A 57,671-nucleotide genomic window follows, 5' to 3' on the forward strand; every position below is an offset into this window, starting at 1 on the left:
TAGCTAAAACCTATAAAAAAATCGGTGAAGAAACCAAGGTCATTGAAGCGACCGAACCTCTGACGATTTTGCTTATGGGCGTGGATACAGGAAATGTTGAGCGTACAGACCCATGGGCTGGGAATAGTGACTCAATGATCTTAGTGACAGTGAATCCTAAAACTAAGAAGACAGTCATGATGAGTTTGGAGCGTGATATTCTCACACAAATCCAGCAACCAGATGGTAGTGTTAGAGAAGCGAAGCTCAATGCTGCCTATGCTGATGGCGGAGCAGAGTTGTCTATTTCAACGATTCAAAAGATGATGAACATCCATATCGACCGTTATGTGATGGTCAATATGCATGGCCTTCAAAGAATGGTTGATGCTGTAGGTGGTATTACAGTCAACAACACTCTAGGTTTCCCAATCTCTATCCAAGATCAGGAACCATTTAATACGATTTCTATCGGTGTTGGTGAACAGAAGCTAAATGGTGAAGAAGCCCTTGTTTATTCACGCATGCGTTATCAGGATCCAGAAGGAGACTATGGTCGTCAAAAACGTCAGCGTGAAGTGATTCAAAAAGTTGTCGAGAAGATTCTTAGTCTGAACAGTGTGAGTCACTATCAAGAGATTCTGAAGGCTCTTAGTGACAATATGCAGACAAATATTGAGATTACAACCACAACGATTCCTCAGTTGATGGGTTATCAAGATTCCTTTAAAAATATCGAAACTCAGCAATTACGTGGTGAAGGTGAAATGATTGACGGGATTTCTTACCAGATCGTTTCCGCTGAGCATATACTAGAGATGCAAAATCTTTTACGCCGTTCGCTCGGACAACCAGAGGTTACGAATTTGGAGACCAATATAGTCTTGTACGAGAATCTTTTTGGCCACTTGCCACCATCTTCTGAGGAGTCAGAATAACAAGAAACTATCCATCAAATCGTAGGAATTATCCTGCGATTTTTTCAAAGAAATCCGAATAGGTAAGTAGGAGGAAAAAATGAAAGCAGAAATTATAGCTGTTGGAACAGAGATTTTGACAGGCCAAATTGTCAATACCAATGCGCAATTCTTGTCTGAAAAGTTGGCTGAAATTGGCGTGGACGTCTATTTTCAGACTGCTGTGGGAGATAATGAAAGTCGTCTCTTATCCTTGTTGGAGCTCGCTAGCAATCGTAGTAATCTGGTCATTCTAACGGGAGGTTTGGGTCCGACGGAAGATGACTTGACCAAGCAAACTGTGGCCAAGTTTTTGGGACGAGATTTGGTTTTTGATCCCCAAGCTCAGGCTAAACTAGATCGTTTTTTTGCTCAAAGACCAGACTATGCTCGTACTCCTAACAACGAGCGCCAAGCTCAGATTGTTCAAGGTTCAACTCCATTACCAAACGAAACAGGACTGGCAGTCGGTGGTATGATCGAGGTGGCTGGGGTAACCTACGTTGTTCTACCAGGACCTCCAAGTGAATTGAAACCTATGGTCTTAAATGAGTTGCTTCCAAGATTGACAACGGGATCTAAGCTCTATTCACGTGTGCTACGTTTCTTTGGGATTGGTGAGAGCCAGCTAGTGACCATTCTATCAGATTTGATTGACCAACAGACGGATCCAACCTTGGCACCTTATGCTAAAACTGGAGAGGTGACTCTTCGCTTGTCTACCAAGGCGAACAGTCAGGAAGAAGCGGATCGTGTTCTAGTTGAGTTAGCAGAGGAAATCCTTGAAAGAGAGACCTTTGAGGGGCTTTCTCTTCGAGAAATTTGCTATGGCTATGGAGAAGAAACTAGCTTGGCTAGCCTAGTAGTAGAAGAGTTGAAAAAACAAAAGAAAACTATCACTGCAGCAGAAAGCTTGACTGCAGGTCTTTTTCAAGCTACTTTGGCTGATTTCTCAGGTGTATCTGCTATCTTTAAAGGTGGCTTTGTGACCTATAGCCTTGAAGAAAAAGCAAAAATGCTTGATATTCCACAAGCAGAATTGGAAAAGCACGGAGTCGTCTCAGCCTTTACTGCTGAAAAAATGGCTGAACAGGCGCGAATCAAGACCCAGTCAGATTTTGGCATTAGTTTGACAGGAGTGGCTGGACCAGATAGCCTAGAAGGTCATCCAGCAGGTACAGTCTTTATCGCTTTGGCGCAAGCTTCGGGGACAGAAGTTATCCAGGCCAATATAGCAGGCAGAAGTCGAGCTGATGTCCGAGAAATTGCAGTCTTACATGCCTTTAACCTAGTTCGCAAAGCTTTATTAAGTGCTGGAGATTTGTTATAATAGAAGAAGGTCTAAGGACTATTAGAATACAGGAGAATAAAATGGCGAAAAAACCAACAAAAAAATTAGACGAAATTGGCAAAAAATTTGGTGCTGATCGTGAAAAAGCCCTAAACGATGCCCTTAAATTGATTGAAAAAGACTTTGGGAAGGGGTCAATCATGCGCTTGGGTGAACGTGCAGAGCAAAAGGTCCAAGTGATGAGTTCAGGTTCTTTGGCTCTTGATATTGCACTTGGTTCAGGTGGTTATCCAAAGGGACGTATCATTGAAATCTACGGGCCAGAATCATCAGGTAAGACAACAGTAGCCCTTCACGCTGTAGCACAAGCACAAAAAGAAGGCGGAATTGCTGCCTTTATCGATGCGGAGCACGCGCTTGACCCAGCCTATGCAGCAGCGCTTGGTGTTAATATCGATGAATTGCTCTTGTCACAACCAGATTCAGGTGAGCAAGGTCTTGAAATTGCTGGGAAATTGATTGACTCAGGTGCGGTTGACCTTGTTGTTATCGACTCAGTTGCTGCCCTTGTACCTCGTGCAGAAATCGATGGAGATATCGGAGATAGCCACGTTGGTCTTCAAGCTCGTATGATGAGCCAGGCTATGCGTAAACTCGGAGCTTCTATTAATAAGACTAAGACAATTGCTATCTTCATTAACCAATTGCGTGAAAAAGTAGGAGTTATGTTTGGTAATCCAGAGACAACTCCTGGTGGACGTGCCCTTAAATTCTACGCTTCTGTCCGTTTGGATGTTCGTGGAAGCACACAAATCAAGGGAACTGGTGACCAAAAAGATACGAGCGTAGGTAAGGAAACCAAGATTAAGGTTGTTAAAAATAAGGTAGCTCCACCATTTAAAGAAGCCTTTGTTGAAATCATGTATGGTGAAGGAATTTCAAGAACTGGGGAGCTTTTGAAGATTGCAAGTGATCTTGACATCATCAAGAAAGCAGGAGCATGGTATTCTTACAAAGACGAAAAGATTGGTCAAGGTTCTGAAAATGCTAAGAAATACTTGGCAGATCACCCAGAAATCTTTGATGAAATTGACCACCAAGTTCGTGTCAAGTTTGGCTTGATTGAAGATGATGCAGTAGCTGATGAAAAAGTTGCACCTGTGGAATCAGAAGTAACTAATCAAGAAGTGACTCTTGACCTTGGCGATGATCTTGAAATCGAAATTGAAGATTAAAAAGTAAAAGTGGCGGAGGAATCCCCACTTTTTCTGCTATATGAGAATAAAGAAACAAGGTTATGAGAGCAGGAATGACAGATTTTCACAGTAAAAATGAGGAAGACAATTGCAAAGCAGATAATTTGATGATAAAATAAATTGAAAACAAAAGTAATACAAGGAGACTGTTGGTATGGAAAAACGTTTAGTTCGCAATGTTCAAGATAAAAAAATTGCAGGTGTTTGTGCAGGTCTTGCTGACTATTTAGATATTGATGCAACACTTGTTCGTGGACTTTGGATCCTCTTCACTTTGCTAGGTGGTTCAGGAATTCTTGCTTATCTCATTCTCTGGCTCCTTATGCCTGAAGCAGGAACAGAAGCGTAAACTTAGTGATATCTTTATAAGAGAAATCAAGATAAGGCTGAAACAAAATTGTTTCAGCCTTATTTATAGTGGATTGAAATAAGGGATGAACAATTCGATTAGAAAAATCAAACTTATTTCTAGAAATATTTTTAGCAGTCGTGATGTACTATTATAGATTCAATCTACTATAATTTTGTTGTGTAGCAGATTGAATAGAAAATACTATAGTAGATTGAAATAAGGGATGAACAATTCGATTAGGAAAGTCAAACTTATTTCTAGAAATATTTTTAGCAGTCGTAATGCACTATTCTAGATTCAATCTACTATATTTTGATGGATTTAGCAAAACTTTCTGCTATTTGATTTCGGAATCACAAAAAAATCACCTGTAGCACAGGTGATTGAGTTTTCATTGTCGAGAAGTTTGCAGTTTCTTACTGGGAAGTTAAAGACTGCAGTATAGATTAGTGTTCACTAAAGCGACGGTACTCGATGTGGAAGTCAAAATAATTTTCTTCTTGTAATTTTTGGAAGATATTCCGATAGGCTTCTTCATCAAAGTGGTCGCCACGATATAGAATCTCAAAACTAAGACCTTCGTACTCCAAAAAAGCATTGGCTGTTTTGAAGCCGTTTTGTAGGTAGAAGTCCATGCGGGCTTTTCGTTGTTCGAGGTTATCACAATCTTCGTCCAACCGCTCCACTTCAAGAATCATGGTACGTTGGTAAAAATCAATGAGTTTTTCAATGATTTCTCTCCCGTATCCATGACTACGGAGATGGGGCATAATGGCAAAAAAGCTAATGTAGAAAGCTTTTTGGTTGGAAATGGCAAAAGCGAAGCCGACAAATTCTTCCTCGTTATAGAAAGCGAAAAAGTGAGCATCATCTCTATCCTGGTAACTTAAAAATTCTTCCAAAGGGACCCGTTCTTCTTCAGGAAAGGCTTCCTTGTTTAATTGGTCAACTTTCTTAAGGTCTGGGAATACATCTGTAATTAACTGGCTGGTTAAGCTCATACATGGCCTCCTTTTCTGTCACGATTATACCAGATTGTTTGTATCTAGGCAACGCTTTCTTATCCAAACTCCCTTGTTCCCCTACTGGAAAGCTGATATAATAGCCTTATGAATAAAAAATCAACGGTGGACCTGATTCATGGTCCCATCCTTCCCGCGCTAATTAGTTTTGCATTACCGATTCTACTGTCCAATATCTTTCAGCAACTTTACAATACAGCTGATATCTTGATTGTTGGGCGTTTTTTAGGGCAAGATTCCTTGGCGGCAGTCGGAGCAACGACAGCCATTTTTGATTTGATTATCGGCTTTGCTCTCGGTGTTGGAAATGGGATGGGTGTTGTTATTGCACGTCTCTACGGCGCTCGTAATTTTGAAAAGATTAAGGAAGCTGTCGCAGCAACTTGGATTTTAGGGATTATCTTGAGTGTGCTTGTCATGTTGATGGGCTTTTTTGGTCTTTATCCACTCTTACAGTACCTAGAAACACCTGTAGAAATTCTCCCTCAGTCCTATGAATATATCTCCATGATTGTTAGCTGTGTGGGAGTGAGCTTTGCTTATAATCTTTTTGCAGGTTTGCTACGATCTGTTGGTGATAGCCTTGCTGCGCTTGGTTTTCTTATTTTCTCAGCCATCGTTAATGTCATCCTGGATTTATATTTTATTACACAATTGCAGTTGGGAGTTCAGTCTGCAGGTCTTGCAACCATTATATCCCAGGGTTTGTCAGCTATCCTTTGTTATTTCTATATCCGAAAGAGTGTTCCAGAGCTCCTTCCTAGGTTGAAGGATTTTAAATGGAATAAGGCCCTCTATGTCGATCTCTTAGAGCAGGGGCTAGCCATGGGCTTGATGGGTTCAATCGTCTCTGTCGGAAGTGTTATTTTGCAATCCTCTGTCAATAGTTTTGGAGCAGTCATTATCAGTGCTCAGACAGCAGCACGCCGAATCATGGCTTTTGCCTTATTGCCAATGACGGCTATCTCAGCATCGATGACGACTTTTATCTCTCAAAACTTTGGTGCAAAACGTCCAGATCGCATTGTCCACGGTCTTCGACTAGGGAGTTATATCAGTATGGCTTGGGCAACCTTTGCTTGTGTATTCCTATTTTTTGCAAGTCCTAGCCTAGTTTCTTTCCTGGCAAGTTCGACAGACGGTTACTTGATTGAAAATGGGGCTTTGTACCTACGCATCAGTTCTGTATTCTATCCGTTTTTGAGTCTTTTATTGATCTATAGAAATAGCTTGCAGGGTCTCGGTCAAAAATTCTTGCCACTTGTATCAAGCTTTATCGAGTTTTTTGGTAAAATTATTTTCGTGGCTTGGATTATTCCTTGGACAGGTTATACAGGTGTGATTCTATGTGAGCCCCTTCTCTGGCTAGTTATGACTGCCCAACTTTACTTCTCACTTTCCAAACATCCATGGATCAAAGAAGGCAAAAAACTCTTGGCTACTGGCGGGAAATCCTAGCTTAATTTACAAAAGAAAAATCCATTTCCTCTAGTGAAAATCGGATAGACTTGTGTTATAATAAGAAAGATTAAAATGTGAAAAAAGGAGATTCCTAATGGGACGTAAATGGGCCAATATCGTAGCTAAGAAAACGGCTAAAGATGGAGCTAACTCTAAAGTATATGCAAAATTTGGTGTAGAAATCTATGTAGCAGCTAAAAAAGGTGAGCCAGATCCAGAACTAAACACTGCTTTGAAATTCGTTATCGACCGTGCTAAACAAGCACAAGTTCCAAAGCACGTTATTGATAAAGCAATCGATAAGGCAAAAGGAAATACAGACGAAACCTTTACAGAAGGACGTTACGAAGGATTCGGACCAAATGGTTCTATGTTGATCGTTGATACTTTGACTTCAAACGTTAACCGTACAGCTGCCAACGTGCGTGCTGCCTTTGGTAAAAACGGTGGGAACATGGGAGCTTCAGGTTCTGTATCTTACCTCTTTGACAACAAAGGTGTTATCGTCTTTGCAGGTGAAGATGCTGATGCTATCTTTGAACTCTTGCTTGAAGCAGATGTTGATGTAGATGATGTAGAAGCAGAAGAAGGAACAATCACTGTCTACACTGCACCAACTGACCTTCACAAGGCTATCGTTGCTTTGCGTGAATCTGGTATTGAAGAATTCCAAGTAACTGAATTGGAAATGATTCCACAATCAGAAGTTGAGTTGTCAGGTGAAGATTTGGAAACATTTGAAAAACTTTACGGAGTACTTGAAGACGACGAAGACGTACAAAAAATCTACACAAACGTAGACGGATTCTAAGAATAAAAATAACCCCTTTGAAAATTCAATATTTTCAAGGGGTTTGTTTATCCTGTGATGACAAAAGGGCAGGAAAGAGACGAAAATCTCTTTTGCTCAAAACGTTATTAGTAATCTATAATTGTCCATAATCCAATGGATTGTGGAAATATCGTGGTGTTGGGATTTAGAAATCGAGGCTTGGTCTACCGATTGCTATTCCCAGTACCTTTTTAGTTATGTTAAACTTTCACTCCAGAATCAGATTGTTCTTTTCGATCCAGTCCGACAGCAAATTTATGAATCAGAAGAAACTGACCATTTTTCTGCTTTACAAAGTTTAAAACAACTGCCTTACTAGGTGAACCTAGGGAGAGGTAGGTGATTCTTTTGGTTTCATAATCACTGTCACTTGAATCTACTTCAGAATCTGGAATCCCATGTTCACTGATAATGTCTTTGTAATTGCTACCGCCTTGCCCTTGGTTGGAAGGGTCGCCCTCTATTAAGGCATCAAACTGTTCTTGAGTCCAGGTAAATATCTCTTCTTCCTCTTCATATTCATCAATGGTACTATTTGGCCAATCTTCATTGGTTGGTTCTTCCATGAGATAATTAGAAGAGCTACGATAGCCTCTTATAAAATCAGCGAAGATAGGAGTGAACAGCAGTTGGCTTATCAGTACAATGATAATGGAAATGAGGCCAAAGCTTGAACCAATCATAGCTAATGTTTTTTGATTTTGGAGATTGAGGCCAATGCCGATGACTCCTAAGATCAAGGCAACAAATCCAAAGAGAAAGGATAGACCATTGACAATTGGTATCCGAGAACATAAAAGAGCACCAGCTCCAAAAATGACAGCAAGGGTTCCTAAGGTTTTATACTCTTCTTGTTTCATTTGAAAGTTCTCCCATTTCTAGTGTAATCAGACAAGTTAGTGCCTATTATAGATAAATTATCAACTATTGTCAATTTATATCGAAATAGTTCTCATAGAAACTTTTTTCTTGACATCCTATTTGAAAGTGATAAAATAGTTCTCATGAAAACTAATTGGTTCTCGTGAGAACTATTTATGTGTAAAAAGGAGCAATCATGGATAAGCCGATGTTAGCTTTTAAACGTTTTGGTCATCAGGTTCACCTTATGGTGCAAAAGGAAGCTAAACGTTGTGGTATTGAATTTATGGGCGGACCGCAGGGCCAAGTCATACGATTTTTAGACTATCGTGAGGAGTCTGAACAGGCGGTGTTAATCAAGGATATTGAACAAGAACTCAATGTCACCAAGTCAGTTGCTAGTAATTTAGTGAAGCGTATGGTGCAAAATGGTTTGGTGGAATTGGAAGTGAATCCAAATGACAAGAGAGCTAAGTACGTTCGATTGACGGACAAATCACGCTCTCAGATGAAGCCAATCAAGTCTTTCTTTGATCGAATTGACCGTAGTCTACTTGATGGAATTTCTGAGGAAAAACTAGCTGTTTTTGAAGAAGTCATGGGTCTACTACAGGCTAATGTAGATAAAATGGGAGGTAAGAATGAAGAAACTCGCTAAACGTATCACAGGAAGAGAGTGGGGCATGATTTTTGTGACTGTTCTCTTTACCTGTTGCTCGGTCTATCTAGAGTTAGAAGTACCGACTTACGTTTCAAGAATAACAGAATTGCTTGGAACACCAGGCACAGAGCTAGGAGATCTTTGGTCCCCAGCAACTAAGATGATGGGCTTATCTCTACTTGCCTTTATGTCGTCGGTAGCGGTTGGATTTTTCGCCTCTCGTGTTGCAGCAACTTACACAACTCATCTAAGAAGCGATATTTTTAATCGAGTTCTGGATTTTTCACAGACAGAGATTAAACGTTTTTCAATCCCCAGTCTTTTGACTCGGACGACCAACGATATCACGCAGATTCAGATGCTTTTTACTATGGGACTCCAGGTGGTAACACGTGGACCTATCATGGCTATTTGGGCCATCGGTAAAATCCTTGGCAAATCTGAATACTGGCTCTGGGCAGTAGTAGTGGCTGTTATCGTCAATGTTCTGATGACAACTGTTCTCATGACTCTGGCCTTTCCTAAACAATCTGTCATTCAAAAATTGACAGATAAACTCAATAGTATCACTCGTGAAAGCTTGACAGGAATTCGGGTTGTTCGTGCTTATAATGCTGAGGATTATCAAGATCAGAAATTCGAAGAAGCTAATGAAGAAGTCACGCGACTCAATCTCTTTGTTAGTCGCTTAATGGCCATTATGAACCCAATTATGCAGGCGATTTCTAGTGGCTTGATCCTTGCAATTTACTGGATTGGTGCCTATCTTATCAACGATGCTAGCCTGACAGAACGTCTGCCACTCTTTAGTGATATGGTGGTCTTCATGTCTTATGCCATGCAGGTCGTGATGGGCTTCTTGCTCATGGGTGCTCTCTTTATCGTCCTTCCTCGTACCTTGGTTTCTGCAGGACGTATCAATCAAGTGCTGGACTTGCATTCTTCTATTGAAAATCCTAGTCAACCACAGACTGCAGAAGCATCTGTTCAAGGTCAAGTGGAATTCCGTGATGTAACCTTCCGTTACTCTAAAAACTCAGAAGCGGTTGTGGAGCATGTCAGTTTCAAGGCAGAAGCAGGACAAACCATTGCCTTTATCGGCTCAACTGGTTCTGGTAAATCTACGCTTGTGAACCTCTTGCCTCGTTTTTATGATGTATCTGATGGGGAAATCCTAGTGGACGGTGTCAATGTGAAAGATTACGACTTGGAAGATTTGCGTAATAAAGTCGGCTATATCCCACAAAAAGCAGTCCTCTTCTCAGGAGATGTCAAGGGCAATCTCGACTTTGGTAAGAGTCAAGAAACGCCACTAAGTGAGACTGCCATGTGGCAAGCTTTGGAATTGGCCCAGTCTAAAAACTTTATCGAAGATAAGGAAGCAGGTCTAGCTTCAGAAGTGGCTCAAGGTGGGACTAACTTCTCAGGAGGTCAAAGACAACGTTTGGCCATTGCGCGTGCCTTGGCTCGTAAGCCAGAGATTCTCATTTTTGACGATTCATTCTCAGCCTTGGACTACAAGACAGACCGTATCTTGCGCCAAGTATTAGCTGAAAAGACACAATCCATGACCAAGTTGATCGTTGCCCAACGCATTTCAACCATCATGGACGCTGACCTGATCTTAGTCTTGGATCAGGGGAAAGTCGTGGGACAAGGCACCCACAAGGAACTTCTTGCAACTAACGAAGTTTATCAAGAAATTGCCTATTCACAACTATCGAAGGAGGAATTGGAACATGGAAAATAAGAAAATGTCCTTATGGAAACAATATAAACCTTTTCTAGCAGGTCTCCAACTTCCCCTACTAGTTGCAGTTGTGGCGGCTGTATGTTCAAGCATCATCACGGTTTATGGACCAACTAAGATTAAGGAAATCACCAACTTGATTTCAGATGGCTTGGCTACAGAAATCGATTTGGTAGCTGTGTCAAGTATCGCCAGCTTTTTAGCTATTTTGTATGTGCTTGGTGCCATTCTCAACTATACGCAAGCCTATATCTTTTCAACGAGTATCCAACATTTTTCAAAACGCTTGCGGACAGCTATCGCTGAAAAAATTAATCGTCTGCCACTTGCTTATTTTGACCGTCATTCTCAAGGAGATACTCTATCTCGTGTAACCAATGACGTCGATACGGCGGCTCAGTCCCTCAACCAAAGTCTGGGAACAGTGCTCTCAGCTAGCTTTCTACTGATTGCTGTTTTGATTACCATGTTTGGCATGAACTGGATTTTGGCATTGGTAACAGTTATTTCAACCCTTGTAGGTTTTGCAGCTGTTTCAGTCATTATGGCCAAGTCACAGGGTTACTTTAAAGCCCAACAAAATAATTTAGCAGCTGTCAATGGTTATGTGGAAGAAATGTACTCTGGCCACAATGTTGTGACCAGCTATAACGCTGTGGACACCACTAAAGAAACATTCGCAGGATTGAATCAAAATCTACATGATAGTATCTGGAAATCTCAGTTTATTTCTGGCATCATGATGCCTGCTATGTTCTTTGTCGGAAACTTTAGTTATGTTTTGGTTGTTATCGTCGGTGCTGCCTTGGCTCTTGAAGGCCATATCAGTATTGGGATTATCGTAGCTTTTATGGTTTATGTTCGAACCTTCTCGCAACCCTTATCACAGATTGCCCAAGGAATTACCAGCTTGCAACAGGCTAGTGCAGCTATGACACGTGTTTTTGAGTTTCTAGGAGAAGCTGAGATGGAAGATGAATCTCATAAGGAAAGACAATTGACTGGCATGAAGGGTGATGTGGTCTTTGACAGAGTTGCCTTTGGCTATACTCCTGAGAAAACGATCATTCATGATTTTTCTGCGACAGCTCATGCAGGGCAAAAGGTTGCCATTGTTGGGCCGACTGGAGCGGGTAAGACTACTATTGTCAATCTCTTGATGAAGTTCTATGAGATTGATAAGGGAAGTATTCGCATCGATGGTGTGGATACCAAGGCTATGAAGCGCTCAGAAGTGCACGATGCCTTTTCAATGGTCTTGCAGGATACCTGGCTCTTTGAAGGAACCATTCGAGACAATCTCATTTATAATCAAACAGGTATCAGTGATGAACGTGTGATTGAAGCTGCCAAAGCAGTAGGGATCCACCACTTTATCACAACCTTACCTGATGGATACGATACTGTTTTGGATGATACAGTGACCTTGTCCGTCGGACAGAAACAGCTCTTGACCATCGCTCGTGCCCTTCTCAAGGATGCTCCGCTCTTGATTCTTGATGAAGCGACCTCTTCAGTCGATACACGTACAGAGGAGTTGATTCAGAAAGCCATGGACCGTTTGATGGAGGGACGCACATCCTTTGTTATTGCCCATCGTTTGTCAACTATTCGTAATGCTGATTTGATTCTTGTCATGAAAGATGGAAATATCATCGAACAAGGAAATCATGAGGAGCTTATGGCTCAGGGTGGTTTCTATGCTGATCTCTACAATAGTCAATTTACAGAAGATGAAGTAGAAGAATAAAACCAAAGAAGGCTTGACGGCCTTCTTTTTCTACTCTATACTAGAGTAGGAGATGCTAGTAGGCTTCTTGTGCAAAATCTAAAAATAACGAGAAAATATATGAAAAACTATCAAGAGTGGTACGATAAAAGGAAATCAAGTCTCCTTCAACATCCACAGCTATTACAATTGATGCGAGTTTTTAATCGCATGATGACAGTTCTGATGCCCTTAGCCTACTTGACTTTGTTGGGGACAAGTCTTATAAGCAAGGGCTTGGGGAAAGAATTTGCCACCTATATCTTAGTGCCAGCTTCTGGCTTTGTCCTATTGACGCTGGTGCGTAAGTGGATCAATCAACCACGTCCCTATGAAACTTGGGAAATTATTCCGCTACTAGATAAGGACAGTTCTGGTAATTCAATGCCTAGTCGCCATGTCTTTTCAGCAACCATCATTTCCATGGCTTGCCTGCATGCAAATCTTCCTGTGGGGTTGGTTTTGTTGGTCTTCTCAGCTCTTCTCGGATTTGTGCGGGTTTTAGGTGGTGTTCATTATCCCAAGGATGTTTTAGTTGGCTACGCCTGTGGTCTCATCTTGGGAATTCTTTTCTTTATTTTCTAAAAAGCAAAGCAAGTGGGCTTGGCCTCGTAACCACTTACGGGTCAAAAGTGACCACTTGCTTTTTTGCCCTTGTAAAGTCTTCTGGCCTTTGGTATAGTAGATGCAGAAAGGAGATAGGATGAAGTTACGAATCGAGATTGATAGTGAATTAACTGAGACAGAGATTGTCATCAAGGCTGCAGCCCTGACAGATGAAATAGCTGACTTGCAACGACTCTTGCAAGAAACCAAGGCTCCTAGGTTGATCTTTTATAAGGGGACGGGTGAGTACTACTTAGACTTGGCAGAAATCCTCTTCTTTGAGACGGAAGGTAGCAAGATTTACGCCCATACCCAGAAAGAGGCCTACGAGGTGAGACTCAAGCTTTATGAGTTAGAGTCCATCCTGCCCCGCTATTTCAGTCGGGTATCCAAGTCGACCATAGCCAATCTTCGGCAGGTCTACTCAGTGGACAAGTCCTTCTCAGGGACAGGCACTATTTCCTTTTATCAGACCCACAAGGAGGTTCACGTGTCACGGCACTACCAATCCCTCCTAAAAGAAAATCTAAGAAACATGAGGTAAGAACATGAAAAAGAAAGCATTTGGTATTGTGTTGCTAGTATTGGCAGCTTTAGTGTTATTGCAGGGGAATTTTGGAATCCCTTCTCTGGGAGGGCACATTTGGCCTTTGATTGGTATTGGATTTTTTGCCTATCAATCAGTTGAAGCAATCCTTCGTCGTCATTTTACTTCAGCCTCCTTTACAGCCCTAGTGGCCCTCATGATTGCTAATCATTTTTATGACATTTTACCGATTCCCAATCAGTCATTGTTCTGGGCAAGTATTTTAATCGTAATGGGTGTCAGCGCACTCACTCATTCTAACAGAACTTGGAATGGAAAAAAATGGTGGTATGACGGTGAAAAGACCATTCTGACAGACAAGGAAGTCGCTTTTGGAGCGGGTACATTTTACAAGCAAGATCAAGAATTGGTAGAAGATGAGTTTGAGGTCGGATTTGGGAATGCCAAAATCTATTATGACAATGCAGAGATGTTAGGTGATTTCGCTACTCTGAATATCGAAGTCGGTTTTGGGAATGCAGTTATCTACGTGCCTCAACACTGGAGAGTAGATCTAAAGGTAGAGACTTTTTGTGGTGCGGCCAAGGCAGATGCTCCTGTAGCCCCAACCAGCAAAACTTTGATTATCCGTGGAGATGTAGCTTTTGGGAAATTAGGAGTTGTTTACGTTAAATAAAAAAATCTTCCAATCCCCTTGCCAAAAAAGAGAAAGTGTGATAACATAGTACAGTATGTGGTGCTAGCACATCCGCTATATTAGATCTAATAGGAGGAAAACACAAATGGCTAAAGTATGTTACTTTACAGGTCGTAAGACTGTATCAGGAAACAACCGTTCACACGCGATGAACCAAACAAAACGTGCCGTAAAACCAAACCTTCAAAAAGTTACTGTACTTATCGATGGTAAACCTAAAAAAGTTTGGGCTTCAGCTCGTGCTTTGAAATCAGGTAAAGTAGAACGCGTTTAATAAAGAGTAAAAGGCCATCAGGTCTTTTTCTTTTGCTCTGAGTTCAAAAAACCTCGTCAAAGGAGCAAATATCCGCCGATACAGTATTCTGCTTTTACACTTGGCTTGAAATATGATAAAATAGAGTATCAACTAGTTGAGGTAGAAAAAATGACTGTAAAAATTAATACAAAAGATGGTCAAATCGAACTAACAGATGAAGTGATTGCTACCGTTGTAGGCGGTGCAGCAACTGAGATTTTTGGTGTGGTCGGTATGGCAAGTAAGAAAGCCCTCAAAGATAATTTCCAAGCCCTCCTTGGGAAGGAAAATTATTCTAAAGGTGTCGTTGTAAAAGCGGCCGAAGATGGTAGCATTGCAGTTGATGTATATACCGTGTTGAGCTACGGAACTAAGATTAGTGAAGTCTCAAAAAACATCCAAGAGCGTGTACGCTTTAGTTTGGAAAACCAACTTGGCATCACTGCTCAAACTGTGAATGTCTACATTCAAAATATCAAAGTTGTAGGAGAATAATCGTGTCAAATATTACTACAAGCTTATTTCAAGAAATGGTACAGGCTGCATCTACTCGTTTGAACAAGCAAGCCGAATATGTCAACTCATTGAACGTCTTCCCAGTTCCAGATGGAGATACAGGAACAAACATGGGAATGACTATCGAAAATGGTGCTAAAGAAGTAGCAGACAAACCAGCTTCAACTGTTGGTGAGGCTGCAAGTATCTTGGCTAAAGGTCTTTTGATGGGTGCGCGTGGGAACTCAGGAGTTATCACTTCACAGCTTTTCCGCGGATTCTCACAAGCCATCAAGACAAAAGAAGAGTTAACAGGAAAAGACCTAGCTCTTGCCTTCCAATCTGGTGTTGAAGTAGCCTACAAGGCTGTTATGAAGCCAGTTGAAGGAACAATCTTGACTGTATCACGTGGTGCTGCCATTGGTGCTAAGAAAAAAGCCGAGCAGACAGACGATGCTATTGAGGTTATGCGTGCAGCTTTGGAAGGAGCTAAAACAGCCCTTGCTAAGACTCCAGACATGCTTCCAGTATTGAAGGAAGTTGGAGTTGTAGACTCAGGTGGTCAAGGTTTGGTCTTCATCTACGAAGGCTTCCTTTCAGCTCTTACTGGTGAATACAGTGCGTCTGAAGACTTTGTAGCGACTCCAGCGAATATGGGTGAGATGATCAATGCAGAACACCACAAATCTGTAGCCGGACATGTAGCAACTGAAGACATTACCTTTGGTTACTGTACGGAGATCATGGTTGCCCTTAAGCAAGGCCCAACTTATGCTAAAGAGTTTGACTACGAAGAATTCCGTAACTATTTGAACGACCTTGGGGATTCTCTGCTTGTTGTCAACGACGACGAAATCGTTAAAGTTCACGTCCATACAGAAGATCCAGGACTTGTTATGCAAGAAGGTCTGAAATATGGTAGCTTGGTTAAGGTTAAAGTCGATAACATGCGTAACCAACACGAAGCACAAGTGGAAAAAGAAGCAACTCAAGTCAGCAAACCAGCTGAAGAAAAAGAATACGCCCTTATCGCAGTAGTAGCTGGACAAGGCTTGGCAGACATCTTCCGTGCTCAAGGTGTGGACTATGTCATCGAAGGTGGACAAACCATGAACCCTTCTACAGAAGATTTTGTCAAGGCTGTAGAGCAAGTGAATGCTCGCAACATCATTTTCTTGCCAAACAACAAAAATATCTTTATGGCAGCTCAATCTGCAGCTGAAGTATTGGAACAACCAGCAGTAGTGGTAGAAGCACGTACTCTTCCTCAAGGATTGACTAGCCTTCTAGCATTTGACCCAAGCAAGTCTATCGAAGAAAACCAAGAACGTATGACTGCAGCCCTTGGCGATGTAGTCAGTGGTAGTGTAACAACAGCCGTTCGTGATACAACTATCGATGGTTTGGAAATCCATGAAAATGACAATCTTGGTATGGTAGATGGTAAGATCCTCGTATCAAACCCTGATATGCACCAAACTCTGACTGAAACATTGAAACATATGTTGGATGAAGACAGTGAAATCGTAACCTTCTATATTGGAGAAGATGGAAGCGAAGAATTGGCTAACCAAATCGCCCAAGAAATCGCAGAAGAATTCGAAGATGTCGAAGTAGAAATCCACCAAGGTCAACAACCAGTGTATCCATATCTTTTCAGTGTGGAATAAGAATGAAATAGAAAACGAAAGAGGTCGGGAAAAGATTCCCGATCTTTTTGGTTTGCAATGAGTTTTGGACCCAGTAGCTGATTGGTGCTAGAAAATTGACCCAATCTAGTAATTTCTATTCCATCATTTTTTTATGACATTTGTCATATCTCCTCATGACAGAAGCTTCTAGTGGCAATAACCTCAAAGAGATATACTAGATGTATCAAATGGAGGAAGAAAAAATGAAACATAAAGTAATTGTCGCAATGAGTTTAGTAGCAGCAGGAGTCATGACCTATCTCATGTTTTCTGGGTTGGATGAAGGCTTCTATCATTTTCCTTGGGAGTTATTTGCAGGATTTGGCATGATGTCTTGGTTGATCCGAGAAGGTTTGAAATTGGTCTCAGATGTGAAAAAGGAGTTTGAAAAATGAAAAAAGCGATTCTCTATTTCTTTATTGGACTATCACTAGTGGTATGGTTGGTCGAAATGTTTACAGGTTGGTTTGACCAAGCCTTCCTTCACCAAGCCATTCGCGGTGCCTGGGGTCTAGGATTTATGATTTTTATCGCCTTTCCGATGGGAAAGGAGTGGTTGAAAGGAGAATATCATGAACATGATTAAGGTAGAAGGCTTAAATAAAAACATCAAGGGCAAGGCTATATTGAAGGATATTTCCTTTGAGGTGGCTGAAGGTGAATGTGTCGCCTTGATTGGGCCCAATGGTGCTGGTAAGACAACACTCTTGGACTGTTTGCTTGGAGATAAACTGGTCACCAGCGGTCAAGTATCCATCCAAGGATTGCCAGTGACGAATTCTCAGTTAGACTATATTAGAGGCTACCTCCCTCAAGAAAATGTCATTGTTCAGAAATTAAAGGTTAAAGAGTTGATTGGTTTCTTTCAAAGCATTTACCCAAATCCCTTGAGCAACCAGGAGATTGATCAACTATTGCAGTTTGACAAGCAACAAAAAGAGCAGTTGGCAGAAAAATTGTCAGGTGGGCAAAAACGTCTCTTCTCTTTTGTCTTGACCTTGATTGGGCGACCAAAACTTGTCTTTTTAGATGAGCCAACTGCGGCCATGGATACTTCAACCCGTCAACGTTTTTGGGAAATTGTCCAAGACTTAAAAGCGCAGGGAGTTACCATTCTCTATTCGTCTCATTATATCGAGGAAGTAGAGCATACAGCAGACCGGATTTTGGTCTTAAATAAGGGAGAATTGATCCGTGATACGACACCTCTAGCCATGCGCAGTGAGGAGATTGAAAAGCACTTTGTCCTACCTCTAGCTTACAAGGAAGTCGTCGAACAGTCTAACTTGGTTGAAAACTGGTCACAAAAACAAGATGCCCTGCAAGTAGTCACACGCGAAGCGGATGCTTTCTGGGAACGGTTAGTCCAGGCAGGATGTAGGATTCAAGAAATTGAAGTCACTAACCGTAGCTTGCTGGATACAATCTTTGAAGAAACACAAAAGGGAGATGACTAAGATGAAACGATGGATTGCACTAAACAAGATAGAATTTCTATTGACCAAACGACAATTAGTCTATTATCTATTATCTGTAGGGATGCCGACGGCCTTCTATTTATTCTTTTCAGGCATGTACCAGGATACACCAAGTGGGCCGGCTAATTTTATGCGCGACTACCTTATCTCTATGACGGCCTTTTCCATGATGTCGACAGCTATGTTTTCATTCCCAGCTGTTTTACATACCGATAAGATCAACAACTGGCAGAAAACATTACGCCATACTCCAGTAAATATGGTAGAATATTATCTATCAAAGATAACAAGTATGATGGTTGATTATTTGGTTTCAATCCTGGTTGTTTTCTCAGTTGGGCACTTGGTCAGGGGTGTGGATATGCCTCTAGGAAGCTGGATTGGGGCTGCGCTCTTGCTTATTGCGGGAAGTGTAGCTTTTGTAGCGCTTGGCTTGATCCTGACACTCTTACCGTCTAGTCAGCTGATGTCTGTCGTGGGCAATCTTCTCTATCTAGGATTGGCTGTTTTAGGCGGACTCTGGATGCCCATCACTTTATTTCCAGACTGGATGCAAGCAATCGGGAAGTGTCTACCAACCTATCAGTTGATGGAGTTGCTCAAGACCTTCTTAAACGAGGGTGGCATCAATTTATCAGCCACAGTTTATCTACTTGTTTTTTCAGCAGTTTTATTTGGTTTGACTATTTACCTTCAAGGTCATAAGGAGAATTCTTAATGCTTGAAAAACTGAAAAGCATACATTATATGTTTTGGGCCAGTTTGATTTTTATGGTTTTTCCTATCCTCTCTGCAGTAGTTGGGGAGATTCCTAGCTGGCATTTACTAGTTGATATTCTATTTGTGGTGGCTTACTTAGGCGTTTTGACAACCAAGAGCCAGCGATTATCCTGGCTCTTTTGGATTATCATGCTAGCCTATGTAGCTGGGAATACCGTCTTTATTTATGGCAACTATGTCTGGTTCTTCTTTTTCCTTGCCAATCTCTTGATTTATCATTTTAGAGTGCGTAGCCTACGTTCTCTTCATGTCTGGACTTTCCTTCTTGCTCAAGTTCTTGTTGTTGGACAACTCATGATGTTTCAGTCAGTCGAAACTGAGGCTGTAGCCTTTGAACTTGGGATTCTTACTTTTGTCGATTTGATGACATTGGGCTTGGTTCGGATTCGCATTGTCGAGGATTTGAAAGAAGCTCAGGCCAAGCAAAATGCCCAGATAAATCTATTGCTTGCTGAAAATGAACGCAGTCGTATAGGTCAGGATTTGCATGATAGCCTGGGGCATACCTTTGCCATGCTGAGTGTCAAGACAGATCTGGCCCTGCAGTTATTTCAGATGCAGGCCTATCCACAGGTGGAGAAGGAATTAAAAGAAATTCACCAGATCAGCAAGGATTCCATGAATGAAGTGCGAACCATCGTGGAAAATCTGAAATTACGGACTTTAGCATCAGAGCTTGAGACTGTCAAGAAGATGCTGGAGATTGCTGGAATTGAAGTTGAGGTTGACAATCAATTGGACAAGGCTAGCCTGACCCAAGATGTGGAGTCGACGGCTGCTATGATTTTGTTAGAACTGGCGACCAATATCATCAAGCATGCCAGCGCTAATAAAGCCTATCTAAAACTGGAACGTACAGATCAGGAATTGCTCCTGACAGTTAGAGATGACGGGAAAGGTTTTGCAACTGTAAAAGGGAATGAACTCCATACAGTCCGAGATCGTGTAGCAGCCTTCTCAGGTCAAGTAGAGCTGGTCAGTTTGAAACATCCAACAGAGGTGCGCGTGCATCTGCCTTATAAGGAGAGAAAGTAGATGAAAGTATTAGTCGCAGAAGATCAAAGTATGCTTAGAGATGCCATGTGCCAGCTCTTAAGCTTTCAACCAGATGTGGAGACTGTCTTGCAGGCGAAAAATGGAGCTGAAGCTATCGAGGTTTTGGGGAAAGAAACAGTAGATATTGCCATCCTTGACGTCGAAATGCCAGTCAAAACAGGACTAGAAGCGCTCGAGTGGATCAAACAAGAAGTGCCTGAAATCAAGGTGGTTATCGTTACGACCTTTAAACGCCCAGGTTATTTTGAACGAGCGGTCAAAGCAGGAGTCGACGCCTATGTCTTGAAAGAGCGAAGCATCGCCGAACTCATGCAAACCCTGCATACGGTGTTAGAGGGACGCAAGGAATATTCTCCAGAGCTGATGGAAGTCATGATGACCCATCCCAATCCCTTGACCGAGCAAGAAGTCGCTGTTTTGCATGGAGTTGCACAGGGGCTGTCCAACCAAGAAATTGCGGATAAGCTCTACCTCTCAAACGGCACCGTCCGTAATTACATGACCAATATCCTCTCCAAACTAGGCGCCAGCAACCGAACCGAAGCAGCCAAAACTGCCGAAGAAGAAGGCTGGTTGTGAGGGAGAGAAAGAAAAAATCTCTTAGAAATGAATCTAAGAGATTTTTTGTGTTATGTGACTATTAGTCCGTCTCGCTCCGTTAGGTGCGCGTCGAAGGTTATACTAAAAAACTCCAAACGCGATACAATAAAGGTGTTCAAGTCAATTGTAAAGCGAAAGGAGAAAACCATGGCACAAAAGTCTCATAGTTTATCACACACAAAGTGGATGTGTTCCATCACATTGTGTTCACCCCTAAGTATAGACGAAAAGTAATCTATAATCAATATCGGAGTAGTTTGGGAGAAATATTTCATCGCTTGTGTAGTTATAAAGGTGTTGAAATTATCGAAGGACACTTGATGCCAGATCATGTACATATGTTAGTAAGTATTCCACCGAGGATAAGTGTTTCAAGTTTTATGGGGTATTTAAAAGGTAAGAGTGCACTCATGATGTTTGACAAACACGCCAATTTGAAATATAAGTTTGGAAATCGGCATTTCTGGGCGGAAGGTTATTATGTGAGTACAGTATGACTTAATGAAGCCACAATTAAGAAATATATTCAAGATTAAAGAAATTATCCAGTGGATGATTTCTTCACGAGTATGAAAATTTGAGAGCGAGTAAAGCATGATATAGCACTAGATAAATGAAGTGTGAAAGAATATGAGGATCCCTTTAGGGATAGTGGTAAGTAATACTCACGCCTCTTTAAGAGGCAAGTGACGAGTCAGCTTGAACAAGGTAAAAGCCAGCGTCTTTAGGCGCTGGCTGGTAATTGAGCTTATAACCCTGGTGCAAACCACCCGTTAGACGGGGGGATTGGATTGTTACCTTGAATGCTATACGTTAAAACGCCGTATGCCGAACGACACGTATGGTGGTGTGAGATGGGCGAGAAATCAACCCTTACTCGAAAGGTAGTATAGAAGTTTAAGCCTTATCTAATTGCAATAGTGCTTCAATCTCGGCTAGTGTGCTAGCTTGCGAAATAGCACCACGAAGTTTAGCTGCACCAGATGTTCCACGGAGGTAGTGAGGAGCGAGTCCACGGAATTCACGGACCGCAACCTTTTCTCCCTTGAGGTTAATCAAGCGTTTCAAGTGCTCGTAGGCGATGTTCATTTTATCTTCAAAGGTTAAATCAGGAAGGATTTCTCCAGTTTCAAAGTAGTGATTGATTTGATTGAAGAGGTAAGGATTCCCCATAGCTGCGCGTCCAATCATAACGGCATCAGCACCGACTTCTTCGATGCGTTGTTTAGCTTCTTGGACAGTGCGAATGTCACCGTTAGCGATAAATGGAATTTTTGTCAGAGCTTGTGCAACCTTGTGAAGGGTCTCGAGGTCAGCGTGACCAGTATACATTTGTTCACGGGTACGGCCATGCATAGCAAGTGCAGAGACACCTGCAGCCTCAGCGGCGAGGGCATTTTCTACTGCCAGAGATGGGTCAGCCCAGCCGGTACGCATCTTGACAGTAAGGGGGATATCAAGGACAGATTGGACCTTGTTAATGATAGAGTAGATCTTGTCTGGATCTTTGAGCCACATAGCGCCAGCTTCGTTCTTCACGATTTTGTTAACTGGGCAGCCCATGTTGATATCCACGATATCGGTCTTGGTGTTTTCTTGGATGAATTCTGCTGCGCGTGCTAGGCTATCCTCGTCGCTTCCGAAAAGTTGGATCGAAACGGGGTTTTCTCCTTCATCGATATGAAGCATGTGAAGAGTCTTTTCATTGTTGTATTGGATACCTTTGTCAGAGACCATTTCCATGACTACAAGGCCAGCTCCGAGCTCTTTTGCAATAGTACGGAAGGCAGAGTTGGTCACGCCGGCCATGGGTGCTAAAACGGTACGATTGGGAATCTCAACATTGCCAATCATAAAAGGTGTATTAAGATTTGTCACGAATGAGTTCCTCCAGGTCGTTTTCATCAAAGTTGTAAGTTGTTTGGCAGAATTGACAAGTGATTTCTGCTCCGTGGTCTTCGTCCTTCATTTCCTGCAAGTCTGAGCTTGGGAGACTAGAAAGAGCCTTCATAAAGCGTTCTTTGCTACAGTCACATTGGAAACGGATTTCTTCTTCGGAAAGACGCTTGTAGGCTTCGTCACCGTAGATTGCTTTGAGGAGGGCTTCGATATGGTCGTCGCTTTCCAGAAGGGTTGAGATAGCTGGCATTTCTTGGATGCGTTTTTCAAAACGAGCGATTTCTTCTTCCTTGGCTCCTGGCAAAACTTGAACAAGGAAGCCACCTGCAACCTTGACCTTGTCTTCTTCGTCCAAAAGGACATTGAGACCAACTGCTGACGGAGTTTGCTGGCTTTCTGTTAAGTAGAAGGCAAGATCTTCACCGATTTCTCCAGAGATAAGCGGAGTCATAGAGTTATAAGGATTTCCAGTGCCATAGTCTGTGATAACGAGAAATTGACCATTTCCAACAAAAGGTCCGACTAGAACTTCACCAGTTGCAGTCTTTTTGATGTCAACACCAGGATTTTGGACGTAGCCTTTGACATTTCCTTTGGTATCTGCGACGGTGATGATGGCTCCTAGAGAGCTAGTTCCAAGAACTTTAACCGTTAGCTTGGTATTTCCTTTTTCATTGGCTGCGAGAATCTGGCTGGCGATAAGGGTGCGGCCAAGTGCAACAGTTGAGCTAGCTTGAGTTTGATGTTTTTCTTGAGCAGTGCGGACAGTTTCAGTGCTATCAAGAACATAAGCACGAAAGGCCCCACTTTCTGATATAGTTTTAATAATTTTATCCATAACTATTATTTTAGCATAAAAATGCCCAAAGGGGGAGTGGGGTGTTTGCTGATTCTGAGGATTATTTGAGTTTGAAACTAGGGAAAAACCGAAAAGATAAACAGATTATTTTAGCATTTTTTTAATTTATGCTATGCTTGAAGAAGAAAATGAAAGGGGTAACAAATGTATTTAGGAGACTTGATGGAAAAAGCTGAAGCTGGTCAATTTTTAGTCCTTTCTTTTTTATTGCAGGAGTCACAAACGACCTTAAAAGCACTGATGGAGGAGACGGGCTTCTCTAAAGCGACTGTGACCAAGTACATCTTATTCACAAATGAAAGAGCGCAAACAGTTGGTCTAGATGTACAGATTCATCTACAGGAAGAGCAGGTCAACTTGTCAGTCGGTGCGACTACTAAGGGGCGTGATATTCGTCGCCTATTTTTAGACAATGCGGTGAAATACCAGATTTTACTATATCTGCTCTATCACCAGCAGTTTCAAGCCCATCAGCTGGCTCAAGAATTGATGATTAGTGAGGCTACACTTGGTCGCCACTTGGCTAGTTTAAATCAGTTTTTGTCAGAATTTGATTTATCCATCCAAAATGGCCGGTGGCGCGGTCCAGAGCATCAGATTCGCTATTTCTATTTCTGTCTTTTACGTAAGGTTTGGTCGAGTAAGGACTGGGGAAATGAAATGCAAAAGCCTGAGAGAAGGCGGGAGATTGCTAGTTTAGAAGAAATCTGTGGTGCTCAATTGTCTTCGGGGCAGAAGTTAGACTTGATTTTGTGGAATCATATTAGCCAACAACGTCTACGTGTCAATGCCTGTCAATTTCAAGTCATAGAAGATAAAATGCGAGGCTATTTTGACAATATTTTCTACCTTCGCTTGTTGAGAAAGACACCGTCCTTTTTTGTTGGGCAACACATTCCTTTGGGAACTGAGGATGGTGAGATGATGATTTTCTTCTCTTTTCTTCTTTCTCATCGCATTTTGCCCCTACATACCATGGAGTATATCCTTGGGTTTGGAGGGCGGCTGGCAGATTTGTTGACGCAACTGATTCAAAAAATGAAGAAAGAGGGGTTGCTAGGCGGTTATACGGAAGACCATGTCACCTATGAACTGAGTCAATTTTGTGGCCAAGTCTATCTATTCAAGGGCTATATTTTACAAGATCGCTATAAGTACCAGTTAGAGAATCGTCATCCTTATTTGCTGATGGAACATGATTTTAAAGAGACAGCAGAGGAGATTTTTCATGCTTTACCTGCCTTTCGGCAGGAGACGGACTTGGATAAAAAAATACTTTGGGAATTGCTTCAATTGATGGAATACATGGCAGAAAATGACGGTCATCATATGCGGATTGGTCTAGATGTAACAGCGGGTTTTCTTGTCTTTTCAAGAATGACTGCTATCTTGAAACGCTATTTGGAATACAATCGTTTTATTACTATTGAAGCCTATGACCCTAGTCGGCACTACGATTTGCTGGTTACCAATAATCCTATTCATAAAAAAGACCAGACTCCAGTATATTATTTAAAAAACGACTTAGATATGGAAGATTTGGCAGCGATTCGTCAGATACTATTTGCTTAAAAGGCTTGGGAATCCAGGTCTTTTTTGTGAAATTCTCACAATCTTATCAATTTTTTTTAAAATTTTAAAAAACTTGATAAACAAGAAAGCGCTTTATTTTGTATACTAGTTACTGTAAAGAGGAAATAACCTCAAGATCTTTATCAGGAGGACAGCACATGTCACAAGAAAAATACATTATGGCCATTGACCAAGGGACTACCAGTTCTCGTGCCATTATTTTTAACAAAAAAGGGGAAAAGGTCAGCTCAAGTCAAAAAGAATTCACACAAATCTTTCCACAAGCAGGTTGGGTTGAGCACAATGCCAATGAAATTTGGAACTCAGTCCAGTCAGTAATCGCTGGGGCTTTTATCGAAAGTGGTATCAAGCCAAATCAAATCCAAGCTATCGGGATTACCAACCAGCGTGAAACGACAGTTGTTTGGGATAAAAAGACAGGTCTTCCTATCTATAATGCCATCGTTTGGCAGTCTCGCCAGACAGCGCCTTTGGCTGAACAACTAAAAAAACAAGGTTATGTAGAGAAATTCCATGAGAAGACTGGTCTGATCATCGATGCTTACTTCTCTGCGACCAAGGTTCGTTGGATCTTGGACCATGTAGAAGGCGCTCAAGAGCGAGCAGAAAAGGGTGAGTTGCTCTTTGGTACGATTGACACTTGGTTGGTTTGGAAATTGACTGACGGTGCGGCTCACGTGACGGATTACTCAAATGCAGCCCGTACCATGCTTTATAACATTAAAGAACTCAAATGGGATGACGAGATTTTGGAAATCCTCAACATTCCGAAGGCTATGCTGCCAGAGGTTCGTTCTAACTCTGAAATCTACGGTAAGACAGCGCCATTCCATTTCTACGGTGGAGAAGTGCCAATCTCAGGTATGGCTGGGGACCAACAGGCAGCCCTCTTTGGACAGTTGGCCTTTGAACCAGGTATGGTCAAGAATACTTATGGAACTGGTTCTTTCATCATCATGAATACTGGTGAAGAAATGCAGTTGTCTGAAAATAACCTCTTGACAACGATTGGTTACGGAATTAACGGTAAGGTTTATTATGCCTTGGAAGGTTCTATCTTCATCGCAGGAAGTGCCATTCAATGGCTTCGTGACGGACTTCGCATGGTTGAAAACTCACCAGAGTCTGAAAAATATGCTCGTGACTCTCACAATAATGACGAAGTTTATGTCGTTCCAGCCTTTACAGGTTTAGGTGCTCCATACTGGAACCAAAATGCTCGTGGTTCTGTCTTTGGCTTAACTCGTGGAACAAGCAAAGAAGATTTTATCAAGGCAACCTTGCAATCTATCGCTTATCAAGTGCGTGATATCATCGATACCATGCAAGTGGATGCTCAGACAGCTATCCAAGTCTTGAAGGTGGATGGCGGTGCAGCTATGAATAACTTTCTCATGCAGTTCCAAGCGGACATCTTAGGAATCGACATCGCACGCGCCAAAAACTTGGAAACAACTGCTCTAGGAGCAGCCTTCCTAGCAGGTTTGTCAGTAGGCTACTGGAAGGATTTGGATGAGTTGAAACTCTTGAATGAGACAGGAGAACTTTTTGAGCCATCCATGAACGAATCTCGCAAGGAACAACTCTACAAAGGCTGGAAGAAAGCTGTGAAAGCAACTCAAGTATTTGCGGAAATCGACGACTAATACTGGAAGAATAAAGCGACTCAGTTAGAAAGTGTGTAAATATGGAATTTTCAAAGAAAACACGTGAATTATCAATTCAAAAAATGCAGGAACGTACCTTGGACCTCTTGATTATCGGTGGAGGAATCACAGGGGCTGGTGTAGCCTTGCAGGCGGCAGCTAGCGGTCTTGAGACTGGTTTGATTGAAATGCAGGACTTCGCAGAAGGAACATCAAGCCGTTCAACAAAATTGGTTCACGGAGGTCTGCGTTACCTCAAACAATTCGACGTAGAAGTGGTGTCAGATACAGTTTCTGAACGTGCAGTGGTTCAACAAATCGCACCACACATTCCAAAACCAGACCCAATGCTCTTGCCAGTTTACGATGAGGATGGAGCGACCTTTAGCCTCTTCCGTCTTAAAGTAGCTATGGACCTTTACGACCTCTTGGCAGGGGTTAATAACACGCCAGCTGCTAACAAGGTTTTGAGCAAGGAAGAAGTCTTGGAACGTCAACCAAACTTGAAGAAAGAAGGTTTGGTAGGAGGTGGGGTTTACCTTGACTTCCGTAACAACGATGCCCGTCTCGTGATTGAAAACATCAAACGTGCTAACCAAGATGGTGCCCTCATTGCCAACCACGTGAAGGCAGAAGGATTCCTCTTTGACGAAAGTGGCAAGATTACAGGTGTTGTAGCTCGTGATTTGTTGACAGACCAAGTCTTTGAAATCAAGGCTCGTCTGGTGATCAACACAACAGGTCCTTGGAGCGATAAGGTACGCAATTTGTCTAATAAGGGAACACAATTCTCACAAATGCGTCCAACTAAGGGAGTTCACTTGGTAGTGGATTCAAGCAAGATTAAGGTCTCACAGCCAGTTTACTTTGACACAGGTTTGGGTGACGGTCGTATGGTCTTTGTTCTCCCACGTGAAAACAAGACTTACTTCGGTACAACAGATACAGACTACACAGGCGATTTGGAACATCCAAAAGTGACTCAAGAAGATGTAGATTACCTACTTGGCATTGTCAACAACCGCTTCCCAGAAGCTAACATCACTATTGACGATATCGAAAGCAGCTGGGCAGGTCTTCGTCCATTGATTGCAGGTAATAGCGCTTCTGACTACAATGGAGGAAATAATGGAACTATTAGCGATGAAAGCTTCAATAGCTTGATTGCGACTGTCGAAGCTTATCTATCGAAAGAAAAAACGCGTGAAGATGTTGAATCTGCTGTCAGCAAGCTTGAAAGCAGCACATCAGAGAAACATTTGGATCCATCTGCAGTTTCTCGTGGTTCGAGCTTAGATCGTGATGACAATGGCCTTTTGACCCTTGCTGGTGGTAAAATAACAGACTACCGTAAGATGGCAGAAGGGGCTATGGAGCGCGTAGTTGACATCCTCAAAGCAGAATTTGACCGTAGCTTTAAACTGATCAACTCTAAGACTTACCCTGTTTCAGGTGGAGAATTGAATCCAGCAAATGTGGACTCAGAAATCGAAGCCTTTGCGCAACTTGGAGTGTCACGTGGTTTGGATAGCAAGGAAGCTCACTATCTCGCAAATCTTTACGGTTCAAATGCACCTAAGGTCTTTGCTCTTGCTCATAGTTTGGAACAAGCGCCAGGACTCAGCTTGGCAGACACCTTGTCCCTTCACTATGCAATGCGTAACGAGTTGGCTCTTAGCCCAGTTGACTTCCTCCTTCGTCGTACCAACCACATGCTCTTTATGCGTGATAGCTTGGATAGCATCGTTGAGCCAATTTTGGATGAAATGGGACGATTCTATGACTGGACAGAAGAAGAGAAAACAACTTACCGTGTTGATGTCGAAGCAGCTCTTGCTCAAAATGACTTGGCAGCATTAAAAAATTAAGAAAAACTAGAAGAGAGGGAGACAAGCGTTCCTTGCTTTCTCTCTCCTTCTTTTAAATGGAGACAAAGATATGATGAAAGAATTATTTGGAGAATTTTTGGGAACTTTAATCCTGATTCTTCTAGGAAATGGTGTTGTTGCAGGTGTGGTTCTTCCCAAAACTAAGAGTAACAATTCAGGATGGATTGTCATCACTATGGGTTGGGGGATTGCCGTTGCTGTCGCAGCCTTTGTGTCTGGCAAGCTCAGTCCAGCTCATTTAAACCCAGCTGTGACCATTGGTGTGGCCTTAAAAGGTGGCCTGCCTTGGGCATCCGTTTTCCCTTACATCCTAGCTCAGTTTGCAGGAGCTATGCTCGGTCAGATTTTGGTTTGGTTGCAATTCAAACCACATTATGATGCAGAAGAAAACGCAGGAAATATCCTGGCAACCTTCAGTACTGGACCAGCCATCAAAGATACTGTGTCAAACTTGATAAGTGAAATCCTTGGCACCTTTGTATTGGTATTGACAATCTTTGCTTTGGGACTTTATGACCTTCAAGCAGGAATCGGAACCTTTGCAGTGGGGACTTTGATTGTCGGTATCGGTCTATCACTAGGTGGGACAACAGGTTATGCCTTGAACCCTGCGCGTGACCTTGGACCTCGTATCATGCACAGCATCTTGCCAATTCCAAACAAGGGAGACGGAGACTGGTCTTACGCTTGGATTCCTGTTGTAGGACCTGTTATCGGTGCAGCCTTGGCCGTTTTTGTATTCTCGCTTTTCTAAGATAAAAGAGCTATTTGTAACAAAGTTTGAGATTGGATTCTCAGGCTCTTTTTTTGTTTTTATTTATGACAAAAAGATTGATATCTTAACTTATCTTAAAATAAGCTAAAATCAACTTCCAAAAAATGGTAAACAGTTGAAAATAGAGGGAATAAAGTGGTAAAATGGGAACAAGAAAAAATAGTAATTGTTTGTGGAAAAATTGACGGAAATTTACAGAAAAGAAATCGATCATGGATAGAAAGAAACCATTATATATTTTTTTAGGGCAAACGGTCCTGTATTTTATTGTTTTACTGGGTTTGCTTTATTTCTTTAGTTATCTTGGTCAAGGTCAGGGTGGCTTTATCTACAATGAATTTTAACTTTAAGGAGAAAACGAACTGTGTCTAATAAACCGATAAAAGATATGATTGAAGCGATTGAGTACTTCGCCCAAACTCAGCCTAGCTTTCCAGTCTATAACGTTCTTGGTGAGGAACGTACCTATGGTGATTTGAAGGCTGATTCGGATAGTTTGGCTGCAACCATCGATCAACTAGATTTACCTGAAAAATCTCCTGTAGTAGTTTTTGGTGGTCAGGAGTATGAGATGTTGGCTACCTTTGTAGCATTGACCAAGTCAGGTCATGCCTACATTCCAATTGACAGTCATTCGGCCTTGGAGCGAGTTTCAGCTATTTTAGAAGTGGCAGAGCCAAGTTTGATTATTGCCATCTCAGACTTTCCATTGGAGCAGGTCTCTACGCCAATGATGACTCTAACTCAGGTTCAAGAAGCCTTTGCTCAGGGGGCAAGCTATGAGATGACGCATCCAGTCAAGGGCGATGATAATTACTATATCATCTTTACTTCTGGTACGACTGGTAAGCCAAAGGGAGTGCAGATTTCCCATGATAATCTCCTCAGCTTTACCAACTGGATGATTACGGACAAGGAATTTGCGACGCCAGATCGTCCACAAATGTTGGCGCAACCACCGTATTCCTTTGACTTGTCTGTCATGTATTGGGCACCAACCTTGGCTCTTGGAGGAACGCTTTTTGCCCTCCCATCAGCCATTACTCAAGATTTCAAACAACTCTTTGCGACCATCTTTTCTCTACCGATTGCTATCTGGACTTCGACACCATCTTTTGCAGATATGGCTATGTTGTCTGAAGATTTCAATGCTGAAAAGATGCCAGGTATTACCCATTTTTACTTTGATGGGGAAGAGTTGACAGTTAAAACTGCTCAAAAATTACGCGAACGTTTCCCAAATGCACGCATTATCAATGCTTACGGGCCAACGGAAGCAACAGTTGCTTTGTCAGCAGTCGCTATTACAGATGAGATGCTAGCGACACTTAAACGCTTGCCAATTGGTTACACCAAAGAAGATTCTCCAACCTTCATCATTGATGAGGGAGGGAATAAATTACCAAATGGAGAACAAGGGGAGATCATCGTATCTGGTCCAGCTGTTTCAAAAGGTTATATGAATAATCCTGAGAAAACAGCTGAAGCTTTCTTCGAATTTGAAGGTCTGCCAGCCTACCATACGGGAGATGTCGGAACGATGACGGATGAAGGTCTTCTTCTTTACGGTGGACGGATGGACTTCCAGATCAAGTTTAATGGCTATCGTATTGAGCTAGAAGATGTTTCTCAAAACTTGAACAAATCTCAGTACGTTGAATCCGCTGTTGCAGTTCCACGTTACAACAAAGACCACAAGGTTCAAAACCTCTTGGCCTATGTTATTTTAAAAGATGGCGTCAAAGAACAATTTGAGCGCGACATCGATATCACGAAAGCGATCAAGGAAGACTTGGAAGATATTATGATGTCTTACATGATGCCGTCTAAGTTCCTTTACAGAAAGGAATTACCACTAACTCCAAATGGCAAGATTGACATTAAAGGCTTAATCAATGAGGTAAACAATAGATGATGGAGCTTCTTAAACAGCTTCCTCATATCGAGCCTTATGGAAATCTACAGTACTTTGTCTACGTGATTACTGCTACCTTGCCCATCTTTATCGGTCTTTTTTTCAAAAAACGTTTTGGCTGGTATGAAATATTGGTTAGTCTCTTCTTTATCGTTACCATGTTGACGGGTGGCAAGACCAATCAGTTGGCTGCCTTGGCTATTTACCTATGCTGGCAAATTGTACTGGTTCTTTTATACAAGCAGTATCGAAAAAGTAAGGATAGCAAGTGGGTCTTCTACCTAGTTAGTTTTCTGTCCCTCCTTCCGATTATCTTTGTCAAGGTGCAACCAGCTATCAATGGAACGCAGTCTTTGCTTGGATTTTTGGGAATTTCTTACCTGACCTTTCGTTCGGTTGGAATCATCATCGAACTTAGAGATGGAGTCATTAAGGATTTGAAGATGTGGGAGTATTTGCGTTTTCTTCTCTTTATGCCGACATTTTCAAGTGGTCCTATTGATCGTTTCAAACGTTTTAATGAAAATTATCAGACGATTCCAGAGCGGGATGAGTTGATGGATATGCTAGCCGAGTCCGTTCGGTATATCATGTGGGGATTTCTGTATAAATTTATCCTAGCTCATATTTTAGGCGAGATTTTATTGCCACCACTAAAGAATTTAGCTTTACAAACAGGTGGCTTCTTTAACTACTACGTAGTTGCAGTCATGTACACATTTGGTTTGGAGCTCTTCTTTGATTTTGCAGCTTACTCTATGTTTGCTCTAGCTATTTCAAATCTGATGGGGATTCGTAGTCCGATTAACTTCAACAAACCTTTCTTGTCAAGAGATTTGAAAGAGTTTTGGAATCGCTGGCACATGAGTTTATCCTTCTGGTTCCGTGACTTTGTCTTTATGCGCATGGTCATGGTGATGACGAGAAAGAAGCTTTTTAAGAATCGAAATGTGACTTCAAGTGTCGCCTATATCCTGAACATGCTCCTTATGGGGTTCTGGCATGGGATAACTTGGTTTTACATCGCCTACGGACTCTTTCATGGAGTGGGCTTAGTCATTAATGATGCCTGGGTTCGAAAGAAAAAAACGCTCAATAAAGAACGGAAAAAAGCAGGGAAAGCTCTCTTGCCTGAGAATCGCTGGGTTCAGTTGCTTGGCATGGTGATAACCTTCCATGTCGTGATGGTTTCATTCTTAATCTTTTCTGGATTTTTGAATGATTTATGGTTTAAAAAATAAAAGGAATTAAAAAATGGATATCAAATCAGAAGTTATTGAAATTATTGATGAATTATTTATGGAAGATGTATCTGACATGATGGATGAAGATCTTTTTGACGCGGGTGTCTTGGACAGTATGGGAACCGTTGAATTGATCGTGGAAATCGAAAATCGCTTTGACATTCGTGTCCCAGTTACAGAATTTGGTCGTGACGACTGGAATACAGCTAATAAAATCGTAGCAGGGATTACGGAGTTAAAGAATGCTTAAACGCCTGTGGTTAATCTTCGGGCCCATTCTTATTGCAGGTTTATTGGTTCTTCTACTCATTGTTTTCTATCCTAGTAGTAAGAGTCATAATCTAATGGAGGAAAAATACTCTGCAGCCTCGATAAGTGCAGAAAGTTTCAAAGAGAGAAGCCAAAAAGTGAGAGCTCTCACGGATCCTAATATACGTTTTATACCCTTTTTGGGTTCGAGTGAATGGATTCGTTTTGATAGCATGCATCCAGCAGTATTAGCTGAAAAGTATAATCGCCCCTATCGTCCTTATTTTATGGGGCAGGCAGGAGCAGCTTCTCTTAGTCAGTACTTTGGGCTACAACAAATCACATCTGAGCTTGAAAACAAACAAGCGGTATTTGTAATCTCTCCACAATGGTTTACAAAAGAGGAGCACGATGCGCCTACTTTTCAAAGCTTTTTTAACAATGACCAGTTGACGGCCTTTTTGGAAAATCAATCCGGAGATCTGGCCTCTCAATATGCGGCCACTAGACTCTTGAAGCAAAATCCAAGAGTACCAATGAAGGGAATTGTTGAGAAGCTGGCCAAGAATGAACAATTGTCAGACTTTGATCAAACGATGGTTAATCTCTCTGCCGAGTTCAATGAAAGACAAGCTGCTCTTTTTGGTCAATTCTCCATTCATGGTCGATTAAAGTACAAAGATCATGTTGAGAAATATTTGAGCAGTCTCCCAGAACAATTTTCTTATGAAGAATTGGAAAATATTGCACGTAAAGATGCAGAGGAAAATACGACCAATAATGATTTGGGAATGGAGAACCACTTTTATAATACTCAACTAAAGAAGGACTTAAAAAATTTAGAAGGCTATCAAAAGAATTATAACTTTCTCCAATCAAGTGAGTACAATGATTTGCAGCTAGTGCTCGATCAATTTGCCAAATCTAAGGTCAATGTACTCTTTGTCTTTCAACCTGTCAATAAAAAATGGATGGACTATACAGGTTTGAGTGAGGAAATGTATCAACACTCTGTCGAAAAAATTCGTTACCAGTTGGAGAGTCAAGGTTTCACCAATATTGCTGATTTTTCAAAAAATGGTGGAGATCCTTACTTTGTTAAGGATACGATTCATATTGGTTGGTTAGGCTGGTTGGCGTTTGATAAGGTTGTAAATCCTTTTTTGAGCAATCCAACAACAGCACCTAATTACCAAATGAATGATCGTTTCTTTAGCCAAGATTGGGCGGATTACGATGGTAACATCAAAGATTTTCAATAATAATATAGAAAAGAGTTTGAGCTTTTTGTTCAGACTTTTTTTATGAAATGTCGGATAGGTTACCTTCAAAAAGGTTAAAAGTTTTAAAATGATGCTAAATAGCGTATAATGGTAGAAGAAAGAAGAGAAAGGGATTTCAATATGAATAAACGTTTTTTGTTGCCTGTCCTATCGACAGCCCTATTAGCTCCAGCCTTTTTAGCTGGGCAAGTCTATGCTGAAGAAGCAATAACTCCTGCAGAAAGTTCAGCTGTCGTAGCGACTCCTGCTACGTCGGCGACTCCGGCTCCTGTTGATAGCCCTGCGGTACCGGAAACTTCGGCAACTTCAGAAGCAGATGCACCTGCAGAAGCTCCGTCAGCTCCTGCTGAATCTCCTAAAAGCGAAGAAAAGGACACTGTTATCTTACATACCAATGATGTGCATGGTCGTATCGTAGAAGAAAAAGGAGTAATCGGAGATGCCAAACTCGCGACAGTTATTGAGAAGGAGCGAGAAAAGGGCAACCAAACGACTCTAGTAGTGGATGCAGGTGATGCCTTCCAAGGTCTGCCGATTTCAAACTCTACAAAGGGTGAAGCTCGTGCCAAAATCCTAAACGAGATGGGCTATGATGCTATGGCTGTAGGAAATCACGAGTTTGACTTTGGACTTGACGAAGCTAAAAAATACAAAGAAATCTTGAACTTCCCACTGCTTAGCTCAAATACTTATGTTAATGGAGCTCGTCTATTTGAAGCAGCAACAATTGTTGATAAGAACAAGGATGTTGCAGGTGATGAGTTTGTCGTCATCGGTGTGACAACACCTGAAACAGCTACTAAGACCCACCCTAAAAATGTTAACGGCGTAACCTTTACAGAACCGATTGCAGAGGTTAACAAGGTTATCGAAGAAATTCAAGCTAAAGCCTTGGCAGAAGGCAAAGACTACAAACACTATGTTGTCCTTGCTCACTTGGGAGTTGATACAACAACACCAGTAGAATGGCGCGGTTCAACACTTGCAGAAGCACTTTCAAAAAATCCTCTTTTGAAAGGTAAGCGTGTTACAGTGATTGATGGTCACTCTCATACAGTAGAATCGACTACTTATGGTGACAATGTGACTTACAACCAGACAGGAAGTTATCTTCATAACGTTGGTAAAATCACATACAAATCTCGACAATTATTGGGTGATCCTTCACTCATTGCGGCTGCAGATGCTAAGAAATTGGAAGCCAATCCAAAAATTGAAAAACTTGTCAAGGACATCAAACAAAAGTATGACGCTGAAAATGCTGTAGAAGTTGTTTCAAATAGTCCAGTTGAATTGAACGGTGACCGTGAAAATGTCCGTGTCCGTGAAACCAACCTTGGGAATGTCGTAGCAGATTCTCTCTACCAGTATGGTCAAACAGGATTTAGTCATCCAACAGATATCGCTGTGACAAATGGTGGTGGCTTGCGTGAAACGATTTCCAAAGATAAGCCAATTACAAAAGGAAATGTCATTGCGGTTCTACCATTTGGAAACACAATCTCACAAATTCAAGTAACTGGTCAGCAAGTTTTTGATATGTTTGAAAAATCACTAGGATCTATCTTGCAGGTGGATAAGGCAGGAAAAACTGTCTTGGATGAAAATGGTCAACCATTGCTAGAACCAAGTGGTGGATTCTTACAGATTTCAGGAGCCAAAGTCTATTACGATACAAACTTAACTGCAGGCAAACGTGTCTTGGCTATTCAAGTGAAGAATCGTGCGACTGGTCTTTATGAAAAACTAGATTTGGAAAAAGTTTACTACCTAGCAACCAATGACTTCCTTGCAGCAGGTGGTGACGGTTACACTATGCTTGGTGGAGCTCGAGAAGAAGGCCCTTCAATGGATGCTGCCTTTGAAGATTACCTTAAAACAGCTGATTTGACTCAGTATGAAAAGGTAAATCCAAATTCACGCACGATTTCTGTGGACTCAAAAACATTTAAACTTCCTGAAGAAGGTAAAGAGCAAGATCCAGCTAAACCAGGAAAAGATTCAGCAACAGATCCGGTTAAAACAGAAAAAGATCAAGCAATAATTCCTACTCAACCAGGAAAAAATCAGGGAACAACTCCGGCTAATTCAGGAAATGATGCAACTAAGCCAGGAAAAACTCAAGAGACCACTCCAGCTAAAACTGAGAAGGACTCAGCAACAAAAACAACTCCATCAGGAAAAAATCAAGGAACAACTCCTGCCCAAACATCTACTGTAAAAGTTGATTATAAGGTTGCAGATAAATTTGTCAATAAGACAGTCGTATCAGAAAAAATACTTCCGAATACAGGTAGTGAACAATCTATTTTCATGATGCTATTGGGTATGATTCTTGGAGCGACAGCCCTCTGGACTAGCCGCAAACAAGAAAAATAATTCTAAAGGATGAAAACATCTCAGGTGTTTTCATCTTTTTTCTTGACTCCTTGCTTGGATGTGATATACTTAACTAGTAAAGGAATGGTGTGATATTCAATAAAAATCAAAGAGCAAACTAGGAAGCGAGACGCAGGCTGTACTTGAGTACGCCAAGACGAAGCTGACGTGGTTTGAATTTGATTTTTGAAGAGTATGAAAACCTTGTATTTATAGAAATTCCGTTCTGAGAAAGGAGCAAATCATGAGACAGTTGGCAAAAGATATCGATCAATTTTTAAACGAGATTATTTTAAAAGCTGAAAATCAGCATGAAATTTTGATTGGCCATTGCACGAGTGATGTGGCCTTGACCAATACCCAGGAGCATATTCTCATGCTTTTATCAGAGGAGTCGCTAACCAACTCTGAGTTGGCGCGTCGTCTCAATGTCAGTCAAGCTGCCGTTACCAAGGCTATCAAATCCTTGGTCAAGGAGGGGATGTTGGAGACATCTAAGGATCCCAAGGATGCTCGCGTTATCTTCTATCAATTGACAGACTTGGCACGACCAATTGCTGAGGAACACCACCATCATCATGAGCATACCCTCTCGACTTATGAGCAGGTTGCCACTCAGTTCACACCAAACGAACAAAAAATTATCCAGCGGTTTTTAACTGCTTTAGTAGGAGAAATCAAGTAATGAGATACATCACAGTAGAGGATTTGTCCTTCTATTATGACAAGGAACCTGTGCTTGAGCATATCAATTACAGTGTTGATAGTGGGGAATTTGTCACACTGACAGGAGAAAATGGAGCGGCAAAGACTACTCTTATCAAAGCAAGTCTAGGTATTTTACAACCGAGAATTGGTAAAGTTACCATTTCAAAGACAAATATTCATGGGAAAAAATTAAGAATTGCCTATCTTCCTCAGCAGATTGCCAGTTTTAATGCGGGCTTTCCCAGCACAGTTTATGAATTTGTCAAATCAGGTCGCTATCCAAGAAAGGGCTGGTTCCGTCGTTTGAATGCCCATGATGAAGAACACATCAAGGCTAGTTTAAACTCAGTTGGCATGTGGGAACATCGGGATAAACGCATTGGTTCTCTCTCTGGTGGGCAAAAGCAAAGAGCGGTCATTGCACGTATGTTTGCTTCAGATCCAGATATCTTTATATTGGATGAGCCGACAACAGGGATGGATGCAGGTACCAAGAATGAATTTTATGAGCTCATGCACCATAGTGCCCACCATCATGGCAAGGCTGTTTTGATGATTACTCACGATCCTGAAGAAGTTAAGGATTACGCAGATCGTAATATCCACCTTGTTCGTGACCAAGATTCGCCATGGCGTTGTTTCAATGTCCATGAAAATGATCAGGAGGTGGAACATGCTTAATCTATTTTCTTATGATTTTATGCAGCGAGCCTTTTTGGCAGTTATTGCCATGAGTCTCTTTTCACCAGTTCTTGGGACTTTCCTAATCTTGCGTCGTCAAAGTCTTATGAGTGATACTCTCAGCCACGTTTCGCTTTCGGGGGTTGCCTTTGGCTTGGTTTTAGGAATTTCTCCGACCATCTCAACTATTGCCATTGTCTTGATTGCAGCGGTCTTCCTTGAATACCTGCGTACTGTTTATAAAAGCTTTATGGAGATTGGGACAGCTATTCTCATGTCTACAGGACTTGCAGTTTCACTCATTGTGATGAGTAAGGGGAAGAGTTCTAGTTCGATGAGTCTGGATCAGTATCTTTTTGGTTCTATCGTGACCATTAGTCAAGAGCAGGTCATTGGGCTCTTTGTTATTGCAGCGGTTGTTTTAATCCTGACCTTCCTCTTTTTAAGACCCATGTATATCCTAACATTTAACGAGGATACAGCTTTTGTCGATGGACTTCCAGTGCGTACCATGTCTATTCTCTTTAACATGGTGACGGGTGTGGCTATTGCTCTTATGATTCCAGCTGCAGGGGCACTTTTGGTATCAACTATCATGGTCTTGCCGGCTAGTATCGCTTTGCGTTTAGGGAAGAACTTTAGTTCCGTGATGATTCTAGCTAGTGCCATTGGATTTCTAGGTATGGTGGCGGGACTCTATATTTCCTATTATGCAGAGACACCACCGAGTGCAAGTATCACCCTTATCTTTGTAGTTGTCTTCTTGTTAGTCAGCTTACTCAAACGTTTTATCAAATAGGAGAAGTACATGAAAAAACTAGGCCTACTTTTGGCAAGTCTTGTGACAGTCTTCTTAGTTGCTTGTTCTAATCAAAAACAGGCAGACGGAAAATTAAATATTGTCACAACTTTCTATCCTGTCTACGAATTTACCAAGCAAGTAGCAGGAGATACAGCCAATGTCGAGCTCTTGATTGGGGCAGGGACAGAACCACATGATTATGAACCATCGCCTAAGGCAGTTGCTAAAATCCAAGACGCCGACGCCTTTGTGTATGAAAATGAGAACATGGAAACATGGGTTCCCAAGCTTTTAGATTCACTAGATGCGAAAAAAGTAAAAACAATTAAGGCTACTGGAGATATGTTGCTTCTTCCAGGTAGTGAAGAAGAGGAGGACCATGACCATGGTGAAGAAGGCCATCATCACGAGTATGACCCTCATGTATGGTTGTCTCCTGCGCGTGCCATTAAGCTTGTAGAACATATCCGTGATAGTCTTTCAGCTGACTATCCAGATAAAAAGGCAACCTTTGAGCAAAATGCAGCAGCCTATATCGAGAAATTGCAAGCTTTGGACAAGTCCTATACTGAAGGACTTTCTAGTGCTAAACAAAAAAGTTTTGTGACTCAACACGCGGCCTTCCGTTATCTAGCTTTAGATTACGGACTCAATCAAGTCTCTATCTCAGGGCTTTCACCAGATGCGGAGCCGTCAGCAAGTCGCTTGGCAGAATTGACCGAGTACATCAAGAAAAACAAGATTTCTTATATTTACTTTGAAGAAAATGCCTCACAAGCCCTAGCTAATACTCTCTCAAAAGAAACAGGAGTTAAGTTAGACGTTCTGAATCCTCTGGAAAGCTTGACCGAAGAGGACATGAAAGCTGGAGAAAACTATATCTCTGTCATGGAGAAAAATCTCAAGGCCCTCAAGCAAACAACTGACCAAGCAGGGGCAGAAATTGAGCCAGAAAAAGCAGAGGAAACTAAAACCGTTCAAAATGGTTACTTTGAAGATGCCGATGTCAAGGATCGTACCTTGAGTGACTATGCTGGTAACTGGCAGTCAGTCTATCCTTTCCTTGAAAATGGAACTCTAGACCAAGTCTTTGACTACAAGGCTAAGTTGACTGGTAAGATGACTAAGGATGAATACAAGGCCTACTATCAAAAAGGCTATCAAACCGATGTATCTAAGATTAATATCACGGATAATACTATGGAATTCATCCAAGGTGACCAAAGTAAGAAATATACATACAAGTATGTCGGCAAGAAAATTTTGACTTATAAGAAAGGGAATCGAGGAGTTCGTTATCTCTTTGAAGCGACAGATGCGGATGCTGGACAATTTAAGTATGTTCAGTTTAGCGACCACAATATCGCACCAGTCAAGGCAGAGCATTTCCATATCTTCTTTGGAGGCACTAGCCAGGAAGCCCTCTTTGAAGAAATGGATAACTGGCCAACCTACTATCCAGAGAATTTATCTGGTCAAGAAATCGCCCAAGAAATGTTGGCTCATTAAGATACGATTCACATGATAAAAGCGAACAGGAAAGTTTTCTGGTTATCAGAATCCTCTCTTGTCCGCTTTTTTGAGTTTTGTCAGTTAAAGAGCTTTTGCACTTCTTTTTGTACTTATGGCCTTATTGAATACCAAGTTTTCATTACTTGTCAAAGCCTTGTAAAGCCTTTTCGCGTTCTTCTACTTGTCCCTTGGCATCTAGTTTATTACCACCGTAAACTGCTGTTTCCCATGATCCATACATTGGATTTGGGAAGATGATGAATTTTTCACCAAATTCTTTTTGCAATTCTTCAAGTTGTTTGTCACGATCAGCTTCAGAAGTCTTAGAAAAATCTGCAAAGTCTACAAGGTTATCACCAAATAGTAACACAAGATTTGTCTTTTCTTGAACCGCTTGTCGACGACCTTCTTTGGATTTTACACCACTTTCTAGGAACATGAGGTGATCACGTCCTTGTACAGGAATACCTTCGCTTTCTAGATTTTTAATGGTAGCATCTACTTGGTCGACTGAACGGTCAGAAATATAGTAGATTTGGACACCGTTTTGATCGGCAAACTGAAGAAAATCTTTAGCACCTGGGACGGCTTTTGCTGCAGCTTTTTGGACCCAAACATCCCAATTTTCAGGTGTGAATGCTGTTCCATCTTTGACATTTTGAACTTGATATGGACTGTTATCTAGGACCGTTTCGTCCAAGTCCAAAACAATCGAATAAGGCTTGTCTGATTCTGTTTTCAGTAATTCCTTTAGACGATCTGTAGCAACATTATAACCTTGTAGATACAAGGCTTTTGTTTCGGCCGCTTTTTGATACCAGAGAGTTGACATGGTATTTTCTCTAGACCGTAGTTGGTCGTAAGTCATTGTAATCTGATTGTCAGATGAGTTATTAGCGGATGTTTGTGTTTCTGTGGATTTTGTGGCGCAGCTGGTCAATAAGATGACAGATGCAAGTGCAGAAACGATTGTAACAGTGGTTTTAGCTGTTTTCATAAAATGTCTCCTGTCTATTAATTTCAATAACAGTATAGCATGAGGGAATAGTTAAGGCAAGCGTTTTCCTAAATATGGACTTGATTTTCCAGAGAAAGATGTAGATAATTAACGGATTAGAGGAAGAGAAAAATATTTTAAAACCTTGAAAAATCAAAGAAAATCAGGTATAATATAAATAATCATTTGTCGTAGGTTTTGTCTGAAATATTGTCCGGACAAGGCTCACAGCAGTTAAATCTCCTGAAAAAGTCGGATTTAGCTGCTCTTTTTGTGCTTTTTTTCAGTTTTTTTGACCTTTGTAACAAAGATTTAAAGATTCTGAAAATTAGTCGAGGGGGATAAGTTGATAGGGTGTTTAGAACCATCTAACGATAATTACTAGCTTAGATCACTAAGCTTGGAACTTTATTTAAAAAGGAGAATCATCTTGGCAGGACATGACGTTCAATACGGGAAACATCGTACCCGTCGTAGTTTTTCAAGAATCAAAGAAGTTCTTGACTTACCAAATTTGATTGAAATTCAAACTGATTCATTTAAAGATTTCCTAGACCATGGTCTGAAGGAAGTGTTTGAAGATGTATTGCCAATTTCAAACTTCACAGACACAATGGAGTTGGAATTTGTAGGCTATGAGATCAAAGAACCAAAATACACGCTAGAGGAAGCACGTATCCACGATGCCAGCTACTCAGCACCTATCTTTGTAACCTTCCGCTTGATTAACAAAGAAACTGGCGAAATTAAGACACAGGAAGTCTTCTTTGGTGACTTCCCGATCATGACTGAGATGGGTACCTTCATCATCAATGGTGGTGAGCGTATCATCGTATCACAGTTGGTGCGTTCTCCAGGTGTTTACTTTAATGATAAGGTAGACAAAAATGGTAAAGTGGGCTACGGTTCAACTGTAATTCCTAACCGTGGAGCTTGGTTAGAGCTTGAAAGCGACTCAAAAGACATCGCCTATACTCGTATCGACCGTACTCGTAAGATTCCATTTACGACCTTGGTTCGTGCGCTTGGTTTCTCAGGTGATGACGAAATCTTTGATATCTTTGGTGACAGCGATCTTGTTCGTAACACTGTTGAAAAAGATATTCACAAGAATCCAATGGACTCTCGTACAGACGAAGCTTTGAAGGAAATTTACGAACGTCTTCGTCCAGGTGAGCCTAAGACTGCTGAAAGCTCACGTAGCTTGCTAGTGGCTCGTTTCTTTGACCCACGTCGTTATGACTTGGCAGCAGTTGGTCGTTACAAAATCAATAAAAAACTCAATGTTAAAACACGTTTGCTCAACCAAACCATTGCAGAGCCATTGGTAGACCCTGAAACAGGTGAAATCTTGGTAGAAGCTGGAACAATCATGACTCGTAGCGTGATTGAGAGCATTGAAAGCCATTTGGATGGCGATTTGAACAAGATTGTCTACATTCCAAATGATGCTGCTGTAGTAACAGAGCCAGTTGTTCTTCAAAAATTCAAGGTTGTTGCACCAACTGATCCAGACCGTGTTGTAACAATCATCGGTAATGCAAATCCAGATGACAAGGTTCGTATCGTAACGCCTGCAGATATCTTGGCTGAGATGAGCTACTTCCTCAACTTGGCTGAAGGTATTGGTCGTGTGGATGATATCGACCACCTTGGAAATCGTCGTATTCGTGCTGTTGGTGAATTGCTTGCCAACCAAGTGCGTCTTGGACTTTCACGTATGGAACGTAACGTTCGTGAACGTATGTCTGTTCAAGATAACGAAGTACTAACACCACAACAAATTATCAATATCCGTCCAGTAACTGCAGCAATCAAAGAATTCTTTGGTTCTTCTCAATTGTCACAGTTCATGGACCAACACAACCCGCTTTCTGAGTTGTCTCACAAACGTCGTTTGTCAGCCTTAGGACCTGGTGGTTTGACACGTGACCGCGCTGGATATGAAGTGCGTGACGTGCACTACACTCACTATGGTCGTATGTGTCCAATCGAGACACCTGAGGGACCAAACATCGGTTTGATCAACAACTTGTCTTCATACGGACACCTCAACAAGTATGGTTTCATTCAAACACCATACCGTAAAGTTGACCGTGAAACAGGTGTTGTCACAAACGAAATCGTTTGGTTGACAGCCGATGAAGAAGATGAATTTACTGTAGCACAGGCTAATTCTCGTCTGAATGAAGATGGCACATTTGCTGAGAAGACAGTTATGGGACGTCATCAAGGGGTCAACCAAGAGTATCCTGCTAATGTTGTTGACTACATGGACGTATCACCAAAACAGGTAGTTGCCGTTGCGACAGCATGTATTCCTTTCTTGGAAAACGACGACTCCAACCGTGCCCTCATGGGTGCCAACATGCAACGTCAGGCTGTGCCATTGATTGATCCCAAAGCACCTTACGTTGGTACTGGTATGGAATATCAAGCAGCGCACGACTCTGGAGCGGCTGTGATTGCTCAGTATGATGGTAAAGTTACTTATGCCGATGCTGACAAGGTAGAAGTTCGTCGTGAAGATGGCTCATTGGATGTTTACCATATCCAAAAATTCCGTCGTTCAAACTCAGGTACTGCCTACAACCAACGTACTCTCGTAAAAGTTGGCGATATCGTTGAAAAAGGTGATTTCATTGCTGATGGACCTTCTATGGAAAATGGAGAAATGGCGCTTGGACAAAACCCAATCGTTGCCTACATGACATGGGAAGGTTACAACTTCGAGGACGCCGTTATCATGAGCGAACGCTTGGTTAAAGATGATGTCTATACATCTGTCCACCTTGAGGAATACGAATCAGAAACACGCGACACAAAGCTTGGACCTGAAGAAATCACTCGTGAAATTCCAAACGTTGGTGAAGATGCTCTTAAAGACCTTGACGAAATGGGGATTATCCGTATCGGTGCTGAAGTTAAAGAAGGGGATATCCTTGTAGGTAAAGTAACACCTAAGGGTGAGAAAGATCTTTCAGCTGAAGAACGTCTCTTGCACGCTATCTTCGGAGACAAGTCTCGTGAAGTTCGTGATACTTCTCTTCGTGTACCACACGGTGCCGATGGCGTTGTTCGTGATGTTAAGATCTTTACACGTGCAAATGGTGATGAATTGCAATCAGGTGTTAACATGCTGGTTCGAGTTTACATCGCTCAAAAACGTAAGATCAAGGTCGGAGATAAGATGGCCGGACGTCACGGAAACAAAGGGGTTGTCTCTCGTATCGTTCCTGTAGAAGACATGCCTTACCTTCCAGACGGAACTCCAGTCGACATCATGTTGAACCCACTTGGGGTGCCATCACGTATGAATATCGGTCAGGTTATGGAGCTCCACCTTGGTATGGCAGCTCGTACCCTTGGTATTCACATCGCAACACCAGTCTTTGACGGAGCAAGTTCTGAAGATCTTTGGTCAACTGTTAAAGAAGCTGGTATGGATAGCGATGCTAAGACTATCCTTTACGATGGACGTACTGGTGAGCCATTTGACAACCGTGTATCAGTTGGGGTCATGTACATGATCAAACTCCACCACATGGTTGATGATAAATTGCACGCGCGTTCAGTCGGACCTTACTCGACCGTTACCCAACAACCACTCGGAGGTAAAGCTCAGTTTGGTGGACAACGTTTCGGTGAGATGGAGGTTTGGGCGCTTGAAGCCTATGGTGCTTCAAATGTCCTTCAAGAAATCTTGACTTACAAGTCTGATGATATCAACGGACGTTTGAAAGCTTATGAAGCTATTACAAAAGGAAAACCAATTCCAAAACCAGGTGTTCCAGAATCCTTCCGAGTTCTTGTTAAAGAATTGCAATCACTTGGTCTTGACATGCGTGTCCTTGACGAAGATGATCAAGAAGTGGAACTTCGTGATCTTGATGAGGGCATGGACGAAGATGTCATCCACGTAGATGACCTTGAAAAAGCACGTAAAAAAGCTGCTGAAGAAGCAAAAGCTGCTTTTGAAGCTGAGGAAGGTGCAAAAGCGGAAGCAACAGAAGAAGCTACTGAACAAGAATAAGTAGCTCACTTAGAATAGAAAGGGAAGAAATAGTGGTTGACGTAAATCGTTTTAAAAGTATGCAAATCACACTAGCTTCTCCAAGTAAAGTCCGTTCATGGTCTTATGGAGAAGTCAAAAAACCTGAAACAATCAATTACCGTACGTTGAAACCAGAACGTGAAGGACTATTTGACGAAGTCATCTTTGGTCCTACAAAAGACTGGGAATGTGCTTGTGGTAAGTACAAACGCATTCGTTACAGAGGGATTGTTTGTGACCGCTGTGGGGTTGAAGTGACTCGTACAAAAGTTCGTCGTGAACGTATGGGGCACATCGAGTTGAAAGCTCCTGTATCTCACATCTGGTACTTCAAGGGGATTCCAAGCCGTATGGGCTTGACCCTTGATATGAGTCCTCGTGCACTTGAGGAAGTTATCTACTTTGCAGCTTATGTGGTGATCGATCCGAAGGATACACCACTTGAGCACAAATCAATCATGACAGAGCGTGAATACCGTGAGCGCTTGCGTGAATATGGCTACGGATCATTCGTTGCTAAAATGGGTGCCGAAGCTATCCAAGACCTCTTGAAACAAGTAGATCTTGAAAAAGAAATTGCTGAGCTTAAAGAAGAATTGAAGACAGCAACTGGACAAAAACGTATCAAAGCTATCCGTCGTTTGGATGTTCTGGATGCCTTTTACAAGTCTGGGAACAAACCTGAATGGATGATTCTTAACATCCTTCCGGTTATTCCACCAGATCTTCGTCCAATGTTGCAGTTGGATGGTGGCCGTTTTGCCTCATCTGACTTGAACGACCTTTACCGTCGTGTTATCAACCGTAACAACCGTTTGGCTCGTTTGCTTGAGTTGAATGCACCAGGTATCATCGTTCAAAATGAGAAGCGTATGCTTCAAGAAGCGGTTGACGCTTTGATTGACAATGGTCGTCGTGGTCGTCCGATCACAGGACCAGGTAGCCGTCCACTTAAATCATTGAGCCACATGCTTAAAGGGAAACAAGGACGCTTCCGTCAAAACTTGCTCGGTAAACGTGTTGACTTCTCAGGACGTTCCGTTATCGCCGTTGGTCCAACTCTTAAGATGTACCAATGTGGTGTGCCACGTGAAATGGCTATCGAGCTCTTTAAACCATTCGTGATGCGTGAAATCGTTGCTCGTGATATCGTGCAAAACGTTAAAGCGGCTAAACGCTTGGTGGAACGCGGAGATGAACGTATCTGGGACATCCTCGAAGAAGTGATCAAAGAACACCCAGTACTTTTGAACCGCGCACCGACCCTTCACCGTTTGGGTATCCAAGCCTTTGAACCTGTCTTGATTGACGGTAAAGCCCTTCGCTTGCACCCACTTGTCTGTGAAGCCTACAATGCCGACTTTGACGGTGACCAAATGGCCATCCACGTACCTCTTTCAGAAGAAGCCCAAGCAGAAGCTCGTATCTTGATGCTTGCTGCTGAGCATATCTTGAACCCTAAAGATGGTAAACCAGTTGTTACTCCATCTCAGGACATGGTTTTGGGTAACTACTACCTAACTATGGAAGAAGCTGGTCGTGAAGGTGAAGGCATGGTCTTCAAGGACCGTGACGAAGCTGTCATGGCTTACCGCAATGGCTATGTTCACCTTCACTCACGTGTCGGTATTGCAACAGATAGCCTCAACAAACCATGGACAGAAGAGCAAAAACATAAAGTCTTGCTTACAACTGTTGGTAAGATCCTCTTCAACGATATCATGCCAGAAGGTCTACCTTACTTGCAAGAGCCAAATAATGCTAACTTGACAGAAGGTGTTCCAGACAAATACTTCTTGCCACTAGGTGGAGATATCAAGGAAGCTATCAGCAAACTTGAGCTTAACCCTCCATTCAAGAAGAAAAACCTTGGAAATATCATCGCTGAAATCTTCAAACGTTTCCGTACGACAGAAACTTCTGCCCTACTTGACCGTATGAAGAACCTCGGTTACCACCACTCAACTCTTGCAGGATTGACAGTGGGTATTGCCGATATCCCAGTTGTTGAAGACAAGGCTGAAATCATCGAAGAATCACACAAACGTGTAGAACAAATCACTAAACAATTCCGTCGTGGTATGATCACAGACGACGAACGCTACAATGCTGTTACAGCTGAATGGCGTGCTGCCCGTGAAAAACTTGAAAAACGTTTGATTGCTAACCAAGATCCTAAGAACCCTATCGTTATGATGATGGACTCTGGAGCCCGTGGTAACATCTCAAACTTCTCACAGCTTGCCGGTATGCGTGGTCTGATGGCGGCTCCGAACGGTCGTATCATGGAATTGCCAATCCTTTCAAACTTCCGTGAAGGTTTGTCAGTACTCGAAATGTTCTTCTCAACTCACGGTGCTCGTAAAGGTATGACCGATACGGCCCTTAAGACAGCCGACTCAGGTTACTTGACTCGTCGTTTGGTTGACGTTGCCCAAGACGTGATCATCCGTGAGGATGACTGTGGAACTGACCGTGGTCTCTTGATCCGCTCTATCGCAGAAGGAAAAGAGATGATCGAGTCTCTTGAAGAACGTCTCAATGGTCGTTACACTAAGAAAACTGTTAAACACCCAGAAACTGGTGCAGTTATCATTGGTCCAAATGAATTGATCACAGAAGACAAGGCGCGTGAAATTGTCAATGCTGGTGTGGAAGAAGTGACTATCCGCTCTGTATTTACATGTAACACTCGTCATGGTGTCTGCCGTCACTGTTATGGTATCAACTTGGCGACTGGTGATGCGGTTGAAGTTGGTGAAGCGGTTGGTACAATCGCTGCCCAATCTATCGGGGAACCTGGTACACAGCTTACAATGCGTACCTTCCACACGGGTGGGGTTGCCTCAAATACCGATATCACTCAGGGTCTTCCTCGTGTCCAAGAAATCTTCGAAGCCCGCAATCCTAAAGGGGAAGCGGTTATCACAGAGGTCAAAGGACAAGTTACTGCTATCGAAGAAGATGCATCAACTCGTACTAAGAAAGTCTTTGTTAAGGGTGAAACTGGCGAAGGCGAATACGTGGTACCATTTACAGCACGTATGCGTGTCGAAGTTGGAGACCAAGTCTCTCGCGGTGCAGCATTGACAGAAGGTTCTATCCAACCGAAACGTCTCCTTGCTGTACGTGATGTCTTGTCAGTTGAAACCTACCTTCTCGGTGAAGTACAAAAAGTTTACCGTAGCCAAGGGGTAGAAATCGGTGACAAACACATTGAGGTAATGGTTCGTCAAATGATCCGTAAAGTTCGTGTTATGGATCCAGGAGATACAGATCTTCTCATGGGAACTCTTATGGACATCAATGACTTTACAGATGCCAACAAGGATGTTCTTATCGCAGGTGGAGTGCCAGCGACAGGTCGCCCAGTCCTTATGGGAATCACCAAAGCCTCACTTGAAACAAATAGTTTCTTGTCAGCAGCTTCCTTCCAGGAAACAACTCGTGTCCTTACAGACGCAGCTATCCGTGGTAAGAAAGACCATCTCCTTGGTCTTAAGGAAAATGTTATCATCGGTAAGATTATCCCAGCTGGTACAGGTATGGCACGTTACCGTAACCTTGAACCACAAGCAGTCAACGAAGAGTCTTACCTAGCATCTTCACAAGAAGAAGCTCCAGTTGATACGACTGTAGAAGAAGTCGTTGAAACTGTTGAAGTGAGTGAATAAGTAGGTGTTACTTAAGGTCTGAGATGAAAAGATTAATCATTCACTATAGATTCTTAAGAAGGATCCACTAGATAAAAAAGCGAACAAGGCAGAATTCTGATTGTCAGAAAACTGGCTTTGCTCGCTTTTTGTATTTAATGTTAGGTTTGCGTTCTACTCACATTTTCAATTCATAAAGAGCGACTTATTTTAACTTGCTCGAGATACAATACTATGCTACAATCATCTAAAAAAGCAAGGAAATTAAAACATGAAAACAGAATATCAAAAAATGATCGCGGGAGAACCCTATCACCCATTCGCCCCAGACCTCCGTTCTCTAGCACAAACAGCGCGACAAAAGCAAGCCACTTTTAATGAAGAGGTAGATCCAGTAAAAGGTATGGGAATCATCAAAGGATGGTTTGGTTCTACTGGTGAAAATCTCTATATCAATACTCGCTTGGTGGTGGATTATGGTGTCAATATTCATTTGGGAGAAAATTTTTATTCCAATTGGAATCTGACCATGTTGGACGTATGTCCGATTACTATTGGTGATAATGCCATGATTGGTCCTAATTGTCAGTTTTTAACACCTCTTCATCCGCTGGATCCCGATGAACGAAACTCGGGATTAGAATTTGGCAAACCCATCACGATTGGTAAGAACTTTTGGGCAGGTGGTGGTGTCATTGTCCTTCCGGGTGTTACTTTAGGGGATAATGTCGTTGCAGGAGCAGGAGCGGTCATTACTAAATCTTTTGGTGATAATGTAGTTCTGGCAGGCAACCCAGCACGAGTTATCAAAGAAATTCCAGTCAAAGAGAATTAAAAGAACAGCGAAATGCTGTTCTTTTTTGCTAGAGATTTTTTCTCTTTTTAGCTTTTTTAGTCAATGCCACATCGCATTCAGCAATGTTGCGTGTAAGATAGCTAGCGACTTGGAAGTCATCGGTATCAGATTTTAGCTCGACTTCATAGACGATTGTTAGATTATCACCTGCGTTAGTGCTATTAATTGTAATCATGTCAACTTCTGAGCAGAATTGGTCAAGAGTAGATTGGATAGCATCTTGAATCTTCTCTTGATTAGCTACCGTGATTGTCAAAAGTCTACGGCGTTGATTGTCAGTTTTAATCTGTTGATTTTCCAAAAGGAACCAAACACCCAAGATAAAGAGGGTGAAGAGAATAGCCAAGAAGAGATAGCCTGTTCCACAAGCTAGACCGATAATCATGGCTAGGAAAATAGCAATCAGTTCTCTTGATCCACTCGTTGCAGAACGGAAACGGATCAAACTAAAGGTTCCGGCTACAGCAATCGAAGTACCCAAGCTCCCATTGACCAGAAAAATAACCAAGGTCATAAGGCAGGGAAGCAGAGTCAAGCTGATAGCAAATTCTCTGGTGTAGAGGGTTCGATATTTGTAGGTCCAAGTAAGTGCCAAACCGAGGACTAGACTGACTAGAAGTGCCAGCAGTAGTTGGAAGGGATCTGCACTTGCAGTGGCGTTGTTGAAAATGGAATTAAATAGATTAAGCATAAGCGATACCTGCGCTTTCTATACTGGGACGTGGTGCATAAGGAAGCCCTTGAGATTTGTGGTAAGCACAACTGTATTTTGAAAATTTGTGCTCCATCAAACCATACTTGTCTAGAATGTCTTGTAACCACTGAGGTTTGTTTCCAGGTGCTTTAATCTCCATAATCACAGTATTGTCATCTAATAGAGGAGCCCCTTGATTTCCTGCGAAGAGACTGACATTTTCATCTCTATAGACTAGATTTTGGTCAATGGTGATACGAATTTTATTATAGTCGTAGCCCTCGATGTATTTTTTTTCTTTTAATGAATAACGATCGTAGTAGATGTACATACGAGGCTTGATAGCCTGCTTGTAATCTTGGTGAAGCTTTTTAACTTTTTCAATGACAACTGTATCAGTAATACTAGCATCCAAGTGCCCTTTGGTCATAAAGTTAAGGATAGAAATAGGAGTTGAGAGTAGTCTAAATTTGCGACCAACTCCTTCTTGGTCCTTGGTTTTAATTTCTAAAAATACTTGACTATCTGCTTTAGGTTGGCTGAGATAGGTCCGCATCCGAACCTTTTCTTTTCGCTTATTTCCAAAATCATCATCTTGGAGCACAGCAAAGTCTTCCGTATCAAAGTAGATATTTGAAATAGTTGAAATTGGATAGTCGTCTTCTACTAAATATTCCTTTAAATCTTGGATGAGTTTATCTAAAATTTCTTTGGAGACAACATATTTGGTTTCAATCCGTTTAAAAGTTGTTTCGATTGGTTTCATAAGTCCTTCTCCTCTTGCTTTTAGTTATACTATTTTTAAACAAGGTGAACTTGCTTGTGTTTGATTTTAGGGGGATTTTCTAAAACTTTTGTTAAATTTAACTTAATTGAAACTAAACTTAAGAAAACTTTCAGAAAAAGTTTAGGCTTCTTTTAGGAAAGATCCGTAGACTAAGAGCATGTAAAATGAAAGACGAGGAAACGAGCATGAAAGCAAAAAAATGGACATTCTTATTAACGAGTATAGCAACTCTAGCACTGGTAACAGCATGTACCCAGTCAACTTCAAATACAACAGCTAGCAATACTGCGACAACGAAAACGACATCAACTACAGAAGCTAAGAAAACTAGCTATTTTACAGACAAGGACTATGATACTTCCTATGATGAAAAGACAGCAGCAACTGTAACCTTGTCAGGATCAACAGCGGAGATATCAGGTGACGGAGTTGCCGTATCAGGATCTACCGTTACAATCTCTAAGTCAGGTACCTATGTCATATCTGGTCAATCTGACGGTGTTCAAATTAAGATCGAAGCTGGAAATTCTGATGATGTACATATCGTACTAAACGGCGCTACCATGACCAATACCAATGCAGCTATTTCTGCAACATCGGCTGGTCATGTTTACCTAACTCTAGCAGATGGCACAACCAATAGCCTCTCAGATTCTGCTTCTAATAGTGATGAAAAAGCTGATGCGGCCCTCTTCTCTAAAGTGGACTTGACCATCAATGGGAAAGGAACTCTCAATGTAGATGGTAAGAAAAACAATGCTATCAAGGCCAACGACACACTTCACATCACAGGTGGTACTTACAATATCACAGCAGTCGGAGATGCCTTTAATGTCAATGACGAACTTAACATTACTGGAACAACCATGACTATCGATGCCAAGGAAGACGGAGTTAAGGTTGATAATGATGACGATACTTCTGTAGGAACCATGTATCTCTCTGATAATACCATCACTGTTACTGCAGGGGACGATGGTATCCACGCATCAGGTGATTTGGTGATTGATAGTGGTACCTATACTGTTAAGAATTCTACAGAAGGGCTTGAAGGTAAGTCAATCACTATCAACGGTGGAGACATCACCATATACTCAACAGATGATGGTGTCAATGCGGCCAACAAAAATGCCCAACAAAGTGAAATTTTCTTCACTATGAATGGTGGGAACTTGACAGTTGAAGTTGGTCAAGGGGATACAGATCCAATTGACTCAAACGGTAATATCACAGTCAATGGTGGAACCATCAAAATGACAGGTCAAACTGGATTTGACTTTGATGGAACAGCGACCTATACAGGTGGAGATATCTACCTCAACGGTGAAAAACAAACTGAGATTGTAAATTCTATGCCTGGAGGTGGAGGGGCACCTGGAGGTGGCCCTCAAGGAAATGGAGGCCCTGGTGGACGACCATAAAAGAAAATCTCCTTTCTCGAAAGAGAAGGGAGATTTTTTTCAACTATCAACTTTCAACTTGACAAGTGAGTGGATACTCACTATAATAGTTTTATATTTCAAAAGTGAGTAAATACTCACCTAGGAGGATTCAAATGAAAAAATTGTTACATTTAAAAGATTTAGAAAAATCTTTTGGTCGTCAAATGGTCTTAGATCACGTTGGTTTTGATTTACAGCCTGGAGAAATCATTGGTCTAATCGGTCCATCAGGTGCTGGTAAATCAACTATGATTAAAACCATGCTAGGAATGGAAAAGGCGGATAGCGGTATCGCTTTAGTCTTGGACCATACTATGCCAAATCGTCATATTTTAGGTGATATTGGCTATATGGCTCAGTCTGATGCTCTTTATGAGGCCTTGTCAGGTCAAGAAAATCTAGAATTTTTTGGTCAGCTAAAAGGGCTATCCAAAAGAGATCTGACAGCTGAAATTGCCCATGTGGCTCAAGTTGTGGATCTGACAGAGCATTTGAATAAAACGGTATCCGGTTATTCTGGAGGAATGAAGCGACGCTTGTCTTTAGCCGTCGCGCTTCTGGGGAATCCTCAGCTCTTGATTTTGGACGAACCGACAGTTGGAATCGACCCTTCTCTTCGAAAGAAAATCTGGAAAGAATTATTCGCGCTTAGAGACAATGGGGTAGGGATATTAGTTACTACCCATGTTATGGATGAAGCAGAGTTAACGGATAAGGTCGGCTTATTATTAGGTGGAAAAATCATTGCTTTTGATACACCGCAACACTTAAAAGATAGTTATCAAGTTTCAAGTATTGAAGAAGTCTTTTTGAAAGCAGAAGGAGAGTAAGATGAGAACCATTGCTATTGCTAAAAAAGTTATCAAAGAATTGCTTCGTGACAAACGAACCTTGGCTATGATGTTTGTAGCGCCGGTATTTATTATGTGGCTGATGAACCTCATGTTTTCAGCTAGTACAACCGTGAATGTCAAGTTAGCGACACAAGATCTACCAACTGGTTTGGTAACAAAAATGGATGAGCTCGATCATGTGGACGTCGAGACTTATCAAGACTTAGATCAGGCTAAAAAAGCTCTAGCTGACGAGAAAGTAGATGCAGTCATATCGTATAAAGATGGTGAGTATCAGGTCGACTACGCAAATACGGATGCTTCTAAAACAACTATGACACGACAAGTGTTACGAACAAGTATCGTCAATGAAGGCACCGATCAGTTATTATCTCGTGTCAAACAAGCTCTTCCACAATTGAAATTAGATGAAAAGGCGCCTGAAATCAAAGAATCTTACCAATATGGAGATAAAAATACTGGATTCTTTGCACGTATGATTCCAATTTTAATTGGCTTTGTGGTCTTCTTCTTTGTCTTTTTGATTTCTGGTATGGCACTGTTGAAAGAGCGAACAAGTGGAACCTTGGATCGCTTGTTAGCAACCCCAGTGAAACGTTCTGAAATCGTCTATGGCTATATGTTGTCTTACGGTATTATTGCGATTTTTCAAACGGCAGTTGTCGTTTTAGCAGCAATTTGGCTACTAGATGTAGAAGTTGTAGGAAATATTTTAAATGTTATAATAGTTAATGTGGTACTGGCTCTTGTAGCACTAGCTTTTGGAATTCTCTTGTCTACTCTAGCAAAATCAGAATTCCAAATGATGCAATTTATTCCTCTCGTGATTATGCCCCAACTTTTTTTCTCAGGAATTATTCCATTGTCATCCATGGGAGAATGGGCTCCAACTGTGGGGAAATTTTTGCCATTAACCTATTCTGGTGATGCAATAAGCCAGATTATTCTTTACGGACACAATCTTGGTGATATTTTGTCAAATCTTGGTGTTTTAATGATTTTCTTGATCATTTTAACAATTCTCAATATTGTTGGATTGCGTCGTTATCGTAAAGTTTAGAAATCAACATAAATAATGCTAAAAAGGTGTGAAGATTGGATGGATAAGACTGTTTTTGAATCGTTTGAAGATTACTTAGAAGAAGCGAATTACCCTCAAGGAAAGAAAAAAATCATGCAGGCAGCAGTGGATCTCATATCAACCAGGAGTTACCATGGGACCTCAACTCTTCACATAGCTGAGCGTGCTGGACTAAGCCAGGCAACTTTGTTTAAGTATTTTAAGACGAAGGATGATTTACTGACGGCTATTTTACATCCTGTAGTCCCAGGCATTCTCGGTAGTTTTTTTGAGGAACTCTTAGCTTTTGAAACGACAGAAGAGAGGGTTCGTTATCTCGTCCATAATCGTATGAGCTATCTCAAAAAAAATCGTGCCTTGATGAAAATCATTCTACAAGAGAGTTTTTCAAATAAAAAACTAAAAAATGAACAGATTTTTATCTGGAATGCTATTCAAGATAAACTTCGAGTGCTTCATAAGGAATTGCTAGCAGATCCACGTGTAAATCCAGAGATAACGATTCCTCAAATGGTTCGCATCTGTATAGGTCCATTGTTAGCTTACTTCTCTCAACTATATGTCGTTGGCGTCAATGGCGAAATGAGAGAAGAGGACTTAGGCTTATTGGAAAAACAAATCTTAGGTGGTTTGTGGAAATAGGAGGAGTATAGGAATTAGTTCTTTTTGCTTTAGGTTGAGCAACACATCATAAGAAGTATTTTCTAATATTAAAAAACATAATAATTTAAAGAAAAAACTCTTATCCCTAGCATATTAACAGCTTGGAATAAGAGTTTCTTATGTTATTAGGACGAGAAAGAATTATTCTCCGTCTTTTTTAAAGATGTTTTTTACACCAGCTACTGCACCTTCGACAGCTTCTTTTGCATCTTCAGCAACTTCTTTAGCTTTTGAAGCTACTTTTTCTGCAGCTCCTTCTGCTTGAGTTTTAGTATCGCCAGTTAGTTTACCAAAACCTTCTTTAACAGAACCTTTAGCTTGGTTGAATTTTTCTTCGATTGACATGGGGGATACCTCCGTTAATTTTTGTATTATCTAAATTACATCAGATATTAATTTAAGTATACACCCTTTATTATTAAAAAGCAAAAAACTGATACGAAAAGCATCAGTTTATTTTTTTTAATAGGTTACAACATTCAATTGACCTTTATCATATTCGGCGATAAAGATATTAGACACTTCTTCGAAGCCTTCTTCTTTCAATTGTTCTGTTAGCCACTCTTCAGTTTTGCCAATGGTTTCTAGAATTTCAACTTGGACAACGCCGTCTGTAATGACTGGGTACTTAGGATTCTCGTCACCCATTCTTACGACAATTAGTTGTCCGTTTTGCTCAATCACAGCTCTCTTGACTTCCTTTAGTTGGAAAATTCCTTGAGCACGCAATTTAAGAGCTACATCTGCAGCTGCAAGACCTTTTGAGCGACAAGCTTCTGGATCTAATTTCCCATTTTTAATGATAATCGTAGGTTTTCCGTCAATCAGATGTTTAATGGAGGAAACATTAGTATTCAGCCATTTGAGGAGCAAAATGAGAATAGTCCAAATAATGAGGATAACAATGTATTGGATGATGGTGATTGAACTATTGTAGATGATCCCGCCGATAATACCCCCGAGAACAAAGTTCTGTATTTGGTCTACTGCAGAACTTGGTGCTAGATTTCCTTTACCTGTTACATTGATAACAAAAACAAGAGACAGAAGCCCCAAGGCCAATTTAATCGCAATTGTAGCAAAAAAGCTTATCATTTTTCAACCTCCACGAGTTCAACATCTGATTTATACAGTTCCATTTTTTCTAATAAATAGCTATCTTGGTCAGTTCCGCTAATCGCACGATAAAAATTGTCACCAACCTTAATAATAGCTCCATCGGTTATAGCCGAAGTATTGACATAAACATCTTTTTTATCAACACCTAACTCTTTTGATACAATCTCGATGAAGTGTAAGGAACTACGAAATTGATTATCATTGGATTGACTGCTTTGAAGATTCGTAATGCTAATCAATACAAAAGCAATTAAAGTCAAAATAGAAATAATCGATAATTCACGGAACTTACTTCCTCTCTTATCTTTAAAAGCCTTAAATGCAAAAAATCCAGTCACGATAAGCAGTAAAGCTGATACAATAATCATGACCCAATTCTGTTGACTAATCTGACTGAGCACATAGTCATAGGAATAGAATTTCATAAGAACCTCCACTTTTTTTAAAAATTCAATCTATTATAAACTATTTCTTAAGCTATAGCAATTTTATTATGACGAAAAAAGCATTTAATTGTTGTTTCCTATTTAAATTCAATTTTTCTGAATTGCGACTCGACCTTGACTTTCTTTCTATTTTTGATACAATAGTAAAAATTTAGAGGAGGTATTCTATGATTCAGAAACACGCTATTCCTATTTTAGAGTTTGATGACAATCCTCAAGCAGTTATCATGCCCAACCATGAAGGCTTAGATTTACAGTTGCCAAAGAAGTGCATCTATGCGTTTTTGGAGGAGGAGATTGACCGCTATGCTCAGGAAGCGGGAGCAGAGTGCGTTGGGGAGTTTGTGTCTGCCACTAAAACCTATCCTGTTTATGTCATGAGTTACAAGGGTGAGGAAGTGTGTCTGGCTCAGGCTCCTGTTGGTTCTGCCCCTGCAGCCCAGTTTATGGATTGGTTGATTGGTTACGGTGTGGAGAAAATCATTTCCACTGGTACTTGTGGAGTACTAACTAGTATAGAAGAAAATGCCTTTCTGGTTCCGGTTCGTGCCCTGCGTGATGAAGGAGCTAGTTACCATTATGCACCCCCTTCTCGTTATATGGATGTACATGTAGAAGCGATTTCTGCTATCGAGCAAGTCTTGGAACAACTAGGCATTCCTTATGAAGAGGTTATGACTTGGTCGACAGACGGTTTTTACCGAGAAACAGCTGAAAAAGTTGCCTATCGTAAGGAAGAGGGATGTGCAGTTGTGGAGATGGAGTGTGCAGCTCTTGCAGCAGTTGCCCGGCTTCGTGGAGTCGTGTGGGGACAACTTCTATTCACAGCAGACTCTCTAGCAGATTTAGAAAATTATGATAGTCGCGATTGGGGTGCAGAAGCTTTTGATAAGGCGCTAGGTATCTGTCTTGAGATCGTTAGTCATATGTGACTGCTTTAACTGTTTTATGGTACAATGTAGCTATGTTATTCAAATTAATTGTTGAAAAAATAAATACCGTTCTAGGGCGTTTATCACCTGCTCGTCGAATTTTTTTAAGTTTTGCTTTGGTTATTTTCGCAGGCTCTCTCCTTTTGAGTCTGCCATTTGTGCAAGCAACAAGCTCCCAAGCGACCTATTTCGACCATCTCTTTACAGCAGTATCCATGGTCTGTG

The 57,671-nt window shown here is 41.5% G+C and carries 54 protein-coding genes and 1 pseudogene (2 of these 55 running past the window's edge); 45 read left to right on the forward strand and 10 right to left on the reverse strand.

Annotated features, from left to right (window positions below; genetic code table 11):
- From brpA to RRU92_RS02900, 4 genes are all read left to right on the forward strand, one after another.
- On the forward strand, positions 1–917 hold the 3' portion of the coding sequence (gene brpA, locus RRU92_RS02885) for a biofilm formation/cell division transcriptional regulator BrpA (RefSeq protein WP_315640337.1). It extends 103 nt beyond the left edge of the window; the window shows 917 of its 1,020 coding nt (coding positions 104–1,020); the start codon falls outside the window, past its left edge; its stop codon occupies positions 915–917.
- Between the two features lie 79 nt (positions 918–996).
- On the forward strand, positions 997–2,265 hold the full coding sequence (locus RRU92_RS02890; RefSeq protein ID WP_315640338.1) for a competence/damage-inducible protein A: 1,269 nt from the start codon (positions 997–999) through the stop codon (positions 2,263–2,265).
- A gap of 41 nt (positions 2,266–2,306) precedes the next feature.
- A complete protein-coding gene (gene recA / locus RRU92_RS02895) occupies positions 2,307–3,461 on the forward strand; it encodes a recombinase RecA (protein ID WP_315640339.1) in 1,155 nt (384 codons plus the stop codon).
- A gap of 175 nt (positions 3,462–3,636) precedes the next feature.
- Positions 3,637–3,831 carry a PspC domain-containing protein gene (locus RRU92_RS02900; protein WP_315640341.1) on the forward strand — a complete coding sequence of 65 codons (195 nt, stop codon included), beginning with the start codon at positions 3,637–3,639 and terminating at the stop codon, positions 3,829–3,831.
- Positions 3,832–4,280: 449 nt separating this feature from the next.
- Here the strand turns inward: RRU92_RS02900 and RRU92_RS02905 are convergent, their stop codons facing one another.
- The gene (locus RRU92_RS02905) at positions 4,281–4,835 is read right to left on the reverse strand and encodes a GNAT family N-acetyltransferase (RefSeq protein ID WP_153224554.1); all 555 of its coding nucleotides are present in this window, start codon (positions 4,833–4,835) and stop codon (positions 4,281–4,283) included.
- A 108-nt stretch (positions 4,836–4,943) separates the two neighbouring features.
- Here RRU92_RS02905 and RRU92_RS02910 point away from each other — a divergent pair, with 108 nt between their 5' ends.
- Positions 4,944–6,314: an MATE family efflux transporter gene (locus tag RRU92_RS02910; RefSeq protein WP_315640343.1), complete on the forward strand. Its 1,371-nt coding sequence runs from the start codon at positions 4,944–4,946 to the stop codon at positions 6,312–6,314.
- Positions 6,315–6,411: 97 nt separating this feature from the next.
- Entirely contained in the window at positions 6,412–7,128 is a 717-nt protein-coding gene (locus RRU92_RS02915; protein ID WP_045762594.1) for a YebC/PmpR family DNA-binding transcriptional regulator, read from the forward strand.
- A gap of 221 nt (positions 7,129–7,349) precedes the next feature.
- On the opposite strand, the gene RRU92_RS02920 is transcribed toward RRU92_RS02915, so the two are convergent.
- Positions 7,350–8,009 (reverse strand): hypothetical protein, encoded by a 660-nt coding sequence (locus tag RRU92_RS02920; RefSeq protein WP_315640346.1) that lies wholly within the window; start codon positions 8,007–8,009, stop codon positions 7,350–7,352.
- A gap of 197 nt (positions 8,010–8,206) precedes the next feature.
- Between RRU92_RS02920 and RRU92_RS02925 the strand changes: the two genes are divergently transcribed.
- The 16 genes and pseudogenes from RRU92_RS02925 to tnpA all read left to right on the forward strand — a co-directional run bounded on the left by RRU92_RS02925 (position 8,207) and on the right by tnpA (position 21,051).
- A complete protein-coding gene (locus RRU92_RS02925; RefSeq protein WP_045613843.1) occupies positions 8,207–8,668 on the forward strand; it encodes a MarR family winged helix-turn-helix transcriptional regulator in 462 nt (153 codons plus the stop codon).
- Complete coding sequence (locus RRU92_RS02930; protein WP_315640347.1) at positions 8,652–10,421, forward strand: ABC transporter ATP-binding protein; 1,770 nt, start codon at positions 8,652–8,654, stop codon at positions 10,419–10,421. The genes RRU92_RS02925 and RRU92_RS02930 overlap by 17 nt, the downstream gene beginning before the upstream one ends.
- Positions 10,411–12,171 (forward strand): ABC transporter ATP-binding protein, encoded by a 1,761-nt coding sequence (locus tag RRU92_RS02935; protein WP_315640349.1) that lies wholly within the window; start codon positions 10,411–10,413, stop codon positions 12,169–12,171. Before RRU92_RS02930 ends, RRU92_RS02935 begins: the two co-directional genes overlap by 11 nt.
- A gap of 99 nt (positions 12,172–12,270) precedes the next feature.
- On the forward strand, positions 12,271–12,774 hold the full coding sequence (locus tag RRU92_RS02940; protein ID WP_315640351.1) for a phosphatase PAP2 family protein: 504 nt from the start codon (positions 12,271–12,273) through the stop codon (positions 12,772–12,774).
- 118 nt (positions 12,775–12,892) lie between these two features.
- Positions 12,893–13,339, forward strand: a complete 447-nt coding sequence (locus RRU92_RS02945) for a LytTR family DNA-binding domain-containing protein (RefSeq protein ID WP_006155797.1) — start codon at positions 12,893–12,895, stop codon at positions 13,337–13,339.
- A gap of 4 nt (positions 13,340–13,343) precedes the next feature.
- The gene (locus RRU92_RS02950) at positions 13,344–14,018 is read left to right on the forward strand and encodes a LiaF transmembrane domain-containing protein (RefSeq protein ID WP_315640352.1); all 675 of its coding nucleotides are present in this window, start codon (positions 13,344–13,346) and stop codon (positions 14,016–14,018) included.
- 106 nt (positions 14,019–14,124) lie between these two features.
- On the forward strand, positions 14,125–14,313 hold the full coding sequence (gene rpmB, locus RRU92_RS02955; RefSeq protein WP_001140948.1) for a 50S ribosomal protein L28: 189 nt from the start codon (positions 14,125–14,127) through the stop codon (positions 14,311–14,313).
- 150 nt (positions 14,314–14,463) lie between these two features.
- Complete coding sequence (locus tag RRU92_RS02960) at positions 14,464–14,829, forward strand: Asp23/Gls24 family envelope stress response protein (RefSeq protein WP_000216431.1); 366 nt, start codon at positions 14,464–14,466, stop codon at positions 14,827–14,829.
- A 2-nt stretch (positions 14,830–14,831) separates the two neighbouring features.
- Positions 14,832–16,499, forward strand: a complete 1,668-nt coding sequence (locus RRU92_RS02965) for a DAK2 domain-containing protein (protein ID WP_315640355.1) — start codon at positions 14,832–14,834, stop codon at positions 16,497–16,499.
- 209 nt (positions 16,500–16,708) lie between these two features.
- Positions 16,709–16,915, forward strand: a complete 207-nt coding sequence (locus RRU92_RS02970; protein WP_025170070.1) for a hypothetical protein — start codon at positions 16,709–16,711, stop codon at positions 16,913–16,915.
- The gene (locus RRU92_RS02975) at positions 16,912–17,106 is read left to right on the forward strand and encodes a hypothetical protein (RefSeq protein ID WP_281335289.1); all 195 of its coding nucleotides are present in this window, start codon (positions 16,912–16,914) and stop codon (positions 17,104–17,106) included. The genes RRU92_RS02970 and RRU92_RS02975 overlap by 4 nt, the downstream gene beginning before the upstream one ends.
- Positions 17,093–17,977 carry an ABC transporter ATP-binding protein gene (locus tag RRU92_RS02980; protein WP_315640358.1) on the forward strand — a complete coding sequence of 295 codons (885 nt, stop codon included), beginning with the start codon at positions 17,093–17,095 and terminating at the stop codon, positions 17,975–17,977. Before RRU92_RS02975 ends, RRU92_RS02980 begins: the two co-directional genes overlap by 14 nt.
- 1 nt (position 17,978) lies before the next feature.
- A complete protein-coding gene (locus RRU92_RS02985) occupies positions 17,979–18,716 on the forward strand; it encodes an ABC transporter permease (protein WP_315640359.1) in 738 nt (245 codons plus the stop codon).
- Positions 18,716–19,813, forward strand: coding sequence for a sensor histidine kinase (locus tag RRU92_RS02990; RefSeq protein WP_315640360.1), 1,098 nt, complete (start codon positions 18,716–18,718; stop codon positions 19,811–19,813). The genes RRU92_RS02985 and RRU92_RS02990 overlap by 1 nt, the downstream gene beginning before the upstream one ends.
- The gene (locus RRU92_RS02995) at positions 19,814–20,413 is read left to right on the forward strand and encodes a response regulator transcription factor (protein WP_281335293.1); all 600 of its coding nucleotides are present in this window, start codon (positions 19,814–19,816) and stop codon (positions 20,411–20,413) included.
- Positions 20,414–20,581: 168 nt separating this feature from the next.
- Positions 20,582–21,051 (forward strand): annotated as a pseudogene (tnpA, locus tag RRU92_RS03000) (IS200/IS605 family transposase).
- Between the two features lie 280 nt (positions 21,052–21,331).
- On the opposite strand, the gene dusB reads toward tnpA, so the two are convergent.
- Positions 21,332–22,312: a tRNA dihydrouridine synthase DusB gene (gene dusB, locus RRU92_RS03005; protein ID WP_315640362.1), complete on the reverse strand. Its 981-nt coding sequence runs from the start codon at positions 22,310–22,312 to the stop codon at positions 21,332–21,334.
- Positions 22,299–23,171: an Hsp33 family molecular chaperone HslO gene (gene hslO / locus RRU92_RS03010; RefSeq protein WP_315640363.1), complete on the reverse strand. Its 873-nt coding sequence runs from the start codon at positions 23,169–23,171 to the stop codon at positions 22,299–22,301. Before hslO ends, dusB begins: the two co-directional genes overlap by 14 nt.
- Positions 23,172–23,336: 165 nt before the next feature.
- Between hslO and RRU92_RS03015 the strand changes: the two genes are divergently transcribed.
- The 14 genes from RRU92_RS03015 (at position 23,337) to RRU92_RS03080 (ending at position 39,865) form a co-directional block, all read left to right on the forward strand.
- Positions 23,337–24,764, forward strand: coding sequence for a helix-turn-helix domain-containing protein (locus RRU92_RS03015; RefSeq protein WP_315640364.1), 1,428 nt, complete (start codon positions 23,337–23,339; stop codon positions 24,762–24,764).
- 158 nt (positions 24,765–24,922) lie between these two features.
- The gene (gene glpK, locus RRU92_RS03020) at positions 24,923–26,431 is read left to right on the forward strand and encodes a glycerol kinase GlpK (protein WP_075232366.1); all 1,509 of its coding nucleotides are present in this window, start codon (positions 24,923–24,925) and stop codon (positions 26,429–26,431) included.
- A gap of 41 nt (positions 26,432–26,472) precedes the next feature.
- On the forward strand, positions 26,473–28,299 hold the full coding sequence (gene glpO, locus RRU92_RS03025) for a type 1 glycerol-3-phosphate oxidase (RefSeq protein ID WP_315640366.1): 1,827 nt from the start codon (positions 26,473–26,475) through the stop codon (positions 28,297–28,299).
- 70 nt (positions 28,300–28,369) lie between these two features.
- Positions 28,370–29,074 (forward strand): MIP/aquaporin family protein, encoded by a 705-nt coding sequence (locus RRU92_RS03030; protein WP_315640368.1) that lies wholly within the window; start codon positions 28,370–28,372, stop codon positions 29,072–29,074.
- 233 nt (positions 29,075–29,307) lie between these two features.
- Positions 29,308–29,439, forward strand: coding sequence for a teichoic acid D-Ala incorporation-associated protein DltX (locus RRU92_RS03035; protein ID WP_000375187.1), 132 nt, complete (start codon positions 29,308–29,310; stop codon positions 29,437–29,439).
- 20 nt (positions 29,440–29,459) lie between these two features.
- Positions 29,460–31,010, forward strand: a complete 1,551-nt coding sequence (gene dltA / locus RRU92_RS03040) for a D-alanine--poly(phosphoribitol) ligase subunit DltA (protein WP_315640370.1) — start codon at positions 29,460–29,462, stop codon at positions 31,008–31,010.
- Positions 31,007–32,251, forward strand: coding sequence for a D-alanyl-lipoteichoic acid biosynthesis protein DltB (gene dltB, locus RRU92_RS03045; RefSeq protein WP_315640372.1), 1,245 nt, complete (start codon positions 31,007–31,009; stop codon positions 32,249–32,251). The genes dltA and dltB overlap by 4 nt, the downstream gene beginning before the upstream one ends.
- A gap of 13 nt (positions 32,252–32,264) precedes the next feature.
- Positions 32,265–32,504 carry a D-alanine--poly(phosphoribitol) ligase subunit DltC gene (dltC, locus tag RRU92_RS03050; protein ID WP_000351968.1) on the forward strand — a complete coding sequence of 80 codons (240 nt, stop codon included), beginning with the start codon at positions 32,265–32,267 and terminating at the stop codon, positions 32,502–32,504.
- The gene (dltD, locus tag RRU92_RS03055; protein WP_315640374.1) at positions 32,497–33,765 is read left to right on the forward strand and encodes a D-alanyl-lipoteichoic acid biosynthesis protein DltD; all 1,269 of its coding nucleotides are present in this window, start codon (positions 32,497–32,499) and stop codon (positions 33,763–33,765) included. The genes dltC and dltD overlap by 8 nt, the downstream gene beginning before the upstream one ends.
- A 141-nt stretch (positions 33,766–33,906) precedes the next feature.
- Positions 33,907–36,165, forward strand: a complete 2,259-nt coding sequence (nt5e, locus tag RRU92_RS03060; RefSeq protein ID WP_315640375.1) for a cell surface ecto-5'-nucleotidase Nt5e — start codon at positions 33,907–33,909, stop codon at positions 36,163–36,165.
- Between the two features lie 244 nt (positions 36,166–36,409).
- Complete coding sequence (gene adcR, locus RRU92_RS03065) at positions 36,410–36,850, forward strand: zinc-dependent transcriptional regulator AdcR (protein ID WP_049548547.1); 441 nt, start codon at positions 36,410–36,412, stop codon at positions 36,848–36,850.
- Positions 36,850–37,554 carry a metal ABC transporter ATP-binding protein gene (locus RRU92_RS03070; RefSeq protein ID WP_001269493.1) on the forward strand — a complete coding sequence of 235 codons (705 nt, stop codon included), beginning with the start codon at positions 36,850–36,852 and terminating at the stop codon, positions 37,552–37,554. The genes adcR and RRU92_RS03070 overlap by 1 nt, the downstream gene beginning before the upstream one ends.
- On the forward strand, positions 37,547–38,353 hold the full coding sequence (locus tag RRU92_RS03075; protein ID WP_315640376.1) for a metal ABC transporter permease: 807 nt from the start codon (positions 37,547–37,549) through the stop codon (positions 38,351–38,353). Before RRU92_RS03070 ends, RRU92_RS03075 begins: the two co-directional genes overlap by 8 nt.
- A 9-nt stretch (positions 38,354–38,362) precedes the next feature.
- Positions 38,363–39,865 (forward strand): zinc ABC transporter substrate-binding protein AdcA, encoded by a 1,503-nt coding sequence (locus RRU92_RS03080; protein WP_315640377.1) that lies wholly within the window; start codon positions 38,363–38,365, stop codon positions 39,863–39,865.
- 142 nt (positions 39,866–40,007) lie between these two features.
- Here the strand turns inward: RRU92_RS03080 and RRU92_RS03085 are convergent, their stop codons facing one another.
- Positions 40,008–40,865 (reverse strand): 5'-nucleotidase, lipoprotein e(P4) family, encoded by an 858-nt coding sequence (locus RRU92_RS03085; RefSeq protein WP_223339512.1) that lies wholly within the window; start codon positions 40,863–40,865, stop codon positions 40,008–40,010.
- A gap of 430 nt (positions 40,866–41,295) precedes the next feature.
- Here RRU92_RS03085 and RRU92_RS03090 point away from each other — a divergent pair, with 430 nt between their 5' ends.
- From RRU92_RS03090 to RRU92_RS03100, 3 genes are all read left to right on the forward strand, one after another.
- Positions 41,296–44,898: a DNA-directed RNA polymerase subunit beta gene (locus RRU92_RS03090; protein WP_315640378.1), complete on the forward strand. Its 3,603-nt coding sequence runs from the start codon at positions 41,296–41,298 to the stop codon at positions 44,896–44,898.
- A gap of 32 nt (positions 44,899–44,930) precedes the next feature.
- The gene (gene rpoC / locus RRU92_RS03095) at positions 44,931–48,593 is read left to right on the forward strand and encodes a DNA-directed RNA polymerase subunit beta' (RefSeq protein ID WP_315640379.1); all 3,663 of its coding nucleotides are present in this window, start codon (positions 44,931–44,933) and stop codon (positions 48,591–48,593) included.
- A 250-nt stretch (positions 48,594–48,843) separates the two neighbouring features.
- Positions 48,844–49,407 carry a sugar O-acetyltransferase gene (locus RRU92_RS03100; RefSeq protein WP_315640380.1) on the forward strand — a complete coding sequence of 188 codons (564 nt, stop codon included), beginning with the start codon at positions 48,844–48,846 and terminating at the stop codon, positions 49,405–49,407.
- A gap of 28 nt (positions 49,408–49,435) precedes the next feature.
- On the opposite strand, the gene RRU92_RS03105 is transcribed toward RRU92_RS03100, so the two are convergent.
- Together RRU92_RS03105 and RRU92_RS03110 are read right to left on the reverse strand one after the other, a co-directional pair.
- On the reverse strand, positions 49,436–50,119 hold the full coding sequence (locus RRU92_RS03105; protein WP_315640381.1) for a DUF4956 domain-containing protein: 684 nt from the start codon (positions 50,117–50,119) through the stop codon (positions 49,436–49,438).
- Positions 50,112–50,888: a polyphosphate polymerase domain-containing protein gene (locus RRU92_RS03110; protein WP_315640382.1), complete on the reverse strand. Its 777-nt coding sequence runs from the start codon at positions 50,886–50,888 to the stop codon at positions 50,112–50,114. The genes RRU92_RS03105 and RRU92_RS03110 overlap by 8 nt, the downstream gene beginning before the upstream one ends.
- Positions 50,889–51,094: 206 nt before the next feature.
- On the opposite strand from RRU92_RS03110, the gene RRU92_RS03115 reads away from it, so the two are divergent.
- The 4 genes from RRU92_RS03115 (at position 51,095) to RRU92_RS03130 (ending at position 54,928) form a co-directional block, all read left to right on the forward strand.
- The gene (locus RRU92_RS03115; protein WP_315640383.1) at positions 51,095–52,330 is read left to right on the forward strand and encodes a carbohydrate-binding domain-containing protein; all 1,236 of its coding nucleotides are present in this window, start codon (positions 51,095–51,097) and stop codon (positions 52,328–52,330) included.
- Between the two features lie 134 nt (positions 52,331–52,464).
- A complete protein-coding gene (locus tag RRU92_RS03120; RefSeq protein ID WP_021144116.1) occupies positions 52,465–53,181 on the forward strand; it encodes an ABC transporter ATP-binding protein in 717 nt (238 codons plus the stop codon).
- Position 53,182: 1 nt separating this feature from the next.
- The gene (locus RRU92_RS03125; protein ID WP_006154045.1) at positions 53,183–54,265 is read left to right on the forward strand and encodes an ABC transporter permease; all 1,083 of its coding nucleotides are present in this window, start codon (positions 53,183–53,185) and stop codon (positions 54,263–54,265) included.
- Positions 54,266–54,304: 39 nt separating this feature from the next.
- Positions 54,305–54,928 (forward strand): TetR/AcrR family transcriptional regulator, encoded by a 624-nt coding sequence (locus RRU92_RS03130; protein ID WP_049508119.1) that lies wholly within the window; start codon positions 54,305–54,307, stop codon positions 54,926–54,928.
- Positions 54,929–55,090: 162 nt separating this feature from the next.
- Here the strand turns inward: RRU92_RS03130 and RRU92_RS03135 are convergent, their stop codons facing one another.
- The 3 genes from RRU92_RS03135 to RRU92_RS03145 form a co-directional block, all read right to left on the reverse strand.
- Entirely contained in the window at positions 55,091–55,294 is a 204-nt protein-coding gene (locus RRU92_RS03135) for a CsbD family protein (RefSeq protein WP_049503389.1), read from the reverse strand.
- Between the two features lie 117 nt (positions 55,295–55,411).
- Entirely contained in the window at positions 55,412–56,044 is a 633-nt protein-coding gene (locus tag RRU92_RS03140; RefSeq protein WP_315640385.1) for a DUF421 domain-containing protein, read from the reverse strand.
- Positions 56,041–56,493 carry a DUF3290 family protein gene (locus RRU92_RS03145; protein ID WP_315640387.1) on the reverse strand — a complete coding sequence of 151 codons (453 nt, stop codon included), beginning with the start codon at positions 56,491–56,493 and terminating at the stop codon, positions 56,041–56,043. Before RRU92_RS03145 ends, RRU92_RS03140 begins: the two co-directional genes overlap by 4 nt.
- Positions 56,494–56,681: 188 nt before the next feature.
- Between RRU92_RS03145 and RRU92_RS03150 the strand changes: the two genes are divergently transcribed.
- Together RRU92_RS03150 and RRU92_RS03155 are read left to right on the forward strand one after the other, a co-directional pair.
- Positions 56,682–57,446 carry a nucleoside phosphorylase gene (locus RRU92_RS03150; RefSeq protein ID WP_315640388.1) on the forward strand — a complete coding sequence of 255 codons (765 nt, stop codon included), beginning with the start codon at positions 56,682–56,684 and terminating at the stop codon, positions 57,444–57,446.
- 32 nt (positions 57,447–57,478) lie between these two features.
- A protein-coding gene (locus RRU92_RS03155) for a TrkH family potassium uptake protein (RefSeq protein ID WP_315640389.1) crosses the window boundary here: on the forward strand, positions 57,479–57,671 show its beginning. It continues 1,187 nt past the right edge of the window; the window shows 193 of its 1,380 coding nt (coding positions 1–193); its start codon is at positions 57,479–57,481; the stop codon falls past the right edge of the window.

Source organism: Streptococcus sp. DTU_2020_1001019_1_SI_AUS_MUR_006 (genome assembly GCF_032340315.1).
Classification (GTDB): domain Bacteria; phylum Bacillota; class Bacilli; order Lactobacillales; family Streptococcaceae; genus Streptococcus.

Coding starts and splice junctions, on each gene's coding strand:
- RRU92_RS02890 (WP_315640338.1), top strand. CDS start 997: ATGAAAGCAGAAATTATAGCTGTTGGAACAGAGATTTTGACAGGCCAA.
- recA (WP_315640339.1), top strand. CDS start 2,307: ATGGCGAAAAAACCAACAAAAAAATTAGACGAAATTGGCAAAAAATTT.
- RRU92_RS02900 (WP_315640341.1), top strand. CDS start 3,637: ATGGAAAAACGTTTAGTTCGCAATGTTCAAGATAAAAAAATTGCAGGT.
- RRU92_RS02905 (WP_153224554.1), bottom strand. CDS start 4,835: ATGAGCTTAACCAGCCAGTTAATTACAGATGTATTCCCAGACCTTAAG.
- RRU92_RS02910 (WP_315640343.1), top strand. CDS start 4,944: ATGAATAAAAAATCAACGGTGGACCTGATTCATGGTCCCATCCTTCCC.
- RRU92_RS02915 (WP_045762594.1), top strand. CDS start 6,412: ATGGGACGTAAATGGGCCAATATCGTAGCTAAGAAAACGGCTAAAGAT.
- RRU92_RS02920 (WP_315640346.1), bottom strand. CDS start 8,009: ATGAAACAAGAAGAGTATAAAACCTTAGGAACCCTTGCTGTCATTTTT.
- RRU92_RS02925 (WP_045613843.1), top strand. CDS start 8,207: ATGGATAAGCCGATGTTAGCTTTTAAACGTTTTGGTCATCAGGTTCAC.
- RRU92_RS02930 (WP_315640347.1), top strand. CDS start 8,652: ATGAAGAAACTCGCTAAACGTATCACAGGAAGAGAGTGGGGCATGATT.
- RRU92_RS02935 (WP_315640349.1), top strand. CDS start 10,411: ATGGAAAATAAGAAAATGTCCTTATGGAAACAATATAAACCTTTTCTA.
- RRU92_RS02940 (WP_315640351.1), top strand. CDS start 12,271: ATGAAAAACTATCAAGAGTGGTACGATAAAAGGAAATCAAGTCTCCTT.
- RRU92_RS02945 (WP_006155797.1), top strand. CDS start 12,893: ATGAAGTTACGAATCGAGATTGATAGTGAATTAACTGAGACAGAGATT.
- RRU92_RS02950 (WP_315640352.1), top strand. CDS start 13,344: ATGAAAAAGAAAGCATTTGGTATTGTGTTGCTAGTATTGGCAGCTTTA.
- rpmB (WP_001140948.1), top strand. CDS start 14,125: ATGGCTAAAGTATGTTACTTTACAGGTCGTAAGACTGTATCAGGAAAC.
- RRU92_RS02960 (WP_000216431.1), top strand. CDS start 14,464: ATGACTGTAAAAATTAATACAAAAGATGGTCAAATCGAACTAACAGAT.
- RRU92_RS02970 (WP_025170070.1), top strand. CDS start 16,709: ATGGAGGAAGAAAAAATGAAACATAAAGTAATTGTCGCAATGAGTTTA.
- RRU92_RS02975 (WP_281335289.1), top strand. CDS start 16,912: ATGAAAAAAGCGATTCTCTATTTCTTTATTGGACTATCACTAGTGGTA.
- RRU92_RS02980 (WP_315640358.1), top strand. CDS start 17,093: ATGAACATGATTAAGGTAGAAGGCTTAAATAAAAACATCAAGGGCAAG.
- RRU92_RS02985 (WP_315640359.1), top strand. CDS start 17,979: ATGAAACGATGGATTGCACTAAACAAGATAGAATTTCTATTGACCAAA.
- RRU92_RS02990 (WP_315640360.1), top strand. CDS start 18,716: ATGCTTGAAAAACTGAAAAGCATACATTATATGTTTTGGGCCAGTTTG.
- RRU92_RS02995 (WP_281335293.1), top strand. CDS start 19,814: ATGAAAGTATTAGTCGCAGAAGATCAAAGTATGCTTAGAGATGCCATG.
- hslO (WP_315640363.1), bottom strand. CDS start 23,171: ATGGATAAAATTATTAAAACTATATCAGAAAGTGGGGCCTTTCGTGCT.
- RRU92_RS03015 (WP_315640364.1), top strand. CDS start 23,337: ATGTATTTAGGAGACTTGATGGAAAAAGCTGAAGCTGGTCAATTTTTA.
- glpK (WP_075232366.1), top strand. CDS start 24,923: ATGTCACAAGAAAAATACATTATGGCCATTGACCAAGGGACTACCAGT.
- glpO (WP_315640366.1), top strand. CDS start 26,473: ATGGAATTTTCAAAGAAAACACGTGAATTATCAATTCAAAAAATGCAG.
- RRU92_RS03030 (WP_315640368.1), top strand. CDS start 28,370: ATGATGAAAGAATTATTTGGAGAATTTTTGGGAACTTTAATCCTGATT.
- RRU92_RS03035 (WP_000375187.1), top strand. CDS start 29,308: ATGGATAGAAAGAAACCATTATATATTTTTTTAGGGCAAACGGTCCTG.
- dltB (WP_315640372.1), top strand. CDS start 31,007: ATGATGGAGCTTCTTAAACAGCTTCCTCATATCGAGCCTTATGGAAAT.
- dltC (WP_000351968.1), top strand. CDS start 32,265: ATGGATATCAAATCAGAAGTTATTGAAATTATTGATGAATTATTTATG.
- dltD (WP_315640374.1), top strand. CDS start 32,497: ATGCTTAAACGCCTGTGGTTAATCTTCGGGCCCATTCTTATTGCAGGT.
- nt5e (WP_315640375.1), top strand. CDS start 33,907: ATGAATAAACGTTTTTTGTTGCCTGTCCTATCGACAGCCCTATTAGCT.
- adcR (WP_049548547.1), top strand. CDS start 36,410: ATGAGACAGTTGGCAAAAGATATCGATCAATTTTTAAACGAGATTATT.
- RRU92_RS03070 (WP_001269493.1), top strand. CDS start 36,850: ATGAGATACATCACAGTAGAGGATTTGTCCTTCTATTATGACAAGGAA.
- RRU92_RS03075 (WP_315640376.1), top strand. CDS start 37,547: ATGCTTAATCTATTTTCTTATGATTTTATGCAGCGAGCCTTTTTGGCA.
- RRU92_RS03080 (WP_315640377.1), top strand. CDS start 38,363: ATGAAAAAACTAGGCCTACTTTTGGCAAGTCTTGTGACAGTCTTCTTA.
- RRU92_RS03085 (WP_223339512.1), bottom strand. CDS start 40,865: ATGAAAACAGCTAAAACCACTGTTACAATCGTTTCTGCACTTGCATCT.
- RRU92_RS03100 (WP_315640380.1), top strand. CDS start 48,844: ATGAAAACAGAATATCAAAAAATGATCGCGGGAGAACCCTATCACCCA.
- RRU92_RS03105 (WP_315640381.1), bottom strand. CDS start 50,119: ATGCTTAATCTATTTAATTCCATTTTCAACAACGCCACTGCAAGTGCA.
- RRU92_RS03110 (WP_315640382.1), bottom strand. CDS start 50,888: ATGAAACCAATCGAAACAACTTTTAAACGGATTGAAACCAAATATGTT.
- RRU92_RS03115 (WP_315640383.1), top strand. CDS start 51,095: ATGAAAGCAAAAAAATGGACATTCTTATTAACGAGTATAGCAACTCTA.
- RRU92_RS03120 (WP_021144116.1), top strand. CDS start 52,465: ATGAAAAAATTGTTACATTTAAAAGATTTAGAAAAATCTTTTGGTCGT.
- RRU92_RS03125 (WP_006154045.1), top strand. CDS start 53,183: ATGAGAACCATTGCTATTGCTAAAAAAGTTATCAAAGAATTGCTTCGT.
- RRU92_RS03130 (WP_049508119.1), top strand. CDS start 54,305: ATGGATAAGACTGTTTTTGAATCGTTTGAAGATTACTTAGAAGAAGCG.
- RRU92_RS03135 (WP_049503389.1), bottom strand. CDS start 55,294: ATGTCAATCGAAGAAAAATTCAACCAAGCTAAAGGTTCTGTTAAAGAA.
- RRU92_RS03140 (WP_315640385.1), bottom strand. CDS start 56,044: ATGATAAGCTTTTTTGCTACAATTGCGATTAAATTGGCCTTGGGGCTT.
- RRU92_RS03145 (WP_315640387.1), bottom strand. CDS start 56,493: ATGAAATTCTATTCCTATGACTATGTGCTCAGTCAGATTAGTCAACAG.
- RRU92_RS03150 (WP_315640388.1), top strand. CDS start 56,682: ATGATTCAGAAACACGCTATTCCTATTTTAGAGTTTGATGACAATCCT.